The 55938-nt window shown below is 71.0% G+C and carries 52 protein-coding genes (1 of these 52 only partly in view); 20 read left to right on the top strand and 32 right to left on the bottom strand.

The window, feature by feature from the left end; all coding sequences use genetic code 11:
* Nucleotides 1–72: 72 nt before the first annotated feature.
* On the bottom strand, nt 73–912 hold the full coding sequence (locus ACRWK8_RS20935; protein WP_378739718.1) for an undecaprenyl-diphosphate phosphatase: 840 nt from the start codon (nt 910–912) through the stop codon (nt 73–75).
* A 185-nt stretch (nt 913–1097) separates the two neighbouring features.
* Between ACRWK8_RS20935 and ACRWK8_RS20940 the strand changes: the two genes are divergently transcribed.
* Nucleotides 1098–2051 (top strand): aldo/keto reductase, encoded by a 954-nt coding sequence (locus ACRWK8_RS20940; protein ID WP_378739715.1) that lies wholly within the window; start codon nt 1098–1100, stop codon nt 2049–2051.
* A gap of 24 nt (nt 2052–2075) precedes the next feature.
* Here ACRWK8_RS20940 and ACRWK8_RS20945 read toward each other — a convergent pair whose 3' ends face one another.
* Entirely contained in the window at nt 2076–4340 is a 2265-nt protein-coding gene (locus tag ACRWK8_RS20945) for an LLM class flavin-dependent oxidoreductase (protein ID WP_431872354.1), read from the bottom strand.
* Between the two features lie 88 nt (nt 4341–4428).
* Between ACRWK8_RS20945 and ACRWK8_RS20950 the strand changes: the two genes are divergently transcribed.
* Together ACRWK8_RS20950 and ACRWK8_RS20955 are read left to right on the top strand one after the other, a co-directional pair.
* Nucleotides 4429–4935, top strand: coding sequence for a MarR family winged helix-turn-helix transcriptional regulator (locus ACRWK8_RS20950; protein ID WP_431872356.1), 507 nt, complete (start codon nt 4429–4431; stop codon nt 4933–4935).
* An 82-nt stretch (nt 4936–5017) separates the two neighbouring features.
* Nucleotides 5018–6763, top strand: coding sequence for a helix-hairpin-helix domain-containing protein (locus tag ACRWK8_RS20955; protein ID WP_431872358.1), 1746 nt, complete (start codon nt 5018–5020; stop codon nt 6761–6763).
* Nucleotides 6764–6827: 64 nt separating this feature from the next.
* Here the strand turns inward: ACRWK8_RS20955 and ACRWK8_RS20960 are convergent, their stop codons facing one another.
* Nucleotides 6828–10250 carry a phosphodiester glycosidase family protein gene (locus tag ACRWK8_RS20960; protein WP_431872360.1) on the bottom strand — a complete coding sequence of 1141 codons (3423 nt, stop codon included), beginning with the start codon at nt 10248–10250 and terminating at the stop codon, nt 6828–6830.
* Between the two features lie 387 nt (nt 10251–10637).
* On the opposite strand from ACRWK8_RS20960, the gene ACRWK8_RS20965 reads away from it, so the two are divergent.
* The 8 genes from ACRWK8_RS20965 (at nt 10638) to rpmF (ending at nt 14721) form a co-directional block, all read left to right on the top strand.
* Nucleotides 10638–11741, top strand: a complete 1104-nt coding sequence (locus tag ACRWK8_RS20965) for a CobW family GTP-binding protein (RefSeq protein WP_431872362.1) — start codon at nt 10638–10640, stop codon at nt 11739–11741.
* Between the two features lie 2 nt (nt 11742–11743).
* Nucleotides 11744–11995, top strand: coding sequence for a 30S ribosomal protein S18 (gene rpsR / locus ACRWK8_RS20970; protein WP_431872364.1), 252 nt, complete (start codon nt 11744–11746; stop codon nt 11993–11995).
* A gap of 100 nt (nt 11996–12095) precedes the next feature.
* The gene (rpmB, locus tag ACRWK8_RS20975) at nt 12096–12332 is read left to right on the top strand and encodes a 50S ribosomal protein L28 (RefSeq protein ID WP_378739698.1); all 237 of its coding nucleotides are present in this window, start codon (nt 12096–12098) and stop codon (nt 12330–12332) included.
* Nucleotides 12332–12637, top strand: coding sequence for a 30S ribosomal protein S14 (gene rpsN, locus ACRWK8_RS20980; RefSeq protein ID WP_378739696.1), 306 nt, complete (start codon nt 12332–12334; stop codon nt 12635–12637). The genes rpmB and rpsN overlap by 1 nt, the downstream gene beginning before the upstream one ends.
* A gap of 98 nt (nt 12638–12735) precedes the next feature.
* Nucleotides 12736–13953, top strand: coding sequence for a GTP-binding protein (locus ACRWK8_RS20985; RefSeq protein ID WP_431872367.1), 1218 nt, complete (start codon nt 12736–12738; stop codon nt 13951–13953).
* Nucleotides 13954–13991: 38 nt separating this feature from the next.
* Complete coding sequence (rpmG, locus tag ACRWK8_RS20990; protein ID WP_378739691.1) at nt 13992–14156, top strand: 50S ribosomal protein L33; 165 nt, start codon at nt 13992–13994, stop codon at nt 14154–14156.
* A 30-nt stretch (nt 14157–14186) separates the two neighbouring features.
* A complete protein-coding gene (locus ACRWK8_RS20995) occupies nt 14187–14432 on the top strand; it encodes a type B 50S ribosomal protein L31 (RefSeq protein WP_378739689.1) in 246 nt (81 codons plus the stop codon).
* 118 nt (nt 14433–14550) lie between these two features.
* Nucleotides 14551–14721, top strand: a complete 171-nt coding sequence (gene rpmF / locus ACRWK8_RS21000; RefSeq protein WP_431872370.1) for a 50S ribosomal protein L32 — start codon at nt 14551–14553, stop codon at nt 14719–14721.
* A gap of 197 nt (nt 14722–14918) precedes the next feature.
* Here rpmF and ACRWK8_RS21005 read toward each other — a convergent pair whose 3' ends face one another.
* The 5 genes from ACRWK8_RS21005 to ACRWK8_RS21025 form a co-directional block, all read right to left on the bottom strand.
* Nucleotides 14919–15677, bottom strand: coding sequence for an SDR family NAD(P)-dependent oxidoreductase (locus tag ACRWK8_RS21005; protein WP_378739685.1), 759 nt, complete (start codon nt 15675–15677; stop codon nt 14919–14921).
* A 104-nt stretch (nt 15678–15781) separates the two neighbouring features.
* Nucleotides 15782–16546, bottom strand: a complete 765-nt coding sequence (fabI, locus tag ACRWK8_RS21010; protein WP_378739683.1) for an enoyl-ACP reductase FabI — start codon at nt 16544–16546, stop codon at nt 15782–15784.
* A 30-nt stretch (nt 16547–16576) separates the two neighbouring features.
* Nucleotides 16577–17281 carry a 3-oxoacyl-ACP reductase FabG gene (fabG, locus tag ACRWK8_RS21015; protein ID WP_378739681.1) on the bottom strand — a complete coding sequence of 235 codons (705 nt, stop codon included), beginning with the start codon at nt 17279–17281 and terminating at the stop codon, nt 16577–16579.
* A 197-nt stretch (nt 17282–17478) separates the two neighbouring features.
* Nucleotides 17479–18138: a response regulator gene (locus ACRWK8_RS21020; RefSeq protein ID WP_378739679.1), complete on the bottom strand. Its 660-nt coding sequence runs from the start codon at nt 18136–18138 to the stop codon at nt 17479–17481.
* Nucleotides 18113–19417: a sensor histidine kinase gene (locus ACRWK8_RS21025; RefSeq protein ID WP_378739678.1), complete on the bottom strand. Its 1305-nt coding sequence runs from the start codon at nt 19415–19417 to the stop codon at nt 18113–18115. Before ACRWK8_RS21025 ends, ACRWK8_RS21020 begins: the two co-directional genes overlap by 26 nt.
* 347 nt (nt 19418–19764) lie before the next feature.
* Here ACRWK8_RS21025 and ACRWK8_RS21030 point away from each other — a divergent pair, with 347 nt between their 5' ends.
* The 3 genes from ACRWK8_RS21030 to ACRWK8_RS21040 all read left to right on the top strand — a co-directional run bounded on the left by ACRWK8_RS21030 (nt 19765) and on the right by ACRWK8_RS21040 (nt 24940).
* Entirely contained in the window at nt 19765–20529 is a 765-nt protein-coding gene (locus tag ACRWK8_RS21030) for an ABC transporter ATP-binding protein (protein WP_378739677.1), read from the top strand.
* A 5-nt stretch (nt 20530–20534) separates the two neighbouring features.
* Complete coding sequence (locus ACRWK8_RS21035; RefSeq protein ID WP_431872374.1) at nt 20535–23240, top strand: ABC transporter permease; 2706 nt, start codon at nt 20535–20537, stop codon at nt 23238–23240.
* Between the two features lie 104 nt (nt 23241–23344).
* Complete coding sequence (locus ACRWK8_RS21040; RefSeq protein WP_431872376.1) at nt 23345–24940, top strand: MFS transporter; 1596 nt, start codon at nt 23345–23347, stop codon at nt 24938–24940.
* Between the two features lie 5 nt (nt 24941–24945).
* Here ACRWK8_RS21040 and ACRWK8_RS21045 read toward each other — a convergent pair whose 3' ends face one another.
* The 5 genes from ACRWK8_RS21045 to ACRWK8_RS21065 form a co-directional block, all read right to left on the bottom strand.
* Complete coding sequence (locus ACRWK8_RS21045) at nt 24946–25239, bottom strand: hypothetical protein (protein ID WP_378739670.1); 294 nt, start codon at nt 25237–25239, stop codon at nt 24946–24948.
* A gap of 483 nt (nt 25240–25722) precedes the next feature.
* Nucleotides 25723–25989, bottom strand: a complete 267-nt coding sequence (locus ACRWK8_RS21050; protein WP_378739669.1) for a hypothetical protein — start codon at nt 25987–25989, stop codon at nt 25723–25725.
* A gap of 78 nt (nt 25990–26067) precedes the next feature.
* Nucleotides 26068–26886 (bottom strand): polyprenol monophosphomannose synthase, encoded by an 819-nt coding sequence (locus ACRWK8_RS21055; protein ID WP_378739667.1) that lies wholly within the window; start codon nt 26884–26886, stop codon nt 26068–26070.
* Nucleotides 26887–27019: 133 nt separating this feature from the next.
* Nucleotides 27020–27826 carry a DeoR/GlpR family DNA-binding transcription regulator gene (locus tag ACRWK8_RS21060; protein ID WP_378739664.1) on the bottom strand — a complete coding sequence of 269 codons (807 nt, stop codon included), beginning with the start codon at nt 27824–27826 and terminating at the stop codon, nt 27020–27022.
* A 57-nt stretch (nt 27827–27883) separates the two neighbouring features.
* The gene (locus ACRWK8_RS21065) at nt 27884–28018 is read right to left on the bottom strand and encodes a hypothetical protein (protein ID WP_431872379.1); all 135 of its coding nucleotides are present in this window, start codon (nt 28016–28018) and stop codon (nt 27884–27886) included.
* 101 nt (nt 28019–28119) lie between these two features.
* Here ACRWK8_RS21065 and ACRWK8_RS21070 point away from each other — a divergent pair, with 101 nt between their 5' ends.
* Nucleotides 28120–28899: a 4'-phosphopantetheinyl transferase family protein gene (locus tag ACRWK8_RS21070; protein WP_431872381.1), complete on the top strand. Its 780-nt coding sequence runs from the start codon at nt 28120–28122 to the stop codon at nt 28897–28899.
* A 59-nt stretch (nt 28900–28958) separates the two neighbouring features.
* Here ACRWK8_RS21070 and ACRWK8_RS21075 read toward each other — a convergent pair whose 3' ends face one another.
* Nucleotides 28959–30113 carry an acyl-CoA dehydrogenase family protein gene (locus ACRWK8_RS21075; RefSeq protein WP_378739656.1) on the bottom strand — a complete coding sequence of 385 codons (1155 nt, stop codon included), beginning with the start codon at nt 30111–30113 and terminating at the stop codon, nt 28959–28961.
* A gap of 265 nt (nt 30114–30378) precedes the next feature.
* Here ACRWK8_RS21075 and ACRWK8_RS21080 point away from each other — a divergent pair, with 265 nt between their 5' ends.
* Both ACRWK8_RS21080 and ACRWK8_RS21085 read left to right on the top strand, forming a co-directional pair.
* Nucleotides 30379–31311 (top strand): LysR family transcriptional regulator, encoded by a 933-nt coding sequence (locus ACRWK8_RS21080; RefSeq protein ID WP_378739654.1) that lies wholly within the window; start codon nt 30379–30381, stop codon nt 31309–31311.
* A 533-nt stretch (nt 31312–31844) separates the two neighbouring features.
* On the top strand, nt 31845–33155 hold the full coding sequence (locus tag ACRWK8_RS21085) for an ABC transporter substrate-binding protein (protein ID WP_431872384.1): 1311 nt from the start codon (nt 31845–31847) through the stop codon (nt 33153–33155).
* A 32-nt stretch (nt 33156–33187) separates the two neighbouring features.
* Here the strand turns inward: ACRWK8_RS21085 and ACRWK8_RS21090 are convergent, their stop codons facing one another.
* From ACRWK8_RS21090 to ACRWK8_RS21110, 5 genes are all read right to left on the bottom strand, one after another.
* A complete protein-coding gene (locus tag ACRWK8_RS21090; protein ID WP_431872386.1) occupies nt 33188–33850 on the bottom strand; it encodes a TVP38/TMEM64 family protein in 663 nt (220 codons plus the stop codon).
* A gap of 32 nt (nt 33851–33882) precedes the next feature.
* Nucleotides 33883–34971 (bottom strand): AI-2E family transporter, encoded by a 1089-nt coding sequence (locus ACRWK8_RS21095; RefSeq protein ID WP_378739648.1) that lies wholly within the window; start codon nt 34969–34971, stop codon nt 33883–33885.
* Nucleotides 34968–36383: a sensor histidine kinase gene (locus ACRWK8_RS21100; protein ID WP_431872389.1), complete on the bottom strand. Its 1416-nt coding sequence runs from the start codon at nt 36381–36383 to the stop codon at nt 34968–34970. The genes ACRWK8_RS21095 and ACRWK8_RS21100 overlap by 4 nt, the downstream gene beginning before the upstream one ends.
* Before the next feature lie 144 nt (nt 36384–36527).
* A complete protein-coding gene (locus ACRWK8_RS21105) occupies nt 36528–37343 on the bottom strand; it encodes a TIGR03943 family putative permease subunit (protein WP_431872391.1) in 816 nt (271 codons plus the stop codon).
* Nucleotides 37340–38416, bottom strand: coding sequence for a permease (locus ACRWK8_RS21110; protein WP_378739641.1), 1077 nt, complete (start codon nt 38414–38416; stop codon nt 37340–37342). The genes ACRWK8_RS21105 and ACRWK8_RS21110 overlap by 4 nt, the downstream gene beginning before the upstream one ends.
* A 325-nt stretch (nt 38417–38741) precedes the next feature.
* Here ACRWK8_RS21110 and ACRWK8_RS21115 point away from each other — a divergent pair, with 325 nt between their 5' ends.
* Nucleotides 38742–38891: a hypothetical protein gene (locus ACRWK8_RS21115; protein ID WP_378739639.1), complete on the top strand. Its 150-nt coding sequence runs from the start codon at nt 38742–38744 to the stop codon at nt 38889–38891.
* A gap of 111 nt (nt 38892–39002) precedes the next feature.
* On the opposite strand, the gene ACRWK8_RS21120 is transcribed toward ACRWK8_RS21115, so the two are convergent.
* The 9 genes from ACRWK8_RS21120 to ACRWK8_RS21160 form a co-directional block, all read right to left on the bottom strand.
* Complete coding sequence (locus ACRWK8_RS21120) at nt 39003–39998, bottom strand: zeta toxin family protein (RefSeq protein ID WP_431872394.1); 996 nt, start codon at nt 39996–39998, stop codon at nt 39003–39005.
* A gap of 8 nt (nt 39999–40006) precedes the next feature.
* Nucleotides 40007–40399: a hypothetical protein gene (locus ACRWK8_RS21125; RefSeq protein WP_378739634.1), complete on the bottom strand. Its 393-nt coding sequence runs from the start codon at nt 40397–40399 to the stop codon at nt 40007–40009.
* A 118-nt stretch (nt 40400–40517) separates the two neighbouring features.
* Entirely contained in the window at nt 40518–42110 is a 1593-nt protein-coding gene (locus ACRWK8_RS21130; RefSeq protein WP_378739632.1) for an alanine/glycine:cation symporter family protein, read from the bottom strand.
* Between the two features lie 181 nt (nt 42111–42291).
* Nucleotides 42292–43893, bottom strand: a complete 1602-nt coding sequence (locus tag ACRWK8_RS21135; RefSeq protein ID WP_378739630.1) for a DEAD/DEAH box helicase — start codon at nt 43891–43893, stop codon at nt 42292–42294.
* Nucleotides 43894–44239: 346 nt separating this feature from the next.
* Nucleotides 44240–45082 (bottom strand): enoyl-CoA hydratase/isomerase family protein, encoded by an 843-nt coding sequence (locus tag ACRWK8_RS21140; protein WP_378739628.1) that lies wholly within the window; start codon nt 45080–45082, stop codon nt 44240–44242.
* A 71-nt stretch (nt 45083–45153) separates the two neighbouring features.
* Nucleotides 45154–45360 (bottom strand): helix-turn-helix domain-containing protein, encoded by a 207-nt coding sequence (locus ACRWK8_RS21145; protein ID WP_378739626.1) that lies wholly within the window; start codon nt 45358–45360, stop codon nt 45154–45156.
* A 278-nt stretch (nt 45361–45638) separates the two neighbouring features.
* Nucleotides 45639–47237, bottom strand: coding sequence for an ABC-F family ATP-binding cassette domain-containing protein (locus ACRWK8_RS21150; RefSeq protein ID WP_378739623.1), 1599 nt, complete (start codon nt 47235–47237; stop codon nt 45639–45641).
* 267 nt (nt 47238–47504) lie between these two features.
* Nucleotides 47505–48845, bottom strand: a complete 1341-nt coding sequence (locus ACRWK8_RS21155; RefSeq protein ID WP_378739621.1) for an AI-2E family transporter — start codon at nt 48843–48845, stop codon at nt 47505–47507.
* Nucleotides 48846–49054: 209 nt separating this feature from the next.
* The gene (locus ACRWK8_RS21160) at nt 49055–49462 is read right to left on the bottom strand and encodes a YccF domain-containing protein (protein WP_378739619.1); all 408 of its coding nucleotides are present in this window, start codon (nt 49460–49462) and stop codon (nt 49055–49057) included.
* A gap of 838 nt (nt 49463–50300) precedes the next feature.
* On the opposite strand from ACRWK8_RS21160, the gene ACRWK8_RS21165 reads away from it, so the two are divergent.
* Nucleotides 50301–50600: a WhiB family transcriptional regulator gene (locus ACRWK8_RS21165; protein WP_017588640.1), complete on the top strand. Its 300-nt coding sequence runs from the start codon at nt 50301–50303 to the stop codon at nt 50598–50600.
* A gap of 178 nt (nt 50601–50778) precedes the next feature.
* Here the strand turns inward: ACRWK8_RS21165 and ACRWK8_RS21170 are convergent, their stop codons facing one another.
* Entirely contained in the window at nt 50779–52098 is a 1320-nt protein-coding gene (locus ACRWK8_RS21170; RefSeq protein ID WP_378739617.1) for a phosphoribosyltransferase family protein, read from the bottom strand.
* Between the two features lie 152 nt (nt 52099–52250).
* Nucleotides 52251–52811, bottom strand: coding sequence for a GNAT family N-acetyltransferase (locus ACRWK8_RS21175; RefSeq protein WP_352388045.1), 561 nt, complete (start codon nt 52809–52811; stop codon nt 52251–52253).
* Between the two features lie 304 nt (nt 52812–53115).
* On the opposite strand from ACRWK8_RS21175, the gene ACRWK8_RS21180 reads away from it, so the two are divergent.
* A complete protein-coding gene (locus ACRWK8_RS21180; protein WP_378739615.1) occupies nt 53116–54315 on the top strand; it encodes an MFS transporter in 1200 nt (399 codons plus the stop codon).
* A gap of 91 nt (nt 54316–54406) precedes the next feature.
* Here the strand turns inward: ACRWK8_RS21180 and ACRWK8_RS21185 are convergent, their stop codons facing one another.
* Both ACRWK8_RS21185 and ACRWK8_RS21190 read right to left on the bottom strand, forming a co-directional pair.
* Nucleotides 54407–55135, bottom strand: coding sequence for a hypothetical protein (locus tag ACRWK8_RS21185; protein ID WP_378739613.1), 729 nt, complete (start codon nt 55133–55135; stop codon nt 54407–54409).
* 29 nt (nt 55136–55164) lie between these two features.
* Nucleotides 55165–55938 carry the 3' portion of a hypothetical protein gene (locus ACRWK8_RS21190; RefSeq protein WP_431872400.1) on the bottom strand. Its footprint extends 708 nt past the window's final position, so only the last 774 of its 1482 coding nucleotides appear in the window; its start codon lies beyond the right edge, outside the window; its stop codon occupies nt 55165–55167.

Consider the following 55938-nt stretch of genomic DNA (forward strand, 5'->3'; position numbering starts at 1 on the left):
CCCCTGGGGGTTTCCCCCCCCCCGAGGCGGGGAACGGCCGGGGACGTCCGGACTGTGCGCGGGCGGGAGCGGCTATCCGACCCCGGCTCCGCCCTGCGGGGAGAGCACTCCGGTGGTGACCAGCACGATGATGAGCACGCCCAGGGCGATGCGGTAGTACACGAACGGCATGAAGCTGTGCGTGGTGATGAACCTCATCAGCCAGGCGATGACCACGTAGCCGATCACGAACGCCACCAGGGTGCCGACGATCGTGGCGCCCCAGCCCGCGTACTCGTTGCCGCCGATGTCGAGCATCTTGTACAGGCCCGAGGCGAACACGGCGGGCATCGCGAGCAGGAACGCGAACTCGGCCGCGGCCGGTCGGGTGAAGCCGAGCAGACGGCCGCCGGTGATGGTGGCGCCCGAACGGGAGACGCCGGGGATCAGCGCGAGGGTCTGGAACAGACCGAAGGTCAGGCCCCGGCCGAGGGTGAGGTCCTCCAGCTCGTTCTGCTTGCGGGCGAAGTGGTCGACGGCGCCCAGGAGGAGGCCGAAGAGGATGAGAGAGAGGGCGATGAGGCGCAGGTCGCGGAAGACTCCGTCGATCTGGTCCTCGAAGAGCAGGCCCAGGACGCCGATGGGGATGGTCGCGAGGATGATGTACCAGCCCATACGGGCGTTGACGTCGCCACGCAGGTTCCGGTTGACCAGGGATCCGCACCACACGGAGATGATCGCCCACACCCGCTTGCGGAAGTACACGACCACCGCCAGTTCGGTGCCGATCTGGCTGACGGCGGTGAACGCCGCCCCCGGGTCGGACCAGCCGAAGAAGGCCGCGAAGACGCGCAGGTGGGCGCTTGAGGACACGGGCAGGAACTCGGTGAGTCCTTGGATGAGGCCGAGAACGACCGCCTCGAAGATGGACACTCGGATACGGACTTTCGTGACGGGTCCGGGCCCCTCGGGGCACGGACACGAACCGGACGGGGTGTCGGCCCGGACGGCCCGCGAGACGAGAGGACGCGTGTCGGCGCTGGTCCGGCCCACACCGACAGTACGCAGCGAAGATGTACCCAGGGCCTACTTCCGATGAACACGGTAATCTCCGCCGCATGGAACAGCGACAGGTGGGCAGATCAGGGCTCTGGGTGTCTCGTACCGCCCTCGGCACGATGAGCTGGGGAAACGACACCTCCGAGGAGGAGGCCGGGCAGCAGCTCACCGCGTTCGTGAACGCGGGAGGCACGCTCGTGGACACGGCGGACATCTACACGGGCGGCCAGAGCGAGCGGATCCTCGGGCGGCTCCTGCGCGGGACGGTGCGCCGCGAGGACGTGGTGGTGGCCACCAAGAGCGGGCACACGCCGGAGGCGTACCGGCCGGTGGACGGCTCGCGGCGCCACCTCCTGGCGTCGCTGGACGCCTCCCTGCGGCGTCTCCAGACGGACTACGTGGACCTGTGGCAGCTGCACGTGTTCGACCCGTGTACGCCACCCGAGGAGACGCTGTCCGCGATGGAGACGGCGGTCGCCTCGGGCAAGGCCCGCTACGTGGGCACGGGCGACCTCAAGGCCTGGCAGTTCGCCACGTTGGCGACCTGGCAGCGCGCCCAGCCCGGACGGGTGCCGCTGGTGAGCGCGGGCACGGAGTACTCGCTGCTCAACCGGGGCGCCGACCACGCGCTGCGCCCGGCCGCGGCGGCCAGTGAGGCGCACGTGATCGCCTGGTCCCCGCTCGGGCGGGGCGTGCTCAGCGCGAAGTACCGCAACGGGGTCCCGGCGGACTCGCGCGCCGCCTTCCCGCACATGGCGCCCTACGTGGAGCCCTACCTCGACGACCGCAGCCGCAGGGTGGTGGAGTCGGTGTGCACGGCCGCCGAGGGCCTGGGCGTGTCACCGCTCGCGGTGGCGCTGAGCTGGGCCCGCGACCAGGAGGGGGTGGCCGCCGCCGTGGTCGGCCCGCGCACGCTCTCCCAACTGGAGGAGATCCTGTCCGTGGAGAGTGTGCGCCTGCCGCCCAAGATCCGCGACGCCCTGGACGACGCCACCGCCGGACCCGAGCGCTGAGGGCCCGGGCCCACGGCGCCCGGTTCAGGTACCGGGTGGGATCGGGAAGTTCTGGTCGAAGACGTGGTCCGGGTCGTACACGGCCTTGAGGGCCCGCAGGCGTCCCAGCGCGGGTTCGGGGAAGGCCTGGGCCAGGACCTCGGGGCCGGTGCGCGTGTCGAAGCTCAGGTAGAGCCCCCGCGCCGCCTCGCCCAGCTCCGCCCAGCGGCGGTCCAGGGGTTCGGCGCTGCGTCCCATGGCTGCCAGCGAGAACTGGGCCGTGCGGTGCGGGTAGGCGGTGGCGTCGGCCGCGACGTCGTTGACCGCCCCGCCGACCTGGCGCAGTTGCATGAAGTACGCGTCACCCGTGGCGAGCGCGCGGGTCATGGCCTCGGCGGACTCGTCGGTCACGTGTTCCAGCAGCGCCGAGCGGGCGACCGGGGTCCCGCCGCCCTCGTGCGGACCGGCGTGCCCGACCAGGAGCGCCGGGTAGGGAGCGACCTGTGCGCGCTGGTCCAGGACCGGGCCGACCTTGAGGAAGGGTTCCAGGGCCCGGACGGCGGCGTCGGTGTCGTCCCCCGCGAACACCACCATGGCCTGCGCCACGGGTCCCTGGCCGCCCCGGGCCTGTCCCAGGGTGAGGAACGCGGTGACCTCGCGTGGCGCGGCCTCGGCCACCTCTCCCCAGGTCCGGAGGAAGGCCGCGGTGTCCGAGGCGTCGTAGGCGAACTGACCGAGGACGACGTCCCGGACCGGCGCCGCCACCGCCTCCACGGAGGTGACCACGCCGAAGTTGGCCCCGGCGCCGCGCACCGCCCAGAAGAGGTCGGGGTGGTGCTCGGCGTCCACCCTCAGCTGGTCACCGGCGGCGGTGACCAGCTCCACGGCGGTGAGGCGGTCGATGGTCAGCCCGTGGGCGCGGGACATGTACCCCAGGCCCCCGGTGGTGGCGAGCCCGCCGACGCCCACTCCGCCGTGGTCGCCGGAGCTGATCGCGAGGCCGTGCTGGTGCAGGACGGAGCCGACCTCGCCCCAGCGGGCGCCGGCGCCGAGCCGGACGAGACCGGATCCGGCGTCCAGGACCTCGACCGCGTTCATCCGGCCGAGGTCGAGGACCACGCCGCCGTCGTTGGTGGAGCGGCCGCTGATGCCGTGTCCGCCGCTGCGCACGTTGAGCGGCGCGTCCTGCTCGAGGGCGTAGGCCAGGGCCTCGACCACCTGGTCGGGGGCGGTCGGGCGGAGGACGAGCCCGGGGCGGCCCCGCTGCATGTATCCGTGCCGGACCTTCGTGAACCCCTGGTCGCCGGGTTCGACCGCCGTGTCGCGCAGGCCGTGTGGGACGGCGTCGTAGTCGATGCCGGAACGGCGAGCCGTGAGGGCGGCGGCGGGGCGGGCGGGGCCGGTGGGGGTTCCGGCGCCGGCGCGTTCGCGCTCGACCGCCTCGCGCAGGACGGGCGCCACCTCCCGCCCGAAGGTGTCGATGGCGCGGGGGTCGTCGGTGGGCAGCACGAACGTGGCGAACCCGTGGTCCAGGACCAGGGGCAGCAGCTCTTCCACCCACTGTTCCGGCGGGCCCTGGAGGAAGCCTCCGCTTGCCGGGGAGAAGGCGGCGCCGGTCAGGTTGAGCAGACGGCGGATCTGCCGTGGGTCGCGGCCGTGCTCGCGCGCGGAGTCGTCGATGGTCGCGTTGAGCCCGGCCAGGTCCTCGGGCTGGACGTAGCCGAGGCTGGGCAGCCAGCCGTCGGCCTTGGCGCCGACCAGGCGGAGCATGCGGGGCTTGTAGGCGCCCAGCCAGATCCGGATGTCGTGGGCGGGCTCGGGGCCGCGCTTCATGCCGTGGACGGAGTAGTGCTCACCCTGGCGGCGCACCCCGCCCCGTTCGTCGGTGTCCCAGACGTCCCGGATGAGGTCGATCGCCTCGGAGAGGGCGTCCACGGACTGGCCGGGGGTGCGGCGTCCGCCACCCATGGCCTCGATGGCGTCCCAGAAGCCCCCCGCGCCGAGTCCCAGCTCGAAGCGGCCCTGGGAGAGGCGGTCGAGGCTGGCGGCGGCGCGGGCCAGGACGGCGGGCGGGCGCAGGGGAAGGTTGATCACGTTGCCGGAGACACGGAGGCGCTCGGTGCGGGCGGCGACCCAGCTCAACAGGGTCCAGGTGTCGAGGAAGTCCGGGTTGTAGGGGTGGTCCTGGAAGGTGGCCAGGTCCAGCCCCGCGGCTTCGGTGAGTTCCGCGAGCCCGACCACGCGGTCGGGGTCCCGCGCGGTCGGCGTGAGGAAGGTGCCGAACTCCAGGGGGTGTCCGTAGTCGGGCATGGCCTGGTCTCCCGGGGATCGTTTGTCGTGCAAATGATGTTCAGGTCAACTTATCTGACCCAACACCTATTCCTGGTAATCTCGGACCATGACACCCACCACGCCGGAGCCCGTCCCCGGCATCGGGGACCACAACCTGGGCTGGTCCCTGGCCGTGCTGCTGCGCCGCTGGCACGAGCACGTGGAGGCGGCCCTCGACGACCTCCCGCACGGCAGCCGCGGCTACCACGTGCTGGCCGCCGCCTCCCGAGGCGACGCCCCCACGCAGGCGGCGCTGGCCGAGCGCCTGCTCATCGACCGCAGCGTGATGACCTACCTCATCGACGACCTGGAGGCCGCCGACCTGGTCCGGCGCCGGGCCGACCCGGCTGACCGCCGGGTGCGGCGGGTGTGCTCCACCGACCACGGCTCCGAGGTCCTGGCCAAAGCGAGCCAACTGGTCGAGCACGTGGAGGAACGCCTGTTGGGCGGCCTGGACGCCGACACCCGAGCGCTCTTCCGTACCGCCGCGGCGGCGGCCGCCACCGCCGTGCAGGAGGCCTCCCCCGACACCGACCCCTGCGCCGCCGTCCTCCAGGTGACCCGGGACACGTGAGCCTGTGGACGGCGGACACCGCGTGTCGCCGCGAGTCGGTAGGCTCCCTCCGAGTCCACGAACCACCTGACGAGGGGAACCGGTGTCCGAGGCTGTCGAGAAGGTCCTAGCCGTCCTTGACCGGATGGGTGCCCCGCACGCCCTGGCACCACGCCTGGTGTCCGCGCTGGGCCCCCGACCCGCCGCCGAACTGGACGCCAACCCCTGGCTGCTCCTGCGCCTGCCCGAGGTGACCGTCGAGCAGGCCGACTACTGCGCCCGCAGGCACCTGGGCGAGGCCGCGCGGCCCGACGACCCCCGCCGCCTGGGCGCCCTGGTCGGACACACGCTGCGCACCGCCGCCCGCCGGGGCCACACCGCGATCGAGGAGAAGAGGCTGGCCACGGTGGTCGGCCAGCTCGGGATCGCCGACCCCCGCTCCGCGCTGGAGGCGGCGGTCGCCGCCGAGGAGATCGCGCTGTTCGAGGGCGGCGACGAGGCGGACGACGACTTCGACTTCGAGGAGGGCGGCGTCCCGGAGGTACCGGACCTGCCCGACCCCGAGCGCCACTACGCCCTCCACGACGTCGGCCACGCCGAACAGCGGCTCGGGGAACAGCTCCTCCGGCTGATCGGCGGCAGCGAGCCGATCATGGACCCGATGACCGCCGCGGAGACCCTGGCTGCGGCCACCACCGAGCACGGACTGGCGATCTCCGAGACCACCCGGGAGGCGCTGCTCACCGCCACCATGCGCCCGGTGACCGTGGTGCACCACGGCCCCGGAGACCAGGCCGAGACCGCCCGGGCCCTGCTCTGCCTGGCCGCGATCGCGCGGGAGAGCCAGGTGGGGATCGCGGTGGTGACCCCCACCGCACCCACCGCCGCCGCCGTCAACGCGGACCTGGACCGGCTGCTGGGCGCGGGAGAGCCGCCCGTGCGCGCGGTGTCCCTGGCCGCCCTGCTGTCCGGCGAACCCGCCCCTGCGGGGATCGTGGTGCTCTGCGAGTCGATGTCCCTGGGCGTGGCCCGGATGGCCGACCTGGTGTCGGCCTGCGTGGACGACGCCCACCTGGTGCTGCTGGCCGACCCGGACCAGGCCCCCTCCGCCACCCCTGGCCGGGTGGTGGTGGACGTGGCCGCCTCGCGAACCGCGCACGTGGCGGTCGTGGCCGACGACGCCGAGCCCTCCCCCGTGGCCGTGCTCGCCCGCGCGGTGGCCGAGGGCGACTGGCCCGAGGTGGAGGCGCCCGACCGCGAGGTCGTGCGGGTCCCGGCCGCCTCGGGCGAGGAGGCCGCCCACCGCGTCACGCAACTGGTGACCGACTCCATCCCCCGGGCTCTGGGGATCGGCTCCGACCAGGTTCAGGTCATCACCTGCCGCGAGGACGGCCCGGCCGGTGCCCGCGCGCTCAACGCCGCCTGCAAGGAGCGCCTCAACCCCGGCCCGGGAGCACACGGCGGCTTCGACGTGGGCGACCGCGTGGTGCTCACCGCCGGGGGTCCCGGCTACGGCCCCGGCGACACCGGTCACCTGCGCGAGGTGACCGAGGGCGCCGTGATCGAACTGACCGACGGCACCCGGGTCACCGTCACCGATCCCTCCGCCCTTCGCCCGGGCTGGGCGGTGAGCGTGGCCGTGGCCCACGGGAGCCGCTGGCCCGCCGTAGTGGCGGTCTTCCCGCCCCAGGTCCCGGTGTCCCGCCCGCAGGCGTACACGGCCCTGACCAGGACGACCCGTCACGTGTCCGTGGTCGACGCCACCGACGGCGCCCTGGAGACCGGTGTGCGCGAGACGCTCGCCCCGGACCGCACCACCCGCCTGGCCCTGATCCTCCGCACCGGTTGAGCGCCCCGGCCCGGGCTCCCGCCCCCGGGCCGTTCCGCGCCGGACCACGACCGCCAGGTCGCCGTCAGGGCCGGAGCGCGATGCTCACCCGCTCGGTGACGCCGTTCACGGTGACGCCGAGCTCCACGGTCCCCTCCCCCAGGGCGGTGAACCGTCCGGTCGCGGGGTCGAACGCGGCGACGTGGTCGGGCCCGGCGTCGTCGCCCGGACCGAGGTGCACGTCGTCCGAGCCGAACCAGTCGGCGCTGACCGGAGGGGCGACCGGCACCGAGGTGCCGTCGTTGCCCACCGTCGCGGTGACCTCGGCCTGCTCTCCCACGGTGACCGAGGCGGGTGCGGCCAGCTCCAGCCCGTCCACGTGGGGACGCAACTCGGTCACCACCCAGTCCTCCTCGTGCCCGCCGGTGTTCACGCCCCACAGCGACCACCCGGTGAAGCCGCCGTCGGCGGGGCCGCCCGAGGGGTTCTTGCCGACGTTGCCGTTGACGACGTAGGGCACCCCGTCGACCCGGTCGGCGTGGAACACGCCCACGTGAGCGCCGATGAAGGCCGCGCCCTTGCCGGTCTCGGCCCGGAATCCGGACAGCCAGTTCTCCACGGTGGCCGCCTCCTTGCGGTCCGCCAGCTCGCTCGCCCGGGTCGGCAGCGGGTCGCGGAGGGGCACGTGCTGGGCGACCACGACGGACGTCACCGAGGGGTCGTCGGCCGCCGCGTCCAGCTGTTCCCGGAGCAGCCGCAGCTGTGACCAGTCGCTGGCCTGGTAGGACAGACGCGCCGTGTCCAGGAGGACGAACCTCGTCCCGTGGTGGTCGACCACCTGGTGGGAGTCACCGAACGCCTCCCGGAAGTTGTCCAGTGTCCCCTCGGAGACCTCGTGGTTGCCCGGCACGTAGTAGTAGGGCAGCTCCCCTTCGAGCTCCTCGTCGAGGATCCGACGGGCCAGCTCGAGGTCCTCCGGTGCGGCCTCGTCCACGAAGTCGCCGTTGATGATGAGGAACTCGGCGTCAGTGGCGCGGATCTCCCGGAGCGCCCGCCGTGTGTAGGCGACGATCTCGCTGTCCGGGTCGCGGGCGACGAACTGCGCGTCCGACAGGACGGCGAACCTCCAGTCCTGGGCCGCCACCGTCGCGCCGGGAGCCACCACCGGATCGACGACCGGTTCGGCGGGCGGGACGTCGATCGGCGGCGGAACCAGGGCGGTGAGCTCGTCGATGACCACCTCGCCCTCATAGCTCGCCCCGGGTTCGGTCTCGGCGAAGTAGACACGGCGGAGCGACAGCGGGTACTGCGTGCCCGGCGGGACGGTGAAAACCAGCTGTCGCCACCCCGGTTCGTCCAGGTATCCGGCCCGGAGTGCGGGCACCAGCTGCCCGGCACCGTCCCAGACCTGGAGGCTGGCCCACTCGCCGTTGCCCTCGGAGTGCACCCAGGCGCGCAGCTCCTGCGGCTGGCCGGGGATCTCCCGTTCCCCCGGTGGCAGGACGCCACCGGTACGGGTTCCGGTCGAGGCCGTGAAGTCGTAGGTCAGGCGCACGCCCTTGCCCTGGCGCCCCTCCGCCACGGCGACGTCCCCGTCCGCGCGCTCACCGAAGTAGGTCCAGTCGGCCGCGTCCTCGAAGTCGGCGACGACGACCTCCTCCAGCCCCACGGTGACCGCCATGGTCGTCTCGACGTCCCCGACCCGCACGGTGGCGAGCGTGGAACCGCTCTCGGTGGCGGCCCGGATCTCGAAGCGTCCGTCCTCGGTCACCGAGACCCGCGCGACGCTCTCGTCGACGGTCAGCTCTACGTCCTCCGGTTCGATCGGCGCCGCGAACCCGTCCGCGTCGTATCCGGTCACCTGGACCACGGCGGAGGCCTCCGCGTCGGCCAGCCCCACCCGTTCGGGCGTGGTCTCGATCCTGGCCAGCTCGCCCAGGACCGTCAGGTCGATCTCGCCCCTGGCCCGGAGCTTGCTGGCCGTGACGGTGGCGGTCCCGGCCGACCTGGCCGTGAAGACGCCGTCGCGGTCCATCACGCCGACTCCGCTGTCGTCGGACCGCCAGTTCGGCACCGCCTCGGCGGGCCCGTAGGTCTCGTCGTGGCCCGCGGCCGTGAGTGTCCGCGTGAGTCCGGGGAAGACCCGGTCCGTGCGCACGGGTGCGACGTATCCGGAGGCGTCGGCGCGTTCGGGGGTGGTCCTGGTCTCCACCCAGAAGCCGTCGATCCTGCCGCTGCCCTCGGGGGCGAACAGGCCCAGGCCGTTGGGCACGAGTCGTTCTTCTCCGTCCGAGGGGCGGTTCTCGACCCGCACCTCGTCGGCGCCCGGGGTGCGCGCCACCATGGTGGCCGATCCACCGCCGTCCAGGTTGACCGCGGTGTGCGCCCCGGCCTCGACCATCATCTCGCCCAGCTCGTCGAGGCCGACGCCCGCCGCGAACGAGGGCTGCCGACCGTCGACGCTGAGCAGGTACATCCGCGAGCCGTCCTCGGAGAAGCCGATCGCCATGCGCGGCGCGCCGGGGGTGTTGTCGCCCGCCGAACCCCGCCGCACCTCGCCGTCGACAACCAGCATCTGGCGGCCGTTCAGGGCGGCGTGGATCTCCTGGTCACCGCTGGCGCGCACGTCGTAGTCGATCCCGACCGGATCACCCACCGCCAGGTCGGCCAGGGCCCGCGCACCCTCCTCACGACCGACCAGGACGAAGGCGTCCTCGGGGATCTCCCCCTCACGGGGGTTCTCCACGACCTCCGTGACCACCCCGTCGGTGACGACCACCTCCCGTGTGTCCGAGGCGTCCTCGACCACACGGCAGCGGCAGTAGGACCCCCACAGCGGGGTGAACGCCGCGATCTCGTCGGCGCCCAGCGCCGGTTTGTTGATCGCGTCCAACGACGCGGTGGTGCCGGGCAGCTCGATGGTGCCCTCGAAGAACACCTCACCGATCGAGCCGAGCCCGTCGGGGGTGAAGACGGCGGAGGACTCCCGGTAGTCGTTGGTCATGGGCGACTGGATGAGTTCACCGCTCTGGACCGCCACTCCCTGGGGCGCGCCGGAGGCGTTGATGTCGAAGAAGTCGCCGTTCACCGCCGCGACCGCGCCGACCCGGTCGGCCTGGGTGCTCAGGGCCTCCCGACCGGTCACCTGGCCGGGGAAGAGGTAGTCGACGCTGACACCGCCGGTCAGGTCCGTGGTCAGCAGGTCGGCCTGGAGCCAGGTGGGTGTTCCCGTGTAGCCGTCCGGCCCGTAGGCGTCGAAGGAGGTCAGCGTGACGCCGGGGGCGACCGGGCGCTCGGAGTCGAACGTCTCCAATCGAGGAGCCGGATCGTCGGCCCGCGGGACGGAGCCGGGCGGAGGGATCTCGACGGTCTCGCTGAACCCGGTGCGTTCCCGGGGGTCGTCGCGGGTGTCGGCGGCGCCCGCGACCGGGGTGAGGGCGAGGAGAAGGACGGAACCCGCGGCCACGAGGGCACTCGCGCGCGAACGGATCGACCACCGGCGATTCATGGAATGCCTCCGGGCGGCTGGGGGATCAGGAAGGCCCTGTGCGTCAACTTCCTACCATCCGCTCCCTCCCTTGTGTAGGAGGTGAACGGTGTGGTTCTCCCACTCACCCTGGGGCCCGTTCAACGACGGGAACCGCGCGGGGGCCGCTCAGGGATCACCTTCAGGGGGCGCCCCAGGGGCACGAGATCTCACCTGGGAACCGTCCGTTCGCCACGAGGAAGCAGACCGACGGTGTCCCTTCGTGGCCGCCGTGCTCCGCATCCGCTCAGCCGCTCCCCGAACCGATCCGCTCGGACCCACCCACCGGAGCGGGCACTCCCTCGGACTGTGTAGAGTATGGAAACGGTTTTCATTTTCACTACTGCGAGCCCAGGAGAGGAGCGCCCGATGCGCATCGCACTGGTCACCGGCCTGCACGCGGAGGCACGCACGGAGGCCGTGGACGAGTTGCTCAGGACCGTCCCCCGGTCGGTCGCGGTTCACCACGACATGGGCGACATCGGTGACGGAGTCGTGCGCCGCGTGGTGCGGGATCCCTCCGGCACCAGCAGGAGCGAGCAGGTGGAACTCGACCACGCCTGTGCCTCGTGCACGGTGCGCGAGGACCTCCTCCCCTTCCTCCTGCGCCACGCGGCCGACGGTCGACACGACCTGTGCGTCGTGGACTCCTGGGAGGGCCTGGAACCCCGGTCGATCGCGGAGAGCATCGCCGCGCGGCCGGAACTCCGGCTGGCCTCCGTCGCCACGGTGGTCGACACGTCCCGGCTCACCTCCGACGTGGGCAGCCCGGACGAACTGGGCGACCGCGGGATGGACATCGCCCAGGACGACACCCGCACGGTCGCCGAAGTCCTCAACCGGCAGGTGGAGTACGCCAATGTGCTGGTCCTGTCGACGGAAGGGGGTCACTCCCACGCCCGGGCCCTCCTGCGGCAGCTCAACCCCGCCGCGGCGATCGTCACTTCGGGGGCCGACCTCTCCGGTTTCCTGGACCAACGGTTCGACCCGGAGTCCGCGCACCGACGTCTCAACCCGGCCTGGGCCCACTACCTGGACCATGACGAGACCCGGGGAGTGAGCACCGTGACCTGGACGAGAAAGCGCCCGATGCACCCGGAGAGGCTCTCCGACGCCCTGGAACGCATCGTCGCGACGTCCCTTCGCGGCCGGGGAAGGTTCTGGCTGGCCAGCCAGCCGGACACCCTCCTGGTCTGGGAATCCCACCAGGACCTCCTCATGGTGGAGAGCGGCGGCCCCTGGCTGAGCGCACTGCCCGAGGCGGCGATGGACCTGGTCTCCCCGGACCGGCGTGCCACGGCCCTCCTCGACTGGGACCCGACCGTGGGCGACCGTCGCCAACACCTGTCCTTCACCGGTGTCGGCATGGACACCGCGTCCCTCCTCGCACTCCTGGACTCGTGTCTGGCCACCGAGACCGAAGTCGGCCAGGAGTTCCAGAACGACCCGTTCGCCGAGTTCTCAGAAGGGTGACCATGACCCCGAGCAAGCGCCGTACCGAGCAGACGCCGCGCAGGCGCTCCTTCGCCAATCCGCTGGGCGAAGCGACCCACGTCGATTACAAGGACACCAACCTGCTGCGGAAGTTCGTCTCGGAGAAGGGCAAGATCCGCAGCCGCCGCGTCACCCGTGTCACCGCACGGCAACAGCGGCTGATCGCGGCGGCGATCAAGAACGCCCGCGAGATGGCCCTCCTGCCCTATCCCTCTTCGACCAGGCAGAACTGACCGCGTCAGGCCGCGACCCGAATGCGGAGCCGTCGCGTCCGTTCTCAGCACAGCGGAGGAACGGATCGAGCACGGCCCTCAAGGAAAAGGAGAAAAGACCATGGCCCGAGTCTGCCAGGTGACCGGGAAGGCACCGACCTTCGGGAATTCCGTATCCCATTCGCATCGACGCACCAAGCGTCGGTTCGACCCCAACATCCAGAACAAGCGCTACTGGCTTCCCAGTGAGCAGCGCTTCGTGAGGCTGCGGCTGAGCGTCAAGGGCATGCGGGTCATCGACGCGCGCGGAATCGAACGCGTGGTCGCCGACATCCGCGCCCGAGGGGAGAGGGTCTGATGGCCAAGAAGAGCAAGATCGCCCGTAACGAGCAGCGGAAGGCGATCGTCGCACGTTACGCCGAGCGGCGGGCCGAGCTCAAACGCCTGATCAGGAGCCCGCACACCGGTGAGGCCGAGCGTGCCGCGGCCGTCGCCGAACTGAGGCGCCAACCACGGGACGCCAGCGCGACCCGGGTCCGCAACCGGGACGTGATCGACGGTCGCCCCCGCGCCCATCTGAGGAAGTTCGGAGTGTCACGGATCAGGTTCCGGGACATGGCTCACCGCGGTGAACTCCCCGGAGTCACCAAGTCCAGCTGGTAGCCGCGGAACCCGCAGGTTCCGAGCGGTCCCACGGTTCCCGGAGCGGAGGACCCCTCCGGGAACCGCCCCCTCCGGTCCGCCGAAAGAAGGAGCAAGACATGGGCACGAACGCTCCGACGACACTCCCCGTGACCGTGCTCTCCGGGTTCCTGGGAGCGGGCAAGACGACCCTGCTCAACCACGTTCTGGGGAATCTGGACGGCCTGCGGGTCGCGGTGATCGTCAACGACATGAGCGAGATCAACATCGACGCCGACCTGGTCAGGGGCGAGGGACACCTGTCCCGGACCGAGGAGCGGCTGGTGGAGATGACCAACGGCTGCATCTGCTGCACCCTGCGCGACGACCTGCTGGAGGAGGTCGCCGCTCTCGCGGCGCGAGGTCGCTTCGACCACCTCCTCATCGAGTCGAGCGGTATCTCCGAACCCATGCCGGTGGCGGCCACCTTCGCCGTGCCCGGGCCCGACGGCACCCCGCTCCTGGAAGGGACGCGCCTGGACACCATGGTCTCGGTGGTCGACGCCACGGGGTTCCTGCGCGAACTCGACACCGGCGACGACCTGGCCGAGCGCGGCCTGGACGCCTACGAGGACGACGAACGGACGGTGAGCGACCTGCTGGTCGACCAGGTGGAGTTCGCCGACCTGATCCTGGTCAACAAGATCGATCTGGTGACCGAGGCCCAGGTCGACCGCGTGGAGGCAGCGGTCAGGCGGCTCAACCCCCTGGCTCGGGTCCTGCGGATCCGACACGGGCGGGTGTCTCCGGCCGAGTTGGTCGGGGCCGACCTGTTCGACATGGAGCGAGCCTCCCGGGCCCCGGGCTGGGTCTCCGAACTCAACGGCGACCACGTGCCCGAGACCGAGGAGTACGGCATCTCCAGCCTGGTGTTCCGTTCCGACCGGCCCTTCCACCCCGAACGTCTCTGGGGGATGGTCACCTCCGGGTTCGAGCGGGCCGGGTACGGCAGGATCCTGCGTACCAAGGGGTTCTTCTGGCTGGCGAGCCGCCCCAGGATGACGGGGCTGTGGTCCCAGGCCGGGCCGGTCGCCCGCTTCGAGCCGGCTGGAGTCTGGGATCCCGCCGACGGACCGTCCCTCGGATACACCGCCGAGGACCTCGTGGACAGCGAGCCGGTCAGTCCCCGTCAGGAGCTGGTCGTCATCGGTCAGGACCTGCGGCGGGAGGCGCTGGAGGCCGCCCTGCGCTCCTGCCTGTTGACCGAGGACGAGTTCCGTTCCCCCTGGGACCGGTTGCCGGACCCCTTCCCGGAATGGGACGTGCACGGCGTGCACGACCACCCTCAGCCCGCCTGACCCCGGTCACGGCGGTCGGCCGAACCCGAAAGGAACCCATGGCGCGCAACGACGTCCGCCCCATCATCAAGCTCCGATCCACTGCGGGCACCGGAACCACCTACGTGACCCGCAAGAACCGCCGCAACACCCCGGACCGTCTCGTCCTGCGCAAGTACGACCCCAAGCTCCGGCGCCACGTCGAGTTCCGTGAGGAACGCTGACGGAACGCCGCCACACCCGACGGAGAACCCATGAAGAAGGACATCCACCCCCGCTACGAGCCCGTCGTCTTCCGTGACAGGGCCGCGGGCTTCGCCATCCTCACCCGTTCCACTCGGAGCAGCGACACCACCATCGAGTGGGAGGACGGCGACACGTACCCGGTGATCGACGTCGAGATCTCCAGCGCCAGCCACCCCTTCTACACGGGCACCTCCCGTGTGGTGGACACCGCTGGCCGGGTGGAGCGCTTCCAGCGCCGCTACCAGCGCGGATAGTCACGACACGCTCGGGGCGATCGGCTCCGGCGGCCATCGCCCCGACCCACATCCCGGTACCCCCGGGCCGCACCACGCACCACGCACCACGCACCACGCACCGAGAGGAGCCACTCCCATGGCAGTACCCAAACGCAGGATGTCGCGGTCCAACACCCGCACGCGTCGATCCCAGTGGAAGGCCAGGAGCCCCGAACTGGTGACCCTCCATGTCGGAGGCCGCGAGTACCGGGTCCCCCGCCATCTCGTCCGCGCCTACCGGCGGGGGCTCGTTCCCCTCCCGGAGTAGGTCGGGCCGCCCCCGGGTTCCGGGGTGCGGAGTCCTACTCGTGAGGTGCCTCCCCTTACGCCTGGGATGGTCGCGGCGCAGGCATGACCGACGCCACCGGGTCCGTTCCGAAAACGCCCGCCCGTCTGTGGACGGGCGGGCGTTTTCGGAACACTCGTGGGAACGGTCCCTCGTCAAGCCCGGCAGAAGCCCCGGGGTCAGACCTGGTCGAGGAAGCCGCCGTCGACGACCAGGTTCTGGCCGGTGACGTAGGTGGCGGCGGGGCTGGCCAGGAAGACGACCGAACGGGCCACCTCCTCCGGGCGGCCCAGGCGCCCGTAGGGGACGCGCTCGCGGACGCTCTCGTAGAAGTCCGGGTCGCTGCCGCGGCGCCGCTCCCAGCCGCCGCCGGGGAACTCGGTGGGCCCCGGGGAGACCGTGTTGACCCGCACACCGTCGGGCGCCCACTCACGGGCGAGCGAGGACGCGTGGTGGTTCAGGGCCGCCTTGACCGCGCCGTAGGAGCGGGCACCGGCGGGGGTGGTGACGTGCAGAGCCGAGGTGGTGGAGACCAGGACGACGGCGCCGCGCTCGGAGCCGATCAGGTAGGGCCGCGCCGCCTCGGTGAGGCGCACGAACGGCATGAGGTCCGCGTTGAACCCCCGCTCCCACTGGTCCGGGGTGGGCGCGCTGCCACCGGAGACGTTGGAGACCAGCACGTCCAGGCCGCCGAGCTCGGAGGCGGCGTCGTTCACGAAGGACGGCAGCGCGATGTGGTCGGTGACGTCCAGGGAGCGCGTGAAGACCTTCGCCCCCGCGTCGGAGAGCTCCCTCGCGGTCTGGCCCAGCGCTTCGGCCCCGCGGGCGCAGATGGCCAGGTCGGCGCCCTCCTGGGCGAACACCTGGGCGATGGCGCGGCCGATCCCCCTGCTGGCCCCGGTCACCACGACCCGCGCCCCCGACAGTCCCAGATCCATACCGTCCGCCTTCCGAAACGACACCGTGCCGCGGGGCAGATGGTACCGGTGCCGCGAAGACACGTGTGGGCGGCGCCCCGGCCGGGGTGCCGCCCACACACGGATCAGGCTCCCGTGGAGTGGAACCCGCCGTCGACGTGCACGATCTCTCCGGTGGTCGCCGGGAACCAGTCCGACAGCAGGGCCACGACCGCCTTGGCGGCGGGCTCGGGGTCGCTCACGTCCCAGCCCAGGGGTGCCCGCTCGGGCCAGTGCCTGGCCAGTTCCTCGAACCCGGGGATGCTGCGGGCCGCCATGGTGCTCAGGGGACCGGCGGAGACCAGGTTGACCCGGATGTTCCGGTCGCCCACGTAGCGGGCCAGGTAGCGCGCGGTGGAGGTCAGCGCGGACTTGGCCACGCCCATCCAGTCGTAGATGGGGTAGGAGACACTGTTGTCGAAGTCCAGGGCCACCACCGATCCGCCCCGGTCCATGAGCGGCAGGAGCGCGGTGGTGAGCGACTTCAGCGAGAAGGTGGACGTGTGCATCGCCTGGGCGACGTCGTCCCACTCGGTGTTGAGGAAGTTGCCGCCCAGCGCCCCCTGCGGGGTGAAGCCGATGGAGTGCACGATGCCGTCGAGGCCGTCCACGTGCTCACCGACGCGCTCGGCCAGGCTCGCCAGGTGCTGGTCGTCGGTGACGTCCAGTTCCAGGACGGGCGGTGTCTCGGGCAGGCGCTTGGCGATGCGCTGCACCAGGCCCATGCGGCCGTAGCCGGTGAGCACGACCGTCGCGCCCTGTTCCTGGGCGAGCCGGGCGACGTGGAAGCCGATGGAGGAGTCGGTGAGCACCCCGGTGACGAGGATGCGTTTGCCTTCGAGGATTCCCATGATGGTCCGTCCTGAGTGTGCTGGTGGCGGTCAGTGGCCCATGCCGAGGCCGCCGTCGACGGGGATCACGGCGCCGGTGACGTAGCCGCCACCCGGACCGGCGAGGAAGCCGACGGTCTTGGCGATGTCGTCGGTGGAGCCCAGGCGGCCCAGCGGGACGTTCTTCTTGATCTCGGCCTGGCGGTCGTCGCTGAGGGCCGCGGTCATGTCGGTCTCGATGAAGCCGGGGGCCACGACGTTCACCGTGATGTTGCGCGAACCCAGTTCGCGGGCCAGGGAGCGCCCGAAGCCGACCAGCCCGGCCTTGGAGGCGGCGTAGTTGGCCTGCCCGCCGGAGCCCAGGAGACCCACGACGGAGGAGATGAGGACGATACGGCCGAAGCGCTTGCGCATCATGCCGCGTACCGCGCGCTTGGCCACTCGGAAGGATCCGGTGAGGTTGGTGTCCAGGACGGAGGAGAAGTCGTCCTCGCTCATGAGGGCGAGCAGCTGGTCCTTGGTGACCCCGGCGTTGGCGACGAGCACCTCCACGGGCCCCTGGGCGTCCTCGACCTCCTTGAAGGCCGCGTCGACCTGCGCGGAGTCGGTGATGTCGCAGCGCACGCCGAGCAGGCCCTCCGGGGGCTCACCGGAACGGTAGGTGACCGCCACGTTGTCCCCACCCGCCGCGAGCTCACGGGCGATGGCCAGACCGATCCCTCGGTTACCACCGGTGACCAGTACTGAGCGCGACATAGGGGCTCCTCTTCTCTGCGGCTGTGGTGAACGGCCACGACGTGTTGTTCCGGGTGCGAATCGCCTTGCAGGTTACCGAGCTACCGGCCGGTAGACGCAACCGAGGCGGGACGGGGGGCCACTCGGGACGATCCGGGCGATCCCGTACGACGTGGAGTGCCCGGTGGCGGGGGCCTGCGGGGCGCGAGTGAACCCGGTCACGCCCAGCCCGCGTCGTGGGCGAGGATGGCGGCCTGCACCCGGTTGGACATCTCCAGCTTGGCGAGGATACGGCTGACGTGGGCCTTGACGGTGGTCTCCCGCATGTCCAGGGCCCGGCCGACCTCGGCGTTGGACTTGCCCTCGGCCACCGCGACGAGCACCTGCCGTTCGCGGTCGCTGAGGACCGAGAGCCGCTCGACGGCCTCGGAACGGCCCGCCGCGGAGTCGGCCGGGGCGGGTGAGGCGAAGCGTTCGAGCATGCGCTTCGTGACGCTGGGGGCGAGCATCGCGTGGCCCTCGTGCACGGTGTGCACGGCGTTGATCAGTTCCCGGGGCGGGGTGTCCTTGAGCAGGAAGCCGACCGCCCCGGCCCGGAGCGCGGCGTGCACGTACTCGTCGAGGTCGAAGGTGGTGAGCAGGACGACCCTGGGCGGCCGGGACAGCGTGCTCAGCCGCGCGGCGGCGGCCAGCCCGTCCGTGCCGGGCATCCGGATGTCCAGCAGCACGACGTCGGGGCCGAGTTCCTCGGCCAGGCGCACGGCCTCCTCGCCGTCGCTTCCCTCACCGACCACCTCGATCCCGGGGTCGGCCTCCAGGATCATCCGCAGGCCGGACCTGACCAGGAGTTCGTCATCGACCAGGAGCGTGCGGATCACCGTCGGTGCCCTCTTCCTCGACTTCGGTGGTGGGTTCGGGGGCCGTGTCCTCCCCCAGGGGCAAGATAGCGCGCAATCGCCATCCTCCGTCCGGGCACACCCCCGAGCTGAGCTCTCCCCCGGCCAGGACCACGCGCTCGCGCAGACCCGTCAGGCCGAACCCGCTGCGCGGCGGGGCGTGGGCGGGGGCGCCGACCGGATCGTTGGCCACCTCCACCTCCAGCTGGGTCTCGCCGTGGTGCAGCCACACCTCCACGGGGGCTCCGGTGGCGTGCTTGGCGGCGTTGGTCAGCCCTTCCTGGACGATCCGGAAGGCGGTGCGCTGGACCGCGACCGGCATCGGCCGGACACGTCCGCTCTCCTGCCGGCTGACCCTCATCCCGGCCCCGCGCCACTCGGTGATCAGGCGGTCGAGGTCGCCCAGGACCGGTTGGGGCGCGGTGGGCGCGGTGTCGGTGTCCTCGTCGCGCAGCACCCCGAGGATGCCGCGCAACTCCGAGAGTGCCTCGCGCCCGGTGGTGCGGATGAGTCCGGCGGCCTCGACGGTGCGGTCGTCGGTGGCCGAGACCTCCAGCCCGCCCGCGTGCAGGACCATCAGGCTGACCCTGTGGGCGACGACGTCGTGCATCTCCCGGGCGATGCGGGTGCGCTCGGCGCCGATGGCCTGTTCGGCCATCATGTGCTGTTCGCGTTCGAGGCGTTCGGCCCGCTCGTGGAGGCGGTCGATGAGCTGGCGCCTCGTGCCGATCCACAGCCCGGCGATCACCGGGACGACCAGGTAGAAGACGGCCAGGATGACGTAGCTGACCGGACTGGAGTAGTAGAGCACCCCGAGGGCCAGCAGGGAGAGGGTGAACCACATGGAGAGTGGGCGGCGGTCGCTGAAGTGCGCCGGGTAGGAGTACACGCCCACCATGAGGGGGATCGGGTTCCCGTACAGGAGCAGCATGAGCAGCCCGGCGACCATCAGCCAGGTGGGTCTGCTGCGCCGCCAGAGCATCGTCACCGAGGCCAGCGTGCCCGGGAGGGCGTAGGCGAGGAAGCCCACCGCCACGGCGGTCCCGGGGCCGGTGATCAGGCTGATCCCCGCTGCGAAGGGCGTGGTCAGCAGGCCCGGGCCGGTCGTGGTTCCGGCGAGCATCATCAACCCGCTGAACGGAAGGGTGAAGACGGCGTAGCACCAGTCCGACAGGCGCAGTCGGCGCTTCCACCACCAGTTCCAGTTGTGGCTCAACAGGGCACTGAAGTCCCGCAGGCGATCCCGCAACCACGTTTTCATCCGCCAGAGTCTACGGCGGCGTTCCCGGTGGGCGTCGTCCGTTCGACTGACCCGGAGCGTCGGGGGCCCCATAGTAGATTCGCCGCCGTATGTGCAGGTCAAGGCCGCTTTAGGGGAGACCGGGCCCTTCCTCCACCTGGCGGACCCCCTACGAAAGTCGGGGGTGACACCTGACGAAGGAGTCCCGAACCCGCTCCACGTCATGCCTTTGGCCGGTGTCAGGTTCAGTCCCGAGACCGAGGTGGCGGGGGTGTCCGGGCACCTAGCGTGGAGACACACGCCGAGGAGCACGGGGCATCCCGAGCCACCGGCACCCTCACCTTTCCGAGTTCTGGAGTTGTTCTGTCGTGACCGAGTCCGCTGTGAAGCCCACGTCCCCGGTCCAAGCCCCGCCGGTGGTGGTGGCTCGGGGGCTCACCAAGATCTACGACACCGGCGGCAGCCAGGTGCACGCCCTGGCCGGTGTGGACGTGGAGTTCCACCGGGGCGCGTTCACCGCCATCATGGGCCCCTCGGGCTCGGGCAAGTCGACCCTGATGCACTGCCTGGCCGGGCTGGACGTGCCCACCTCGGGCACCGTGCACCTGGGCCGCACCCAGATCACCGGCATGCGCGACGGTGACCTCACCCTGCTGCGCCGCGACCGGATCGGCTTCATCTTCCAGTCGTTCAACCTGCTGCCGATGCTGACGGCCGAGCAGAACATCCTGCTCCCCTCGCAGATCGCCAAGCGCAAGGTCGACCAGGCCCGCTTCGACCACATCATCGACGTCGTCGGACTGCGCGACCGGCTGGACCACCTGCCGACCAAGCTCTCCGGCGGACAGCAGCAGCGCGTGGCGGTCGCCCGGGCCCTGCTCAACGCCCCCGAGGTGGTCTACGCGGACGAGCCCACCGGCAACCTGGACTCCCGTTCGGGCGCCGAGGTCCTGGCGTTCCTGCGTGACTCCGCCAAGGACCTGAACCAGACCATCGTCATGGTGACCCACGACCCCGTCGCCGCCTCCTACGCCGACCGCGTCGTGTTCCTGCGCGACGGCAGCCTGGTGGACGAGGTCCACGCGCCGACCGCCGAGGTCGTCTCCGAGCGACTGCTGAAGCTGGAGGCCTGAGCTCCATGCTGCGCACCACACTCGCCGGGCTGAGACTCCACAAGTCCCGGTACGTCACCACCGTGCTGGCCATCCTGCTGGGTGTCATGTTCGTCTCGGGGACCCTGGTCTTCGCCGACACCCTCAAGGCCAGCTACGAGAAGTCCGTGATGGGGTCGGCCACGAGCGTCGACGCCATCGCCGTCCCCGAGGCGGAGGAGGGCGTGGACGAGGACGGCTTCGCCCTGGAGCCCGTCCCCTTCGACGACGCCACGCTGGACGACATCCGCGCCCTGCCGCAGATCTCCGAGGCCGACGGCCTGGTGAGGGGCGAGGCCGTACTCCTGGACGCCGAGGGGCGGGCCTTCGGCTTCGTGCCGCCCGCCGCCGTGGCCTTCGGTGAGACGACGCGGTTCTCCGCGAGCGAGGGCGAGCTCCCCGACGCCGCCGACGAGATCGCGCTGGCCACGTCCACCGCGGACCAGACCGGTTTCGGGGTCGGTGACACCGTCACGGTGCTCGACCCCGAGCAGGAGAAGCGTGAGTTCACCGTCACCGGGCTGGTGAACTTCGGTGTCGACGGCAGTTACAGTTTCGGCGGCGCGGTCGTCTTCGCCCCGGACACCATCCAGGAGATGACCGGTGCCACCGGCTACTCCGAGATCAACGTGCGGGCCGCCGAGGGCACGTCCGCGGAGGAGTCCGCCACCGCGGTCGCCACGGTGACCGGCACCGAGGTCCTGACGGGCGCCGCGTTCGGAGAGGAGATGGCCGAGAGCGCCGGCGCGCAGACCGAGATGCTGCGGGTCGCACTGCTGCTCTTCGGCGTCATCGCGATGTTCGTCGCCGGGATCGTCATCTACAACACCTTCGCGATCCTCATCGCGCAGCGCCAGCGTGAGCTCGCCCTGCTGCGCTGCGTGGGCGCCAAGCGCGGCCAGGTCTTCCGCTCCGTGCTGGGCGAGTCCTTCGTGGTCGGGCTCGTCGCCTCCGCCCTCGGCGTGCTCGCCGGTGTGGGCGTGGGCGCGCTCGGTGCGAGGTTCGGCGGCCAGCTGGTGAACTCCGACGTCACGGCCGCCGTGGTCGTCAGCCCCACCGCGGTGATCGTGGGTCTGCTGGTCGGCACGCTCATGACCGTCTTCTCCGCTCTGGTTCCGGCCGCCCGCGCCACCCGCGTGGCCCCGCTGGCGGCCCTGCGCACCAGCGCCACCGCCTCCGGTCTGGAGAAGGGCACCGGCTGGGTGCGCGTGGCGTTCGGCCTGCTGGCCTTCGGCGCCTCCGCCGCCCTGGTGGTGCTGAGTCGCTCGATGAGCCCGGACCCGAACGGCCTGTTCGTCGTGACCGGCGCGGCGCTGATCGCCTTCGTGGGCGTGGTCGTCCTCGGCCCGCTGCTGGTGCGCGGGATCGTCAGGGTCGTCGGCGTGCCGCTGCGCCGTCTGGGTGTGCCCAGCATGCTGGCGGTGGACAACTCCACCAGGAGCCCGCGCCGCGCCGCGACCGCGATGATCGCCCTCACCGTGGGCGCCACGCTCATCACCGGCTACTCGGTGATCAGCTCCTCGTTCGAGACCACGCTGACCGAACAGCTGGACGAGCAGTTCCCGGTCGACTACCAGATCAGCGCCCAGTACGCGCCGGAGGGCCCGAACGCCGCCGCTCCCGAGGAGGGCGTCGAAGAGGGTGTCGCCGAGGAGGGCGACCTGTCGGAGGCCTCGCTGGAGGACGGTGCCCCTGAGGAGGGTGCGCCCGAGAACGGCGCCGTCGAGGAGACCGCCGTGGAGGACGCGGCCGTCGACGAGGAGAGCGGTGACCCCCTCGTTCCGAGCGAGGTCCAGGAGAAGCTGGCCGCGAGCCCGCTGCTGGACAGGGTGATGTCCGAGCGTTCCACCTACCTGGAGGACAACCTCGCCACCGGCGGGATGGCCCTGCCGGTGACCGCGTACTACGACGCCGAGGTCGGCACCGACATCAAGGGCGAGACGGTCGAGGGCGACCTGGCCGACCTGGAGTCGGGCACGGTGGTCCTGAGCGAGACCTACGCGGAGGGCGTGGGTGTCGGTGACACCTTCACCGTTCCCGCTCCCAGTGGGGACCTCGACCTGGAGGTCGCCGCGATCGTCGCGGACGGTGCCACCCTCTGGGGCGCGATCATCGCGCCCGAGGACTTCACTGCGGCCTTCCCCGAGATCACGGAGAGCCGTTACCTGCACCTCCGCGCCGCTGACGGGGCCGACGCGGCCGAGGTCCGCGAGGCCGTCTACACCGCGGTCGACGACTACCCGATGGTCCAGGTCATGTCGGTCGCGGAGATGAAGAACCAGTTCTCCGAGATGATGGACATCGCGTTCTACACGATCGCGGCGATGCTGGGTCTGGCGATCATCATCGCGGTGTTCGGTATCTCCAACACGATGGCGCTGTCGGTCCTGGAGCGCACCCGTGAGTCCGCGCTGCTGCGGGCGCTGGGTCTGGCCAAGGGGCAGCTGCGCCGGATGCTGAGCGTCGAGGCCGTGCTGCTGTGCCTGATCGGCGCGGGGATCGGCATCGCGCTGGGCGTGCTGTTCGGCTGGGCGGCCGGTGCGGCGGTCCTGCCGGGCCTGGTCTTCAGCATCCCGAGCGTCCAGATCGCGGTCTTCATCGCCGTCGCGGTGCTGGCTGGTCTGCTGGCCGCCGTGCTGCCCGCCCGCCGGGCCGCCGGGACCTCGATCACCGGCGCGCTCGCCAGCGAGTAGCCCCTGGTCAAAACCGAACAGGACGACGAAAAGTCGGCGCGGACCCCCACCCACGGGTGGGGGTCCGCTCCTATGGTGTCGGTAGTCCTCGGGAGGAGAGTCGCATGAGTGGTTCGGCCTCGGCGCCGGTCGCCGGGCAGGTCGCGTGGGGAACCCCGGCCGCGCGGTGGATGCTGACCGCCACGGTTCTGGGTTCGGGAATGGCCTTCCTGGACTCCACGGTGGTGACGGTGGCGCTGCCCGCCATCCAGGGTGACCTGAACACGGGGCTGGCCGGTCTCCAGTGGATCGTCAACGGGTACATGGTCACGTTGTCCGCGCTGATCCTGCTCAGCGGCTCCCTCTCCGACAGGTTCGGCCGCGTGCGGTTGTTCATGGTGGGTGTGGCGGTGTTCGCCCTGGCCTCGGCGCTGTGCACGTTCGCGCCGACCCTGGAGTTGCTGGTGGCCGGTCGCGTGGTCCAGGGCGTGGGCGGTGCGCTGCTGACGCCGGGGAGCCTGGCCATCCTCCAGGCGGGGTTCCGCGAGCAGGACCGGGCGCGGGCGATCGGCGCGTGGTCGGGGCTGACCGGTGTGGCCGCGGCAGTGGGTCCGTTCGTGGGCGGTTGGCTGGTGCAGATCGGTGACTGGCGGCTGATCTTCCTCATCAACCTGCCGATCGCGGTCGTGGTGTTGCTGATCGCCCGGTTCCGGGTGCCCGAGACCCGGGACACCTCCGACGTGGGACGACTGGACTACGGCGGCGCGCTGCTGGGGGTGGTGGCCCTGGCCGGGATCACCTACGCGCTCATCCAATGGGGCGCGGTGGGTGCCACCCCGGCGGTGTGGACCGGCGTGGCCGTGGGCGCGCTGGCACTGGCCGCCTTCCTGTTCACGGAGGCGCGCAGCCCCTCCCCCATGCTGCCGCTGGGCATCTTCCGGTCGTTGCCGTTCAGCGTGACCAACGGGGCCACGGTCCTGATCTACGGTTCGCTGGGGCCGCTGCTGTTCCTGATGGTGATCTACCTCCAGGAGGTGGCGGGCTACTCCCCGGTCGCGGCCGGGGCCGCCTCGCTGCCGATCACCTTTCTGATGCTGCTGTTGTCGGCGCGGTCGGGCAAGCTCGCCGCCCGGATCGGCCCCCGGATCCAGCTGGTGGTCGGTCCCCTGCTGTTGGCCGCCGGATTCGTGACGCTGTCCCGGATGGACGGCGACGCCCCGTACCTGACCGGTGTGCTGCCGGGGGTCCTGCTGGTGGCGCTGGGCCTGTCCACGACCGTGGCACCGCTGACCGCTACGGTGCTCGCCTCGGTCCCGGAACGGCACGCCGGTCTGGCCTCGGGGGTGAACAACACGTTCGCCCGGGGCGCACAGCTGATCGGTGTGGCGGCGGTGCCGGTGCTGGCGGGGATCGGTGGTTCCGGTGGTGGGGGATCGGGAGCGGGCGGACACTCGACGTCCCTCGCCGAGGGGTTCGGCACGGCCATGCTGATCCTGGCGGGTCTGTGCGTCCTGGCGTCACTGTGCGCGCTGGTGCTGCCGCGCGGCCGGATGCCCGAGGCCTCCGAGGCCGCCGACCGGGGGTCGCTCCCCGAGGAGACCAGTGCGGTGCAGCCGCTCGGTGAGGAGCAGCCGATACGGTTCTGCGGGGTGACCGGTCCCCCACTGCGCTCGTGCCCGGGGTCGACCGCCGGGAGCGGGGCCGAGCACACGGGCGGCTGAGGGGGTCAGCCCTCGTAGCCCTCCGGAGGGTGGTCGTTGACGGCGTTGGGGTCCGAGACCACGCTCAGCGCCTGCTGCTCGGCGCCGGGTGCGTCGCCCCAGCGCTGTCTGGGGATCACGCCCAGCCGTTCGGCCCGCACGCTCTCGGAGATCCCGAGGCTGCCTCGGCTGTCGTCGTCCTCGAAGTCGTAGCTGAGGATGTCGTGGTCGGGGTCGAGGACCCGCTCTCGTTGGGCGACCTCGGTCGCCTGTGGGTCGTCTCCCAGGTCCAGGTCCACTTCGTAGGGCTGTTCGGTCACGGTGTCCGCCTCCTTACCTCAGTTCTTCCCCGCTTTGACCTTGATGATCACTTCCCACCCACGCCCCTGTGGACGACTCCGCGTGGAAGCGCGTCAGGACCAGCGGGAGCGACCTCCTACCGAAGGCCGTGTGACGACTCAGCGCGAGGCCGCTGGCGGGATCCCGTCTGCGGCTCCGTCTTGCTGATTCCGCGGGCGGGAGCGCGAGGACCACCGGCCCGGAACCCCCCGGCGGACGGGCGTGTGACGGCTCCATGCGGGGCGCGACCCGACATCGCCATGGTGGAGGCCCGCCCACCACCCCGCCCGGGCACGGCGAAGCCCCGGGCGCGTGTCGGCGCCCGGGGCTCGGCGGTGTCCCCCGGTCGGTCCTCGTCGAGCGGCGCCTTCCAGGACGTCGTGGCCCGGCCCTCCCGCGCCCCCGCCATGACCGGTTCGTGCGCTCACGGAGGCGGCCGGTGGGTGCGCCACGCGCCCCCGGGGTCAGGGCTGGTCGGGCCCGTCCTCCTCGTGGACGGCCTCGGACTCCGCGCCGGGGTCGTCGAGGTCGAAGTCCTCACGCGGGATGACGTCGTCGCGTTCCTCCCGGACCTCCTGGTCGATGCCGCGTTCGGTGGCGGCGCTCTCGTCCTCGAAGGTGTAGCCGTAGACCGGCGCGTCCGGGTTCTGGCGGCTCTCGGCCTCGGCGATCTCGCTCTCCTGGGGGTCCTCCCCCATGTCGGCGTCCACGTCGTAGGGCTGTTCGGACATGTGGTCCCCCTTGCTCACCGTCCCGTTACCCGCATGATCGCAGTTCGACGGTGATCGGTGAAGGGGGACACGGCCGCGTCAGCGCCTGGCGTTCTCCGCGCGGCGCAGCCTCAGCGGACGCAGCGCCGCCTCCAGGGCGACGGCGCCGTCGAGTTTGCTCTGGCCGACCACCCGGTCCTCGAAGTGGATGGGGATCTCCATGATCTTCTGGCCGCGCCGGAAGGCCCGGTAGTGCATCTCGACCTGGAAGGCGTACCCCGTGCTCTCGATACTGGCCAGGTCCAGGACCTCCAGGGCGGAGGCCCGCCAGATCTTGAATCCGGCGGTGACGTCCTGGACGGGGATGGACAGCACGCGCTTGACGTAGGTGTTGGCCCAGCCGCTGAGCAGGCGGCGGCGCAGGCCCCAGGCCTCGGAGAGGCTGCCGCCGGGCACGTAGCGGCTGCCGATGACCACCCCGGCGTTGGTGGAGTGCAGCGTGCCCAGGAGCTGGGGGACGTACCCCACCGGGTGGCTGAGGTCGGCGTCCATCTGCACGACGTACTCGGCACCGTCCGCCAGCGCGCGGGTCATGCCCTCCACGTAGGCGCGGCCGAGGCCGTCCTTGCGGGTGCGGTGCACCACGGAGAGCCGCCCGCCGAGTTCGACCGCGAGCTTGTCCGCGACCTCACCGGTTCCGTCCGGGGAGTTGTCGTCCACCACGACGATCCGCAGCCGGGGCAGGTCCAACGCCGTGAGCTGCCGCACCAGGACCGGCAGGTTCTCCGCCTCGTCGTAGGTGGGCACGACCACGGTCAGGGCCGAACTCCGCCAGGGTTCGGGCAGCGCCACCGGTTCGGGGGTGATCCGCACCGGAGCGGTCGGTACGGGCTCCGGGTGCGACGGGTGGGTCGGCATGCTCGGCGGCTCCTGAAGGGATGGACGGCGCGACTGTCGGGTCGGGTGCGTCAAGGATCACGCATCGGGTGTTCACCACACAATAGGTGTGGACGCTGAGGTACGCGCCCCTCGCACCACCAACCGGGCGCGCTCACTGCCCCCGTTCGTCCGCCACGACGGTGACGTGCACGAGGGCCCCGGTCTCCTCCAGTGTCATCAGCACCTCCGGGTCGGCGCTGCTGTCGGTGACCAGGTGGGCGATCTCCTCGGGGGCGACGGTGGTCACCATGGTGTCGGCGCCGACCTTGGTGTGGTCGGCCAGCACGATGGTCTCCTCCGCGCAGGCGGACAGGGCCCGGTCGACGCTGGCCACGGCGGGGTTGGGGGTGCTCAGGCCACGGTCGGCGCTGACACCGTTGCCGGACAGGAAGGCGCGGTTGACCCGCAGCCCGGACAGGGACTCCTCGGCGGCGGCCCCGACCAGGGCCCGCATGGGCGCGTGCAGGGTGCCGCCGGTCATCACGACCTCGACCCCGGGGGCCCCGGCGAGCACGTCCGCGACCCGGAGCGAGTTGGTGACCACGGTGAGGTCGCCGTGGCCCAGGAGCGCGCGGGCGAAGGCCTCGGCGGTGCTGCCGGGCCCGATGGTGATCGCGTCGCCGGGGCGGACCAGGCGGGCGGCGACCGTGGCGATGGCGGCCTTCTCGGCGGCGCACTGGCCGCTCTTGCCGGTGTAGCTCTGTTCGTGTCCGATCCGGCCGGGCAGCGCGGCTCCGCCCCGGCGGCGGTCCAGCAGGCCCTCGGCCTCCATGGAGCGCACGTCACGGCGGACCGTGACCTCGGAGGCGCGCACCTTGGCGGCGATGTCGCGCAGGGACATGCTGCCGTGGGCCCGCACCAGTTCCAGGATGCGCTCCCGGCGCTCGGCGGCGAAGGCCGGTCGGCTCTCCTCGGTCATGGGTACGGTTCACCCTTCCGTGCTCTCGGCGGCGCACGGTCGGGGAACCGCGCCTCCCTAGAGTACGGACCCGTCTCTGGTGGGCTGCGCCTCCTCCTCCGGCCTGTCGGACAGGAGGGTCACCAGGAAGAGCACGGTGAGGGCGACGAGGCCGACGAGGGCTCCGGCACCGAGCATCATGACGACAGACATCTGAGCCTCCAAGGGGGCGGGCTGACCTGCCACCTACCGGATGCCCCGTTTCTGTCGGCCTCACACCACGGATCGTCCTCGGGATCAGTGACAATGGGGGCATGACCCTCAGCTCCGCGCCACTCGACACCACGGTGTGGTGGGCCCACACCTCCGCCGCGAGCGAACGTCTGCTGCGTCTGCTGGACCGCTCCGAACGCGAACGCCAGTCCCGGTTCCGGCTCCAGGCCGACCGCGACCGCCACCTGCTGGGCCGGGCCCTGTCCCGTCTCGTGCTGGCCGACCGGGCCGGTTGCGCGCCGGAGGAGGTGACCTTCGACCTGCGCTGCCGTTCCTGCGAGGAGAAGTCGCGGACCGGTGCGGAGGGGGGCCGGAGCGGCCCGGAGGGCCCGCACGGCAAGCCCGTGCCCTCGGGGGCCGCGCGGGGGTGGGAGATCTCCGTGAGCCACTCCGGTGAGTGGGTGGCCCTGGCACTGGCCCGGGAGGCACCGGTCGGCGTGGACGTGGAACGGATCTCGGAGGCCCGCGACCTGGCCGGTCTGGCAGGGTACTCGCTGGCCGACGACGAGCAGCGGGCCTGGAACGCGCTGCCGGAGAAGGACCGGGCGGGGGCGTTCTTCGGCTACTGGGCACGCAAGGAGGCCCTGCTCAAGGCGACCGGCCTGGGGCTGTCGGGCGGGCTGCGCAGGGTGGCGGTCAGCCGGCCGGACACGGAGGCGCGGCTGCTGTCCTGGGAGGGCGGCGGCGGTCCCGGGGCCGCCTGGCTGTCGGACCTGGACCGGGGCCCCGAGTACCGGTCGGCGCTGGCCGTACTGACCGACCGCGAGGTGGCGCTGACGGTGCACCCTCCCGAGCGCACCGCGGACCTCCTCCGGAGGTAGCCCCGGGGCGGTGTGCCACGCGGACACCACCCCGGGGTTCACCCGGTCCGGCCCCGGCCCTACCCCTCCTTGGCGAGGTGCCGGCTGATGACCAGGCGCTGCACCTGGTTGGTCCCCTCCACGATCTGGAGGACCTTGGCCTCACGCATGTAGCGCTCGACCGGGAAGTCGCGGGTGTAGCCGTAGCCGCCGAAGACCTGGACGGCGTCGGTGGTGACCTTCATGGCGGTGTCGGTGGCCATCAGCTTGGCCATGGCGGCCCGCTTGCCGAACGGGCGCCCGGCGTCGCGCAGACGGGCGGCGGACAGGTACAGCTCACGGGAGGCGGCGATCTGCGTGGCCATGTCGGCCAGCATGAAGCCGATCCCCTGGAAGTCACCGATGGCCCCGCCGAACTGACGCCGCTCCCGGGAGTACGTGACCGCGGCGTCCAGGGCGGCCTGCGCCAGGCCCACCGCGCACGCGGCGATGCCCAGGCGACCGGAGTCGAGTGCGGAGAGGGCGATCCCGAAACCGCGGCCCTCCTCCCCCACCAGCGCGTCCGCTCCGAGTTCGACGTCGTCGAGGATCACTCCGGCGGTGGGCGAGGAGCGCATGCCCATCTTGTGTTCGGGGACGGCCGCACCGAGACCGGGGGTGTCGGCCGGGACGTGGAAGCAACTGATTCCGCGCGCGCCCGAGTCCGGGGCACCCGTGCGGGCGAAGAGCGCGTAGTAGTCGGCCCGTCCGCCGTGGGTGATCCACGCCTTGGCGCCGTTGACGCGGTAGCCGTCCGAGGTGCGCTCGGCGCGCGTGGTCAGGGCGGCGGCGTCGGATCCGGAGGAGGTCTCGGACAGGCAGTAGGCGCCGAGGAGCGCGCCGCCGACCATGGCGGGCAGGTGGGCGGCCTTCTGTTCGTCGGTGCCGAAGGTGGCGACCGGGTAGCAGGAGAGCGTGTGGACGCTGACGCCCAGGCCGACCGCCAACCAGCCGCGGGCGAGCTCCTCCACGACCTGGAGGTAGACCTCGTAGGGCTGCTCGCCGCCGCCGTACTCACCCGGGTACGGGAGCCCGAGCAGTCCGGCCTGGCCCAGGGTGGTGAAGACGTCGCGGGGGAAGACCGAGTTCTCCTCGTCCTCGGCCGCGCGCGGGGCGATCTCCTTGTCCACGAGTTCCCCGGTCAGCTCCAGGAGCTGTTCGGCCTCGGGTGTGTGCAGCGTGCGTTCGACCGCCATGAACTCTCCCACGGTTGGGCGCCCAGGTGCGCCTCGGACCGACCGGCTCCGCGGGTGCCCGCGAAGTAGTAGGCCATCCAACTATATGGTGACGCACGGCACCTTATCCCAACGAACCGCCCGACACGGAACCCAGGTCGACCCGGACCGGTCGACCCTGGACGGAAGGTCGGATCGGAGACGGTGGACCACACGCGATGTGCGACTCGCCCGTTCTGGCCGCGACGTCTGTACACGGAGCCCCCCGGCGCCCTAGATTCCACGCATGGACCTCGAACTCCGCCATCTCCGTACGATCTGCCTCCTGGCCGACACCGGCAGCGTCACGAAGGCGGCCGCCGCGCTGTCCACGTCGCAGCCCGCGCTGACAACCCAGTTGCAGCGGATCGAACGCGAGGTCGGCGGGCCCCTGTTCCACCGGGGGCGCTCGGGGGTACGGCCGACCGAGCTCGGTGAGTTCGTCCTGGTCCGGGCACGCGCGGTCCTGTTGTCGATGGACGACCTGCTGCACGACATCACGGCGCGCGGGGCCTCACCGAGCACGCTGCGCGTCGGCGGGGTCGGCCCCCTCACCGTGGAGCTCTCGGCGCGGCTGCCGGAGGTGTTCCCCGACGTCCCGGTGCACGTGCGTACCGAGTACTCCCCCAAGCTGGTCACCGACCTGGTCCGGGCCGGTCGTCTGGACCTGGGGACCACCATCGACTACGTGGACCGCGACCTGCCGACCGACGGCCCGCTGGCCTGGGCGATGCTCGCGGTGGACCCCCTGCACGTGGCGCTGTGGTCGGAGCACCCGTTGGCGCGGGAGACGCACATCCGCCTGGAGGACCTGGCCGAGTGCCCGTGGGCGCTGACGCCACCGGACGGCACGGGCTGGCCGGAGTGCTTCTACCTGGCCTGCCAGCGGGCGGGGTTCAGCCCGCACGTTCCCTACCGCCTCTACGAGAGATCGGAGATCCGCGATCTCATCGCGGACCGACGGGCGATCGCACCGTGCCAGGCGGACTTCGAGTCGGGCCGCGGCGTGGTGGTGCGGCAGTTGGAGGGCGCCCCGATACAGCTGAGGCACCTGCTGGTCTGGCGCCGTGACAGTCCGGTGGACCAGGCCTCGGACCGCATCGCGCGGCTCGCCCGCGAGCTGCTGGACCGGACTCCCACGGACGGTGGCCGCGCACCCGCGCGGCCCGTCCGCCCCTGACGGACGGCACCTCCGGTCGGGCGCTCAGTGGTCGCCCGACCCGAGGCGTTCGGAGGGGAGACAGCGGAGGGCCCCGTCGGCCCTCCGGCCCCTCCCCCGAGCCGATCAGGCGTGTCGGCGCGCGGCTGGCAGGGGCCGGCGCCCACGGTCGCGATGCGCCCGCCGCCCCTGCGGCGCCTCCGGACCACGGGAACGACGGGAACGCCCCCGAGCCGCACGGGCGTGCGTCAGCGCCCCGTCGTCCTGTTCGTTGTCGCGAAGGAGCGCCTTCCTGAAGTGACGCCGTCGTGTTCCGCTCCCGAGCGCGCGATCCGCGCGGCCTCCCCGGGGCGCCGGAGCGACGACCTCGCAGCTCCGTGGGGACTACCGCGGGTTGCAGGTGCGGAGCCCGTTCGTATGATGTTTACCAGCCGGTAACGTACTGGCGAGTAGGCACCGCAGCCTCACTCTCCTTCTCCCGAGCACGAAGCCGCTTTCCCCCAAAGGGCCACCAGGCCCCCCGTAGCGAAGGCACAACGAGTTCAGGAATCCACATGCGAACACTGGGAACAGCCGCCGCGGCGCTCGCCGTCGCGGTACTCGCCGCCTCCTGCGGCGCCTCCGAGTCGTCAGACGAGGAGGCCTCCCCCGGCGCCCTCACCACGGGGGTCACCGACGACAGCGTCGTCATCGGGACCCACCAGCCGCTGACCGGACCGGCCTCCCCGGGGTTCGTGCACGTCTCCACCGGGGCGAGCGCCGTCTTCGACTACGTCAACGACAACGGCGGCATCCACGGCAGGCGGATCGACTACCGGGTCGAGGACGACGCCTTCGACCCGGCGCGGACCATGGACGTCACGCGCTCCCTCATCGACGACGACGAGGTCTTCGCGCTCCTGGGCGGTCTGGGCACCCCCACCCACGAGTCGGTCATCGAGGAACTGAACGACGAGGGCGTCCCGGACCTCTTCGTCTCCTCCGGCGCACTCGCGTGGGACCAGCCGGAGGAGTACCCGTACAGCTACGGCTTCCAGGTGGACTACTCCAAGGAGGCCAAGGTCCAGGGCGCCTACATCGCGGAGAACTTCCCCGGTGACGACGTCGGCCTCCTCTACCAGAACGACGACGTGGGCCCCGCCTCGCACGCGGGGATCGAGCAGTACCTGATGGACGACATCGTCGCCTGGGAGTCCTACGACCCGGGCGTCCCCGAGCTCGACGGCCAGGTGGCCGAGCTCAAGGCGGCCGACGCCGACGTCGCGGTCTGCTACTGCATCCCGGCCTTCCTCGGCCTGGCCATCCTGGAGGCCCAGGCGATCGGCTACGAACCCCAGTGGGTGGCGCCCAGCTTCGGCGGCGACGTGGAGATCGTCTCCCAGCTCATAGAGGAGTACGCCGAGGGGACTCCGGCCGAGGACGTCCCGCCGGAGGCCTTCACCGACGGCCTCATCATCACCGCGTTCCTCCCGATGGCCGCCCAGAGCGACGACCCGTGGACCGCCTTCTACCGGGACATCCACGAGGAGTACAACGAGGGCGCACCCTTCACCGACACCACCGTGTACGGCATGGTGCAGGCGACCCTGTTCGCCCAGCTGCTCATGGAGGTCGGCCCCGACCTGGACCGCGAGCGCCTGCTGCGGACCCTCAACTCGCGGGAGTGGACCGGCCCCGGCCTCGTGCCCTTCGTCGCCACCGAGACCGACCACAGCGGCTACTCCGGGGTGATGGTGGTGCGCAACCGCGCCGGTGAGGAGCCCGAGATCCTCCAGGAACCCCGTGTCACCGACAGCGACGGCGGGGAGATCCTCCCGTTCGAGCTCGACCGGCCCGATCCGGACGACGTGCCCCTGTTCGGCTGAGTCGGGCGAACGGCGGGCCGGGCCGCACCGGATCAGGCCCGGGCCCGCTGTTCCCGCTCCCGCACGCGGCGCCGGCGCGAGCGCAGCCACCAGGCGAGCGCGAGGAGCGCGGCCGCCGCACCGGTGGCCACCGCCACCGGGAACCCGAGGTCGATCCCGCCGGTGCCGACCACCACCATCGCCGCCGTGGCGGGCAGCGACCCCAGGGCGGTTCCCAGGGCGAAGGGCGCGACCCGCAGCCCGGTCAGCCCGAAGCCGTAGTTGACCATCTGGTAGGGGATCACCGGGATGAGCCGGAGCTGCACGACGGCCAACAGCGCCCGTCGTCCCACCAGCCCCTCCAGCCGGGTCCGGACGCGTTCGGGGAGACGGCGTGAGAGCGCGTCCCCGGCCACGTACCGGGCCACCGCGAACTGCGCGACGGCGGCCAACACCCCTCCGACCAGGGCGAGGACCACCCCCGCCACCAGGCCGAAGAGCAACCCTCCGGCGATGTTCAGGGCCGGGCGCGGCACCAGCGCCTGCACCGCCAGGACGTAGGCGGCCAGGTAGACCACCGCGCCCCAGAACCCGGCGTTCGTCGTCCAGTCCCGCACCGTCTCCAGGTCCGGTCCCCGCAGGATCGCCCACGCCAACACGGCGACCCACACCGCGAGCAGCGCCACGCGCCACACCTGACCCCACCTGTGCCCCATTCGCCCCAGGTTAGGGGCTGCTTCGGGGAGGCTCAGCGCTCTTCCAACCGGGGAAAGACCACCTTCTTCAGCACCAGGGTGAGCGCGGCCGCAGTGGGGATGGCCAGCAGCGCGCCCACCAGCCCGAGCAGCGCGCCGCCCAGCAGCGCCGCCGTGATGTTGACCGTGGGCACCACGTCCACGGCGTGCCGCATCACCCGGGGCGCGATCACGTAGCTCTCGATCTGCTGGTAGATCAGGAAGAACACCAGCGTGACCAGGCCCATCCACGGGTCACCGATGGCCACCGCCAGCGACGCCACCACCGCCCCGATGGTGGTGCCGATCAGCGGGATCAACGCGGTCACCGCGACCACGAGGGCCAGGGTGAGGGCGTACGCCGAGCCGGTCAGCCACAGGAAGAGGAAGGCCACCACACCGCCGAGCGCCGCGACCAGCAACTGCCCGGCGATGAACGCCCCGATGCGCTGGACGATCTCGTCCCCGATCTCCCGGACCCCGGTCCGGCGCGAGCGGGGCACGAACCGGTAGGTGACGTCCATGATGCCCGGCAGCGAGGCCATGAAGAACAGGGTGAGGATGAGGACCGTGAAGGTGGCGAACAGCGAGTTGAACACCACCTGCCCCACACCGACGAGACCGCCGAAGACCTGCTGGCCGAAGTCGCCGCCGGAGACCACGCCCTCGATACGGCCGAGCACGTCGTAGCGCCGGTCGAGGTCACGGAAGAACGCGGACTGCTGGAGCTGGTCCAGGGACGAGGGCAACGACGTGGCGAAGCTGCTGACCTGCTCGGTCAGGGGCGGCACGATCGCCCACACGAACACGACCAGGAAGGCCACCAGGCCGAGGCAGACCGAGAGGATCGCGGCCCAGCGGGGCAGCCGCAGCCGCCGCAGGGCCTCGATGACGGGGTTGAGCCCGATCGCGAGGAAGAGCGCGACGAGGATGTAGACGAACACCGCCCGGGCGCTGGTCAGGGCCTGCACCAGCAGCCAGGCGCTGAGCACCCCCAGGGCCCCGACGAAGCCGAGCAGGAAGTAGTTGGGACGTCGCGTCTCCTCGGTCGGCGGGCGCCGTTCCGGAGGCTGCTCGGCGCGCGGGCGCTTCCTGGCTCTCACTGGCCCTCCGGTGGGTCCGGGATGGTCAGGGTGAAGAGGGCGCCGCCGAGCAGGTCGCTGTGTCCGGCGACCAGGGTGCCGCCGTAGGCGCCCGCGATCTCCCGGGAGATCGCCAGTCCCAGTCCGCTGCCGCCGGGATCGCGCTCCTTGGACTCCGACAGCCGCGCGAACCGTTCGAAGACCCGTTCCCGGTCCTTGACCGGGATGCCGGACCCGTCGTCGTGCACCTCGACCACGGCCGCTCCCTCGTGGTGCTGCACGATGACGTCGATCCGGCCGTTGGCGTGGCGTGTGGCGTTGGCGACGAGGTTGGTGAGCACCCTGACGACGCGCAACCGGTTGACCAGCGCGTACACCGGTTCCGAGGTGTGCACGAACACCTGGGGCGGGCCGGGTTGGCCGGAGAACTCCAGCTGGGCGACCTCCGCGAGGTCGACCCGTTCGCGTGCCTGCGCGCGGTCGGTGTCGAGGCGGGCCATCTCCAGGAGGTCCTCGACGATGTTCTCCAACCGTTCGGTGTCGGAGAGGAGACCGCTCAGCAGCCGCTCCCTGGCGCGCAGGTCGGGATCGGGGTCGGAGAGCTCGACCTCCAGTTTGGTGCGCATGCCCGCGATGGGGTTGCGCAGTTCGTGGGAGGCGTCGGAGACGAACCGGCGCTGCCGGGTGACCGCCTCCTCCAGGCGGGACAGACTGGAGTTGGCGGTGCGCGCCAGGCGGGCGATCTCGTCGTCGCTCCTGGGCAGCGGGAGCCTGCGGTGCAGGTCGCTGACGGAGATGTGTTCCATCTCGTCACTGATCCGCGTGACCGGGCTCAGGGCACGGCCCACGCCGTACCAGATGACGAAGCCCGAACCGAAGATCAGCAGCGCCGAGGTGCCCAGCATGACCAGTTCCAGGACCTTGTCGCCCAGGATGAGCGGCGTACGCGTGGCGGCCACCGCCATGACGTTGTCACCGTAGGCGGAGCCGTCGACGACGTACCCCACCACCTGGAAGCAGTCGCCCGTCTCGTCCCCGGGGATGACGTCGCAGACGAATTCGTCGACGCGGAAGTCGTCCGCTGCGGGGTCCTCCTCGATCAGCGACGGCACCCCCTGCAGGGCCACGCTGGAGGCCAGGACCTGGTCGGTCTCCCAGTCGATCACCTGGAAACGCACGATGGGCTCGGAGGCCGGAATCGGGCCGTCGTAACGCTCCGTCATGATGTGGTCGGCCACGTGCCGGGCCCCCTCGGCGGCCCGGTCACGCAGCTCGGTGAGCGTCACTTCCCGGATCAGGAGGATGGAGGCGCTGAGGAGGATACAGATGACCAGGGAGAGGACGGCCAGGGCACCGAGCGTGACCCGGGCTCGGATGCTGCGCGGACGTAGCGCGCGCCAGGGTCTCCAGGATCGCTCGTTCCGTTCTGCCACGCACCCATTGTTACTCAGGGCAATAAGAAACCCTTGAATGGTCTCCGGTGTGGCGACCGAAACGTACGAAGGTGCGCGAGAGGGTTCTTTCGCCTCCGGCGCCGCCCCGCGAGCGGGAGAACGCTCGCGGGGCGGGACTCCGGACTACTCGTAGGGGTCCGGCGGGTTGGTGACCTCCACGACCGAGGTGGTCGTGATCTCGTGCTGGGAGACGTCGTAGAGGTCCCCCTCCGGCTCCACCCAGGTGCCGCGCACCGTCCACCAGGTGTCGGCCTCCGGCGCCGGATGGTCGGTGATCAGGATCTTGTTGACCACCGCGTCCGCCGCGCAGCAGGCCATCTGGAGCCGGGCCAGGTACCAGCCCTCCCCGTCCTGGGCGGGCACGGCGAACCCGGTGAGCTCGACCTCGCGGCCGGACAGTTCGCGCTCCTCGTCGATCCAGGCGCGCATGACGAACTGCTGGACGTCGAGCGGCACCACCTCGTCGGGGGCGGCCTGGCTCAGCTCGTCGGTGAAGCGGGAGGGTGCCCGCTCGTCACGGGGCGGCGGACCGGAGGAACCCCCGGTGCTCTCCACCGTGTAGGAGCCGAGCGCGGGCGGCGCGATGACGAACACGGCGAACACGGGGAGCAGGAGCAGCCACGCCACCCTCGGGGCGACGGAGTGGTCGTGTCCGTGGCCGCCCCCTCCACCGCCGTACTCGGCGACGGCGTGGTCGAGCTCCGAACGCGCCGAGGTGTCCTCGGGGACCGCGTCCTCCTCGTCCAGGGCGTGGTTCTCGCCGCGTAGTTCCGCGACGATCACCAGGACGCCGAGCAGCACCATGACCACTCCGGCGGCGATCAGGAACGGGCCGAAACCCGCCTTGACCCAGTTCAGGTACAGGTTGGTGGGGACCGTACTGGTCAGCGCGGCGGCGCCGAGCAGGACGAGGGTGAGCCCCTGGGCGATCCGGTTCACAGGAGGACGGCTCCGATCAGGAACGTGCTGAGCAGGCCGACCACCAGACAGATCGGGGCGAAGCGGGCGACGAAGCGCCAGCCGAACACCCCGGCCTGCATCGCGATCAGCTTGAGGTCCACGATCGGGCCGATGACCATGAACGCGAGCTTGGCGGTCGGAGAGAAGTCGGTGAGGCTGACCGCGACGAAGGCGTCGGCCTCCGAGCAGATCGAGAGGAGGATGGCCAGCAGGGCGAGCACCAGCACCGAGATGATCGGCGCCTCGGCCACGGCCAGCAGCCACTCACGGGGCACCATGACGTTCAGCGTCGCCGCCGCGAGTGCGCCGACCACCAGATAGCCGCCCGCGTGCATCATGTCGTGCATCATCGACTCGCGGAAGACCTGCCACTTGGAGGCTCCGGGGGCGTGGGTGCGCGAGGGCAGACGCAGCCAGTCGGCCTTGCCGAAGCGCACCCAGATCCACCCGATGACCACCGAGGCGAGCAGCGAGGCCACGAAGCGGGCCAGGACCATCTCCGGCTGCCCGGCGAAGGCCACGGCGGTGGCGATCATGACGATGGGGTTGATGGACGGGGCCGCCAGCAGGAAGGTCAGCGCCGCCGCCGGGGCGACCCCGCGCTTGATGAGGCTCCCCGCGATGGGCACCGAGGCGCACTCGCAGCCGGGCAGGAGCGCCCCGGAGGCACCGGCGACGGGGACCGCCCGCCCCGGCTTGCTCGGGATGAACCGCTGGTAGGCCGAGGTCGGAACGAACGCGATGAGCGCCGCCGACAGGGCCACCCCGAAGACCAGGAAGGGTAGCGCCTGGAAGCTGATGGCGGTGAAGATGGTCGCCCAGGCCAGGAAGGCCTGACTGGTGAGCTCGTCGGTGAGCCAGGAGTGGGCCACCGCCATCGCGGTGATGAGGAGGGCGAACAGCCAGACCGTTCCGGTGCGGCGCGAGTCGGCGCGCCGCCCCCAGTCGGAGGGGGGCAGTTCGTCGCCCTGGTCGCCCCAGTCGCGGGCGATCGAGTCACCGAGTGAGGGATCGGGCGCGGAGTCGCGCTCCGATGTGGTCCGTTCGGACACGGGAGTACTCCGTCGGGTTCGGTTGGGGACTCCCCGAATGGTAACCGAAAACGATTTTCGTTTGTACATCCGTCGCGGCCCCACACATGGCGGAGCGGGCGAGTGTGCCGACAGCCCCGTGGGCAGGGGCGTTACGGGTACCTGGGGTGAGCGGGCAGGAAGCCGAGTACGCCACTGTCCCCCGAGGTCGGAGACGCTCCGAGGCCCCTTCCACCGCGTCATCCCGGCCAGCCTCTTCGGCACGACCGTCGAGTGATACGACTTCTTCCCCTGCGGGGCTGTGCGGCCCTGGTGTTCAACCACGGTCCGCAAAGCCCCGCGTCTGGTGACGATCCCGGTGTGGGGCGCGCTGCGCGACCTCGTCGGCCGCAGACCGGTGATCGCCGTGGTCGCGGTGGTGTTCGTCCGGAAGACTCGGGGCTCCGACCTCGCCTCCGCGCCCCGGGGGTGGTACCCCGGCCCGGCCGCCCCCTGACCGCCCGAGCCCCGGATCGAGACAGACCCAGCAGTACCGGGCCGCTCGACCGGGGGCCTGGAGCCCAATGGCGCTGGACGGTCCTCCGAAAGCGTGCGAGGGTCCCCGATGCTAGCGTTCGATCCCCTGGTTCCTTCCGCCGTTCCCTCCGGGCAGGGCGCGTGGTCCCGCGGAAGCGAGTCTTCTGAGGTTGCTGGTCCGGGAGGCCTTCGACTGCCCGGACGGGCCGGGCCGCAACAGACCCTGCGCCTTCTCGTCGATCGTGTCCAACTCACGGAAGAGCTTCCGCTTCTCCCGCGCGTCGAACTTGTCACTCCTGGTGATCGTGTTCCTGATCCTCTCCTGGGTGTTCTCGAAATGGAGCGCTTCCTGTGCGCTGAACGGAGTACTCCTCTCCGTGTTCAGCCTCTCGAGCGCACCCATCCCCCGGCTCGGGGTGTTCGATATTCCACCGCGTTGGAAGAAGACGGTGTTGACCTTCCCCAGTTCTCCCGAATCGATGGCTCTGGCGGCACGTTCCACGCCCGCGTAGCACTCGCTGTGGATCTCCGGATCGACGTAGCGGCCGACGCCGTACTTGGCCACCGCCTTGACATACCTGTGGAGACCTCCCTGGAGGCTCAGGGCGTCGTTCACTCCCATGAGGGCGGCGTTGTTCGACTCGTAGCCGCGTTCCCTGAACCGTTGCACGATGTTCTCGAACTCGTCGGGGCTGCGGAGGGCGGACTCGATGAACACGTCCCCGCGACGGTCCGGGTGGCTCGCGTAGTCCTGGGCCCTGTTCCACCAGGAGAGGCCGTCGTCCCAGAGAAGGGCTCCGGACTCCTCCGGCGACCTCCTTCGCAGTTCCGTGTACTGCGGGTGGTGGGGGTTGAAGTCGTCCATGTTGATGTGGACCGCACCGCCACGCTTGTCGAGTGCGTTTCGGACGATTTCGGTGATACCGCTCTTGCCGGACCCGGTCGCCCCACCGATGATCACGAGACTCGGATTCTCCTGTTTGACACCTCCATCGAGGTGCTGGGGAGCGATCTCCTCCAGGAAGATCTGCTCGTTCTGCTTCGGGGAAAGGCGTACATTCTCGTATTCCTGGGGGGTGAGGTTCATCGCGCCTGTCAGATCGTTCCGTTCTTGATGATCGAAAGGCTTTCGATTCTCAAGTCGTCGGCAGTCCCCGCATCCGCGATGCGCAGGTCCCTGAGGCTCTCCGAAAGTCTTGCCTGGCGCTCGGAGACCAGATCGATCCTCTTCTGGTCGGGAGCATCCTTCGACCGTTCCTCATGCTTCATCTTCGAGAGGACTCCGATCGCGTCCCTGATGAGGTCGGCGAGGATGTCGTAATCGACCACCTCCTCCTCACTCCACTGGGATTCGGGAAGGCCGGAAAGCAGGGGGTTGTCTTCCTCAGGTCTCATCGTGGCATCCCATCCGTTCTCGTGTCCCGCCTCGTCACGCCTGCTAAGCATCGTCTTTTCCGATGCCGTGCAAGTCACGAGTGATCGACGCATGATAACAGTGGGATGCTGGAATCAGCGCACGAGTTCGCGCACACAATCTTCGTGTCCGAATGAGTTATGGGCATGATTCACGTTTCCCTCTGTCCTGGTGACCGAGGTTCTCCGCGACCTAGTCGTCGCGGCCCGGTTCCCGGCCGTCGTCGTCCGGGTGGTCGCCGTCGTGGTCCTGGTCGGGGTCGTGCATGCCCTCGCCACCGGGCGTCGGCTCGTCCTGCGGTTCGGCGTCGCTCGGCGCGGCCCCCTCGGACCGCTCGACCTCGTCGGGCAGCGGGCCCCCGGGGTCGCCCCAGCAGTGCACGTTCCTCAGGTCCGGCATCTTGGCCAGGTTGAACTGCGGGTCCAGCCCGTTGCGGAGCTGGCGGCTGTAGTCGCCCAGCAGGCGGAAGGCGACCGTCGACAGCGGCGCGATGGCCAGCAGGTTGACGGTGGCCATGACCCCCATGGCGATGTCCGCGAGGTTCCACACCAGGGTCAGCGGGGCGACGCAGCCGATGAAGATGGAGGCCAGGACGGCGGCTCGGAAGTAGGTCAGGTGTCGGTCGTCGGCGTCCAGGAACTGGAGGTTGGACTCACCGTAGTAGTAGTTGCCCAGCAGCGAGGTCCAGGCGAGCAGGAACAGGATGACGGTGAGGGCGTGGATCGCCCAGCTGCCGAGGGAGCTCTGGAGTGCCATCTGCGCGACCACGATCGGTTCCTGACCGGGGGCGAACTCGGTGCTGAACAGGAGCACGATGAACGCCGTCACCGAGCAGACCAGCCAGGTGTCGAAGTACACGCCCAGGGTCTGCACCAGCCCCTGCTTCGCCGGGTGGGAGACCGAGGCGGTGGCACCCGCGTTGGGCGCCGAGCCCAGACCGGCCTCGTTGGAGAACATGCCGCGCCGCATCCCCCACAGGATCGCGGTGCCCACACCGCCCGCGGCGACCTCGCGCAGGCCGAAGGCGTGGGCGAAGATGCTGCCGAACACCCCGGGGACGGCCTCGATGTTGACGATGACCACGGCGACACCGAGGAGGACGTAGAGGATCGCCATCAGGGGGACGAGGCCCTGGGCGACGCTGGCGATGCGCCGCACCCCGCCGAAGATGACGGCGCCGGTCAGCGCGGCCAGACCGAGACCGATCACCGCGTCGAACCAGAACCCGGTGGGGACGCCGAACTCCTCGACCGAGGTGCCGATCGCACCCGTGATGCCGTTGGCCTGCACCGAGTTGAACACCAGGCTGAAGGTGATGGTGATGATGACCGCGAAGAGGACGCCCATCCAGCGGCGTTCGAGTCCGTAGAGCATGTAGTAGGCCGGACCGCCACGGAACCCGGTGCTGGTCCGCACCTTGTACAGCTGGGCGAGGGTGGACTCCACGAACGACGCGGCACCCAGGACACCGGCCATCAACCACATCCAGAACACCGCGCCGGGACCGCCCAGCATGATCGCCAGCGTCACGCCGACGATGTTGCCGGTCCCCACCCGCGAGGCCGCCGAGAGGGCGAAGGCCTGGAACGCCGAGATCTCCCTGCCGCCGTCGGGGGCCGTCCCCGGGCTGCTGCGCATGACCCGGAACATCTCCGGCAGGAGACGGATCTGGACGAACCCCGACCGCACGGTGAAGTAGAGGGCCAGGATGACCAGCAGCGGAATGAGGAAGAAGGTCCAGAAGAAGTCGTTGAGGGCGACCAGAGCGTTGTTGAGGACGGTCACTCGTTCCCCTTCGAGCGGTGTGCGGCCCCGCGTTCGATATCGGGGTTTTCCGACCAACTGTCCACTTGGGCGGGGGTTTCGGCCGCCGGGGACACGCGAAGGGGCGGTAAAGGACCGTAAACGATGCCGAGGCGGGCCCGACCTGTGGTCGGACCCGCCTCGGGTGCTTCAGTGCTCTGCCCTAGTGCTGCGGAGCGGAGTCGTAGCGGTCGTTGCGACGCGGGCCGCCACGGTACCCCCCACGGGAGTCCCCGCCACGGTAGCCGCCACCGCCGCGACGGTCGCCGCCACGATAGCCGCCACCCTCGCCACGGCGCTCGCCGCCACGGTAGCCGCCGCCATCGCCGCCGCGGTAACCACCGTCACCTCGGTAGCCGCCCTCGCCACGGGAGTCGCGGTCGCGGTAGCCACCGCCGCCCTCGCCACGGTCGTTGCGACGCTCGCCGCCACGGTAGCCGCCCTCGCCGCGGGACTCGCCGCCACGGTAGCCACCGCCGCCGCGGTAACCGCCGCCGCCACCACCGCGGTAGCCGCCACCGCCGCCGCCACGGTAGCCACCGCGACGGGGGCCGCCACGGCCGCGACGCTCGCGGACGGGCTCCGGCGGCTCGATCCACGGCTCCCAGCTGGGCTCCTTGGCGCCGGTGACCTCGGAGAGCAGCTCGTCACCGGGGTTGACCAGGTGCTGCTTGGCGTCGACGCCGGCGTCGCTGAGCAGACGTCGGGCCAGGCGGCGCTGGTTGGGAGCGACCAGGGAGACCACGGCGCCCGAGGAACCGGCCCGGGCGGTACGGCCGCCACGGTGCAGGTAGTCCTTGTGACCGGTGGGCAGGTCGATGTTGACGACCAGGTCGATGCCGTCGACGTGGATGCCGCGAGCGGCGACGTCGGTGGCGACCAGGGCCTGGATCTTGCCCTCACGGAACTTGGCCAGGGTGCGCGTGCGCACGCTCTGGGTCTTGCCCCCGTGCAGGGAGGCGCAGGGCACACCGGCCTCGATCAGCTGCTCGCTGATGGTGTCGGCGCGGTACTTGCTGCGCACGAACAGGATGGTGCGTCCGTCACGCGCGGCGATCTGGGCGACGATCTTGTTCTTGTCGCGGGGCAGCACCTTGAGCAGGTGGTGCTCCATGGTGGTGACCTGGGAGACCGGCGGGTCCACGGAGTGGGTCTGCGGGTCCTTCATGTAGCGGCGGACCAGCTTGTCCACGTCACCGTCGAGGGTGGCGGAGAAGAGCAGGGTCTGACCGTCGGGGCGCACCTGGTCGAGAAGCTCGCTGACCTGCGGCATGAAACCCATGTCGCACATCTGGTCGGCCTCGTCCAGCACCGAGATCTCGACGTCGCCCAGGTCGCAGGCGCCCTGGTCGATGAGGTCGGTGAGACGGCCCGGGGTGGCGACCAGCAGGTCGACACCGCGCCGGAGCTCGTTGATCTGTCGGGTGTAGGAGCTGCCGCCGACGACGTCGCCGACCTTGACGCCCAGGACGCGGGCGTAGATGCGCAGCGCGTCGCGCACCTGGTGCGCGAGCTCGCGGGTGGGGACCAGGATCAGGGCCCGGGGGCGGTTGGCGGCGGCGCGGCGCTCGGCGCAGCGCATCAGGACCGGCAGGCCGAAGGCCAGGGTCTTGCCCGATCCGGTGCGCCCGCACCCGAGGACGTCACGGCCCTCGATGGCGTCGGGAATGGTCGCGGCCTGGATCGGGAACGGGTTGGTCACACCGTTCTTGGCCAGCTCGTCGACGATGTCCTTGGGAAGCCCCAGGCTGTCGAAAGCGGGCATTACGGCAGTGTCCGTCGTCAAGTGACGTGTACCTTCCTCATCGTTTGGCGGCGTTTCGAGGAAGGCTCCACACGGTCACAGCGGACCCAGCGAAGAAATCACACAAACGCGCCTGATCACACGCGGAAGCGGCCTCAGCTGAGTGGGCTCGTGTGCTCTTCGGGTCAAGAGTGACGTCGACCGGTGTCGACACGCTCTCCGCGTCTTGGCGGCCCGGCGCGCTCGGATGCGCGCGGCATTCATCGACCGCTTGCAGCAGCGTACTAGAGATCGTTCGGAAGCGGGGACGGGATGGGGGTTTTTCACCGGTGATACCGGTCTCCCCCCTCCCGTCCCCCGTGTGCGGTCAGGCTCCCGCCGTCATGGCTCTGGCCAGGGCGGTGAGGCGTCCCACCTGTGCGCGGCGCTCGGCCGCGCACTGCTCTTCGAGCGTGTTGTCCCCGGCCTGCTGGAGGAGGGCCTTGGTCGCGACGGCGGCCTCGGGATTGGTGGCCAGAAGAGCGGCGACGGCGTCGTCCACCGCGCCGTCGAGCTCGTCGACGCCGACCACCAGCGTCGCCAGGCCGAGCTCGCGGGCCTCCTCGGCGCCGACCTTGCGGGCGGTCAGGCAGATCTCGGTGGCGCGGTGCACGCCCACGATGTCCACCAGGGGCTTGGTGCCGGTGAGGTCCGGCACCAGCCCCAGGGCGGGCTCCTTCATACAGAATCGGGCGTCGTCGGCGAGGATGCGCAGATCACAGGAGAGCGCGAGCTGGAAGCCGGCCCCGATGGCGTGGCCGCGCACCGCCGCGATAGTCACCAGGTCCGGCCGGCGCAGCCAGAGGAACCCCTGCTGGAGCTCGGAGATGTAGGCGTCCAGGTCGGCCTCGTCGGCGGAGCCGTCCGCGAGCCCGGCGACGATCGAACGCTCCCCGTCGACCCCCTCGGGGGTGAACATGTTGAGGTCGATCCCCGCGGAGAAGATGTCACCCTCCCCGGCGATGACGACAATTCGGACATCGTCCGGGAGCGCCTGGCCGATGTGGGCCAGGGTGGTCCAGGTGCGTCCGGTCATCGCGTTGCGGCGCTCCGGGCGGCTGATGGTGACGCGGGCGACCGCGCCGTCCACCGTGAGCCCCAGTCCGGCCCGGGCCAGCTCCTCGCCGGTGGGCAGTTCCTGTCTCCCGGACTCCCGCGGGTCCTGTGCCATGGGTTCCTCCGTCGCGTCGGTTGGCTACCCACCGACCCTACTCGCCGGTAACCCCGGGCTCGCCGCCGGGATCAGGCCTTGCGTGTCGCCCCACCGCGCCCCCGCAGCTCCACTCCGGCCTCGCTCAGCAGCCGGTGCACGAATCCGTAGGAGCGACCGGTCGCGGCCGCCAGACTGCGGATGCTCTCACCCTCGTCGTAACGGTGCCTGAGCTGTGCGGCCAACTCGGAACGGTCCGCTCCCGACACTCGGGTGCCCTTCCTCAACGCGTCACTCACAGATCTCTTCCCTTCCACGGTGGTGGGGTCTCCCACCGTCCGGAACCACTGCCATGATCGGACACCCCGTCCACACGCCGCCACATTCGCCCGGCGCCACGCCGGTTGGACCGGGTTTCGGAAGACCGCTAACCAGGCCCGAAATGGGACCGGGTGAACCTCCCGGTGCTCTGGGCGTCACTGCCGACCCCACACGCTCCGACGGCCACCGCCCCCGGACGCACGGAGGACCCCGGCCCACGAGGGGTCGGGGTCCTCCGTGCGTCCGGGACCGGGCATCAGGCCAGTGCGATGAGGTCCTCGAACTCGGCGTTCCACACGTCCTCGACGCCGTCGGGCAGCATGATGACGCGCTCGGGCTGGAGTGCGGCGACCGCGCCCTCGTCGTGTGTCACCAGGACGATCGCGCCCTTGTAGTTGCGCAGCGCCGCCAGGATCTCCTCCCGGCTGGCCGGGTCCAGGTTGTTCGTGGGCTCGTCGAGCAGGAGCACGTTGGCGCTGGAGACCACCAGGGTGGCCAGGGCCAACCGGGTCTTCTCACCACCGGAGAGCACTCCGGCGGGCTTGCTCACGTCGTCGCCGGTGAACAGGAACGACCCCAGGGTCTTGCGCGCCTCGACCTCGGGCAGGTCCGGGGCCGCGCTCATCATGTTCTCCAGCACGCTCCGGTCCACGTCCAGGGTCTCGTGCTCCTGCGCGTAGTAGCCGAGCTTGAGCCCGTGCCCCGGGACGACCTCACCGGTGTCCGGTTCCTCGACGCCGCCGAGCAGGCGCAGCAGGGTCGTCTTTCCCGCGCCGTTCAGGCCCAGGATGACCACGCGGCTGCCCCGGTCGATGGCCAGGTCCACACCGGCGAAGATCTCCAGCGAACCGTAGGACTTGGACAGCCCCTCGGCCATCAGTGGCGTGCGACCGCTGGGTGCCGGGTCCGGGAAGCGCAGCTTGGCGACCTTGTCGGACTGACGCACCCCCGCGACCCCGTCCAGCAGCTTGTCGGCGCGGTTGAGCATCTGCTGCGCGGCACGCGCCTTGGAGGCCTTGGCCCGGAACCGGTCCGCCTGCTTGCGCAGCGTGTCGGCCTGCTTCTCCGCGTTGGCCAGCTCCCGGCGGCGACGGCGCTCGTCGGCCTCGCGCTGGGAGAGGTACAGCTTCCAGCCCATGTTGTAGATGTCGATGGTGCTGCGGTTGGCGTCCAGGTAGAACACCTTGTTGACCACGTGCTCGACCAGTTCCACGTCGTGGCTGATCACGATGAGCCCGCCCTGGTGGTGCTTGAGGAAGTCACGCAGCCAGACGATGGAGTCGGCGTCGAGGTGGTTGGTGGGCTCGTCCAGCAGAAGGGTGTCCGCACCGCTGAACAGGATGCGGGCCAGCTCGATCCGGCGGCGCTGACCACCGGAGAGCGTGTGCAGCGGCTGGGACAGGACCTTGTCCGGCAGACCCAGGCTGGAGGCGATCGCGGCGGCCTCGGACTCGGCGGCGTACCCGCCCAGCACGTGGAGGCGCTCCTCCCAGCGGGCGTACTGGCGCACGCCCTTGTTGCGGGTCTTCTCGTGGTCGCTGGCCATCTTCTTCTCGGCCTCGCGCAGACCGTTCAGGGCCTCGTCGATCCCGCGCGCGGACAGCACCCGGTCCTTGGCGATCACGTCGAGGTCGCCGGTGCGCGGGTCCTGGGGAAGGTACCCGATGCTGCCGGAGCTGGTGACCGTGCCGCCGGTGGGCAGCCCCTCCCCCGCGAGCACCTTGGTCATGGTGGTCTTGCCCGCACCGTTGCGGCCCACCAGTCCGATCCGGTCCCCCGCGGCGACACGGAAGGTCGTCGGCTCCAGCAGGAGTCGAGGTCCGACGCGCAGTTCGAGGTCGGTGGCGATCAACATGGGTGGGGCATCCTCAAAGGTGGTCTGGCGGGTTCGGGGCGGTCGGGACACGTCTCGCACCGGCCCCGGAGGGGCTGGTTCGGCGGTGGCGCCGCGACGGGGCGGCGGCGGACGTGTCCTCGGGACCGGCCGACCCAGCCTAACGGCATGGGGCGGGGACGGTGCGAGGGATTTCCCCCGGCGCGACCCGGACACGGCCGCGCCCCCGACCCCACAACGGGACCGGGGGCGCGACGCATTCCCGGGGGAGGGGGTCACGGGACCGGATCACTCCCTGTCGGGGGTGTCCTCGCGTGCCGTGGTCTCCGGCACCGGGGCGACGACCACGACCGCCGCCTCCTTCTCCGGTGGAGCCTCCGAGGTGCGTTCCGCGACCTCCGCGGGCTCGGTGTCCTCCTGCTGCGCGGGCGGACGGTTGCGGAGCAGGGCGGCGAGCACGGCGGCGACCGGGGTCGCCAGGAACATGCCCGGGATACTGCCCAGGATGCCGCCCGCCGTGATGGCGATCAGGACGATGGGAGAGGGGAGCTCCAGGGCCTGGCCGTAGATGCGGGGGGCGAAGATGCTGCTCTCCGCCTGCTGGACCACGACGACCGCCACCACGATGATCAGGGCGATCACCCAGCCCTCCGCGACCAGGGCCACCAGAGCGGCCAGGAGGCCGGTGAGGAAGGCGCCGATGACCGGCAGGAACGCGCCCACGAAGGTCAGGACGATCAACGGGATGGCGAGGTTCACGTCCAGGAAGATGAGCAGGACGATGCCGATGCCCACCGCGTCGATGAAACCGACCATCGCCACACCGCGCACGTAGCGGCCCATCACGCCGTAGGCCACACCGCTCGCGTGGCGCAGGCCCGGGCGGGACTTCGGCGGGAGCAGCGTGACGAACCAGTCGATCAGCTTGTCCCCGGAGTGCACGAAGTACACGGTGAGGGCGATGATCAGCACCAGGCTGATCAGGATCTGGAGGACGGCCGCGCCAGCGGTCCAGGCGCCGTTGACCAGCTCCTGGGTGTTGTCGGTGATCATCCCCTGGATCTGGTCCCAGGCGTTGGTGAACGCGTTGGTGATGAAGGCCGGGTCCGCCTCCAGGCCGAAGGGGAGCTCGATCTGGAGTTCCTGGAGCCCCGTGAGGGCGCTGGAGACGCTGGCGATCATCCCGTCGAAGCCCTGTATGGCCGGCTGGATGATCATCGTGATCACGCCGCCGAGGACGACCAGCGCGGTGAGGACGGCGATGGCGGTGGAGGAACCACGCCCCAGGCCCTTGTTCCGCAGCCACTTGGCCAGCGGCATGAGAAGCGCGGTGACGAACACCGCGATGACGATCGGGAGGGTGACGACGGACAGGTAGATGACGGCGTAGACGAGCAGGCCCGCCACGACGCCGATGATGAGCATCCGCCAGGCGACGTCGCTGACCACCCTGAGCAGGTCGCCCGCGCCCACGTCCTCGGGCTCGGGGGCGGCTTCCTCTACCACCTCGGGTTCGGCCTCGGCGGCCTTCTCCCGCTCCTCCAGTTGGGCGAGACGCTCGGCTCGGGCTCTGCGGGCGACGAGCCACTTGTTCAGGAGCGCCCACACTCCCGGCCGCTGGGCTTGCACATGGACTCCGATCTATGGATTGCTGCGCGTTGACCGCTCCGAAGGCGACGGTCACGTGACGACACTGTTCCGGGGGATGTGGGAGGAGATGTCAGGGAGATGCACCGGCGGGCGTTCTGGTTCCACCGGACGTCGGGGAAGGTCGGCCGATCGCGCGGAACCGTCCGGCCCCTTCTCGGGGTCGAACGGTTCCGGTGGGGCCGGTCGTCTCAGAACTGCCAGGGCTCACGGGGGTGGCCGACGCGCACGATCTCGTTGCCGAACGGGGCCAGGGCCACCGGGATCATCTTGAGCGAGGCCCACGCCATCGGGATGCCGATGATCGTGATGGCCAGGGCGAGCGCCGTGGTGATGTGGCCGATGGTCAGCCACCAACCGGCGACGATCAGCCAGATGACGTTCATGACGGTGGTACCGCCGCCGGCGCCCGGCCTGCGCACGAGGTCGCGACCGAAGGGCCAGATGGCGTAGCTGGCCATGCGGAAGGACGCGATACCGAAGGGGATCGTGACGATGAGGAGGCAGCAGATGAGGCCGGCGATGACATAGCCGACTGCCAGCCAGAATCCGGCGACGAAGAGCCAGATGATGTTCAGGATGAGCCTCAAGAGGGCCACGGTGTTCGTCTCCTTGGTTCGGTCCCGTGCTTGTTCGGTCCCGTGAGCGGGTGGTGCGCGTGACCTCCGGAACGGACGGAGAACGAGCGCACCCTGTTTTCTATCGTCTGGGACGCGGACGCACCATGACCTGTTCCTCCCTCTTTCCCTGATCCTTCCCCTAAGGGGCGTCCTGGACCGGAGGGATCCGGAACCGGGTGGGCGGGGCGACACGGCCGCCGGGGCGCCGGAGGCGCCACGGGCGGGAGGGGGTACGGCGAGACGGTGCGCCGCGAGGCGCCACGCGATACACCGACCCTACTGGCAAGGCGGTTCGGACTCCGGAGCCCGTCGCGCTGTGTGAGGACATACGGTCACACCCAATCTCGCGAGCACGGGCGGACCACAATGTGATGGGCGCATCAGGAGGACCCCCTAGGCAGGAGGGACATCGCCCCATACGATGTGCTGTGTCCTTCGCAAGACGGTAGTTCTGGCGATGTGCGACAAAATCTGACAGACAACCAGAGACCGGACGTCAGGCATCAGGTTTCGGTAACGGTTGGATGAGCAATTTCCCCACCCCCCGTGCAGGATCGGGAGCGGGGATGGCATGATTACGTACCGGCACAGACGGAGACTGTCACCGCCTCCGCGGCCGTTCGCGTGAGAGCACCCCTTCATCGACAGGCATCGCCTTCGTGACGGCGCTTCTCGTGGTCTCAGCCACACCGGGGAACAACGTCAACACCGCTCGACGTTTGCGTCGTGCGGGGTGCCTCACGCCGCATGACCAACTTTTGGTGACTGAAGCTTTTTCAGACAGCTTACTAGTGATTTCAGTAGAGGTGGTTCAAGCATGTCTCAGGTACGTCGGCAGGCCGCGCTGCGCCCCCGCCCGAGCTGGGGGTGGCAGGATGCCGCCGCGTGCCGGGGCGAGGACCTTGTGCTCTTCTTCGGCCCCGATGGCGAACGCCAGCCGGAGCGGGAGATTCGCGAGCGCAAGGCCAAGGAGATCTGTGCGGCCTGCCCGGTGCGGACCGACTGCCTGGACTATGCGATCTCGCGTCCGGAGAAGTACGGCACCTGGGGCGGACTGAACGAGGACGAGCGCGCCTCCGAGCGCCGTCGCCGCATGCGCCGCGCCAACGCCGCCTAGAGCTTCCCGCCGCGCGGATCTCTCCCGCTGGCCCCGGCCCCGATAACCCGCGGCGCCCCGACGTGACACGTCGAGGGCGCCGCGGGTTTTCTCGTTTCCGCGTTCCTCCGGTGCCGACGCCGTCGGCACCCGGACACACGCCCCGAACCCCGTCCGGGCCCGTGGCCGGTGCGGGTCCTCACCCCGGCCCGCGTGCGAGGTTCCGGTCGAACCAGTCCGACGCCTCCACCGCCACCTGACGCCATCCGAGGTCACCCCTCAACAGCTGTTCGGCCCCGGACACCACCCTCAGCTCGGAACGCCCGGCCAACCGGCCCCGGGTCCACTCGCCCAACTCACGCACGAACGAGTCCCCGCTCTCCAACAGGAACAGCGTCGGCGCCAGCACCGACGCCAGGTGGGGTTCCGCGCGGTCGACGCGTCCGCCGTGCACCACCACCGCGCCCACGTCCTCCGGCCGGCGCGCGGCCGTCACCAGGGCGGCCGGGGCCGCGGGCCCCGATCCGAGCAGACCCACGGGTTCGCTGGCCGCGTCGGTGGCGCGCCGAAGCCAGGAGACGGCCGCGCTCAGCCTCTCCCCGAGCACCGCGGTGTCGGCCTCCTCGCCGCCCTCCGCGCCGTCGGCGGCCCGTTCCCCCTCGGTGAGCAGGTCAAGGAGCAGGGTCGCGTACCCCGCGCGACGCAGTGACGCGGCGGTCGCCCGCCACCCGGGGTCGGCCCGCCCCTCCCCGAAGGCCATCACCACCGCGCCACGCAGCGCCGTGGGCATCGTGAGGTCACCGTCCAGGTGGACCTGGTCCGCGCGGATCCGCACTCCCCGGGAGACGTCGGGCCCCCGAGAGAGGCGTTCGCGTTCGGAGAGGATCCCGATGACCGTGTCGTCGGACAGCTGGTCGAAGTCCCGGTACCACTCCCCCACGGCCTGGAAGTTCTCCGGCGCGGTCAGCACCACCACGTCGTCGGCCTCCTCCTGGAGCGCCTCCAACGCCTCCGGCGCCGCGACCGGCACGGCCAGGACCAACCGCGACGGACCCGCCTGGCGCAGCATGCGCAGTGCCGCGCGGGCGGTGCCGCCGGTGGCGACCCCGTCGTCCACCACCACGCAGTCGCGACCCGCGATCCTCGGTGCCGGGCGCTCCCCCCGGTAGGCGCGGCGCCGACGGTCGAGTTCGTCCCGCTCGGTGGCCACGGTGTCGGACAGCGCCTGGCGGGGCACCCGCATCCGGGCCAGGGCGCGGTCGTCGTAGATGACCTGCCCGTCCTCGGCGATGGCGCCCACCCCGGTCTCGGGATGCCCGGGCAGGCCGATCTTGCGGACCATGAGCACGTCGAAGTCGGCGCCCAGGCGTTCCGCGAGTTCCGCGCCGACCGGGACCCCGCCGCGGGGCAGGGCCAGCACGATCGGGTCGTCGACGGCGTAGGGACGCACCCTCTCCGCGAGGTGTCGTCCGGCTTCGGAACGGTTGGTGAAGGGCAGTGAGACGGGTACCGGGTTCATGTCCTCACCGGCGCCAGGGCCGCGGAGCCCGGCGCCGCTCCTTCCGGCAGTGTGGAGTGGGCCGCGGGAAAAGTGCTACCGGCATACCCCTCCTCATACGGGTCACAACCCCGCGTCGGGGCAAAAACCACCCCTGCCCGGAGTCCGGGGGGTCAGCGACCCCGGGTCCCACCGCGCAGCACCGCCATCAGCAGGGCGTCGTGGCGGCGCCCCTCCCAGAGGAGGGCGTCACGGAGCCGCCCCTCCACGTAGAAGCCGCAGGAACGGTAGACGGCGATGGCGCGCATGTTGAAGGCGTAGACGTACAACCAGACCCGGTGCAGACCGATCTGCTCGAACGCGTACTCCAGGACCAGTTGGGTGGCCTCCCGTCCCAGCCCCTGCCCGGTGAACTCGATCGCGGACAGGGCGATGCGGTACCCGGCGGTCTCGTTCTCCGGCGAGACCCCGTAGATGGACAGCTCACCCAGGTACCGGCCGTCCCGGGGCGCGATGATGGCCAGGTCCAGCCGGTCGGTGCGGCCCGCGCGACTCTCGCACCAGTCGCGCGCCTGTTGGTAGGTGATGTGGCCGTGGGATCCGGTGAGACGTCTGACCTCCTCGTCGAGGCCCGCCGCGAAGTAGGCGTCCGTGTGCTCGGGTCCCAGGGGAACCAGTCGTACGCTCTTCCCGGTCAGCGTGGGCGTTTCTCGCAGCGCGCTCGTTCTGATCATCTGATCTTCCGGTTCCGACCGGGGCCGTCAGGGCACGGCGCGTCCCGGTGTGAGGGAGTCGGCGGGCAGGGGGCGCCTACGCGGGAGCGGGCCGCGGGGGCGGGCCGGTGTCAGGGGCCTCTGATGGGAGAACGGGGGTGGGGGTGGGACCTCCGGGGTTCCACGTCGACGGGGACGGACCCCCTATGTAAATCGGCTCCGGGTCCCATGGCAAGCCCGGCCCTGGACCCCGAGAAAATGTCTGTGTCCCGGACCGCGCGCCGGATACCATCCGCACGCACCGAATCGACTCCTGGAGCCCTCCTTGAACGCGCAGACCGACACGTCCACCGGACCCCCGCCCGAGGCCAGACGCGCCCGGGTCGCGGTGTCCACCCTGTTCTTCGTGAACGGGTTCACGTACACGAACGCCGTGCCGTGGCTGCCGGTGATCAAGGTCCACCTGGGGTTGACCAACGCGGAGCTGGGGCTGGCGATCGCGGCGATGCCGTTCGGGGCGATCCTGACCGGGATGCTCGCGGGACCGCTGATCCACTGGTTCGGCAGCGGGCGGACCGCCGTGGGAACGAGTCTGCTCTCCCTGGGAGCGCTTCCCTTCATCGCCCTCGCGCAGAACTGGTGGATGCTCGCCGCCGCGCTCTTCGTCATGGGCTCCGCCGACGCCTGGACCGACTCGGCCCAGAACTCCCACGGTCTGCGCGTGCAACGCCGCTACCGGCGGAGCATCATCAACACCTTCCACGCGGTGTGGAGCCTGGCGGCGGTCTCCGGCGGTCTCCTCGGCGCCGCCATGGCCGGTTCCGGCGTGCCGATCCTCTGGCACCTGTCCGGGGTGACGGCGGTGCTGGTGGTGGTCAACCTCGCGATCAGCCGCATGCTGCTGCCCGGTCCCGAGAACACCGAGCGCGAGGACGGGGTCAACGGCCACGACGGCAGCCGGGCCCGTATCCCCGCCAAGGGCCTCCTCCTGTTGGGGATGCTGGGCGTGCTGCTCATGATGGCCGGTGGCATCGAGGACTCCGCCGCCTCGTGGGGCGCGGTGTACATGAGCACCGAACTGGGCGCGCCGCTGTTCCTGGCCGCCATGCCGTTCGTGGCCTGTCAGGCGATGATGACGGTGGGGCGCCTGCTGGGCGACCGGGTGACCGACCGGTTCGGCGCGGTGGCGGTGGGGCACGCCTGCGGTCTGCTGGCCGCCGGAGGGCTGGCCTTCGCTCTGCTCCTGCCGCACCCGGTGACCACGGTCATCGGCTTCGGTGTGATGGGGCTGGGCGTGTCCACCCTGTTCCCGCTGACGCTGGCCGCCGCCGGGAACATCCCCGGGGTCCGTACCGGCGACGGGGTGACGGTGGTGGGTTGGCTGGGCCGTGCCGGGTTCCTGGCCTTCCCTCCCCTGGTGGGCTTCCTCGCCGACTCGCTCACGCTCGGCAGTGCCCTCTGGGCGATCGCGGCGGCGGGGGTGGCGGCCTTCCTGCTCGCCTCCGCGCTGCGTCCACGGTCCTGAGTCACACGGGAGGGCCCCGTCCACCGGATTCCTCCGGCGGGCGGGGCCCTCCCCACGTCAGCCCCGCGAGAACGCGGGAGTGGACGCGGTGTTACTCAGCCATGCCCGGACGGCGGCTGCCGACCCACAGGGCCAGAGCACCGATACCGGCCACGACGGCGCCGCCGAGCACGAAGCCCGACATGTCGACGCCCGTGGCGGCGAGCTCGCCGCCACCGGTGGTGTCACCGGCGGCCGGCGCCGGAGCGCTCGGGGCCTTGGCCCCGGGCGAGTCGTCGCCGGGGGGCGGGCTGTTGTCACCCGGGTCGGTACCACCGTCCGGGTTCTCCGGCGGGTCCGTCGGGTCCGGGGGATCCGTCGGGTCCGGGTCCGGAGGGTCGGTCGGGTCCGGGTCCGGGGGGTCCGTCGGGTCCGGGTCCGGAGGATCGGTGGGGTCCGGGTCCGGGGGGTCCGTCGGGTCCGGGTCCGGGCCCGGCGTCTCGCCGTCACCCGGGTCCGGCGGGTCGACCGGGTCGGGCGGGTCGATCGGGTCCGGGGGATCGATCGGGTCCGGACCCGGCGTCTCGCCGTCACCCGGGTCGGGCAGGATCGGCAGGTCGATGAGCACCGGAGGTGCGGCGACCTCCTCGAACGCCTGCTCCACGACGGGGGTCGCCTCGAACAGGGGGGCAGGCTCCTGGACCGCCGCGGGGGCGGCCTCAGGGGCGACATCGGGGACGGTCTCTTCCGCGGTCTCGGCCGCGAAGGCCGGAGTCACCGAGAAGCCGGCCATGAACAGGCTGGCCGCCGTGACGGTGAATACCCGCTTCTTAAGGGACATCCCACTCCTTTCTTTCGCTTGCTAGTGAACTATTCAGGGGAGATGGCATACAGGCGGCCCTCGTGGACCACCACCGCGCGGTCGCCGAGAAGGCCGCGCGGAGTCTGTGCGTCCTCGTGAACCTCGGTGGGCGTGCCGGTGGCGTCCATGGCCACCCGGCTCCCCTCCAGTTCTCCGAAGACCTGTTCACCGACCGTGATCTCGGGTGCGAAGCCCGGCACGACGGTCGTCTCACCGGTGGCGGGGGAGAACAGCACCGGACCGTAGGCGACCAGTTCGGTGCCGATCGGCCCGGAGAGGTGGCTGACCCCCTCCAGGGCGTCCTCCGCGATCTCCGCCGCGCCGAGCACGGCGCCGTCCTCGCGGTCGTGGAAGGCCAGGATCGAGCCGTCGCCGCCCTGCGCCTCCCAGCGCACGATGACGTACTCGCGCAGGGCGGTGACGACGTTCTCCATGTCACCGGCCCCGTGGGGGCTCTCCGCCCGGACCTCCTCGTCATCCTCGCCGGGCTGCACCCACTGCCAGGGACCGTTGAGCACGGCCGTCAGGGCGCGGCCGTTCGTCGCGAGCATCGGTTCCGAGCTGCCCGGGGCCTCGAACTCCACCAGCTCGCCGTCGATGGGCAGGTACGAGGCGTCCTCGGTGCGTACCAGGACGGAGTCGCCCGCGTACCGGGCGGAGCCGGACTCGGGGAGCGCGACACTGACGGCGCCCTCACCCGAGACGGGCCAGAACCACAGGGTGTCGGCGGTCTCCATCACGATGGCGTCCTCGCCGCCGTACTCGACGAAGCGGGGGGCGCC

It is taken from the genome of Nocardiopsis eucommiae (genome assembly GCF_965344335.1).
GTDB classification, from domain to species: Bacteria; Actinomycetota; Actinomycetes; order Streptosporangiales; family Streptosporangiaceae; genus Nocardiopsis; species Nocardiopsis eucommiae.

What these genes read in the sequence shown, in the direction of transcription:
- rpsR (WP_431872364.1), top strand. Translation starts at nt 11,744, where the DNA reads ATGACCCCGAGCAAGCGCCGTACCGAGCAGACGCCGCGCAGGCGCTCC.
- ACRWK8_RS21025 (WP_378739678.1), bottom strand. Translation starts at nt 19,417, where the DNA reads ATGAAAACGTGGTTGCGGGATCGCCTGCGGGACTTCAGTGCCCTGTTG.
- rpmF (WP_431872370.1), top strand. Translation starts at nt 14,551, where the DNA reads ATGGCAGTACCCAAACGCAGGATGTCGCGGTCCAACACCCGCACGCGT.
- ACRWK8_RS21055 (WP_378739667.1), bottom strand. Translation starts at nt 26,886, where the DNA reads ATGCCGACCCACCCGTCGCACCCGGAGCCCGTACCGACCGCTCCGGTG.
- ACRWK8_RS21035 (WP_431872374.1), top strand. Translation starts at nt 20,535, where the DNA reads ATGCTGCGCACCACACTCGCCGGGCTGAGACTCCACAAGTCCCGGTAC.
- ACRWK8_RS20985 (WP_431872367.1), top strand. Translation starts at nt 12,736, where the DNA reads ATGGGCACGAACGCTCCGACGACACTCCCCGTGACCGTGCTCTCCGGG.
- ACRWK8_RS21175 (WP_352388045.1), bottom strand. Translation starts at nt 52,811, where the DNA reads ATGATCAGAACGAGCGCGCTGCGAGAAACGCCCACGCTGACCGGGAAG.
- ACRWK8_RS20960 (WP_431872360.1), bottom strand. Translation starts at nt 10,250, where the DNA reads ATGAATCGCCGGTGGTCGATCCGTTCGCGCGCGAGTGCCCTCGTGGCC.
- ACRWK8_RS20940 (WP_378739715.1), top strand. Translation starts at nt 1,098, where the DNA reads ATGGAACAGCGACAGGTGGGCAGATCAGGGCTCTGGGTGTCTCGTACC.
- ACRWK8_RS20950 (WP_431872356.1), top strand. Translation starts at nt 4,429, where the DNA reads ATGACACCCACCACGCCGGAGCCCGTCCCCGGCATCGGGGACCACAAC.
- fabI (WP_378739683.1), bottom strand. Translation starts at nt 16,546, where the DNA reads ATGGGAATCCTCGAAGGCAAACGCATCCTCGTCACCGGGGTGCTCACC.
- ACRWK8_RS20965 (WP_431872362.1), top strand. Translation starts at nt 10,638, where the DNA reads ATGCGCATCGCACTGGTCACCGGCCTGCACGCGGAGGCACGCACGGAG.
- ACRWK8_RS21060 (WP_378739664.1), bottom strand. Translation starts at nt 27,826, where the DNA reads ATGACCGAGGAGAGCCGACCGGCCTTCGCCGCCGAGCGCCGGGAGCGC.
- ACRWK8_RS21040 (WP_431872376.1), top strand. Translation starts at nt 23,345, where the DNA reads ATGAGTGGTTCGGCCTCGGCGCCGGTCGCCGGGCAGGTCGCGTGGGGA.
- ACRWK8_RS21140 (WP_378739628.1), bottom strand. Translation starts at nt 45,082, where the DNA reads ATGGCACAGGACCCGCGGGAGTCCGGGAGACAGGAACTGCCCACCGGC.
- ACRWK8_RS21090 (WP_431872386.1), bottom strand. Translation starts at nt 33,850, where the DNA reads ATGGGGCACAGGTGGGGTCAGGTGTGGCGCGTGGCGCTGCTCGCGGTG.
- ACRWK8_RS21165 (WP_017588640.1), top strand. Translation starts at nt 50,301, where the DNA reads ATGTCTCAGGTACGTCGGCAGGCCGCGCTGCGCCCCCGCCCGAGCTGG.
- ACRWK8_RS21150 (WP_378739623.1), bottom strand. Translation starts at nt 47,237, where the DNA reads ATGTTGATCGCCACCGACCTCGAACTGCGCGTCGGACCTCGACTCCTG.
- rpsN (WP_378739696.1), top strand. Translation starts at nt 12,332, where the DNA reads ATGGCCAAGAAGAGCAAGATCGCCCGTAACGAGCAGCGGAAGGCGATC.
- ACRWK8_RS21120 (WP_431872394.1), bottom strand. Translation starts at nt 39,998, where the DNA reads ATGAACCTCACCCCCCAGGAATACGAGAATGTACGCCTTTCCCCGAAG.
- ACRWK8_RS21085 (WP_431872384.1), top strand. Translation starts at nt 31,845, where the DNA reads ATGCGAACACTGGGAACAGCCGCCGCGGCGCTCGCCGTCGCGGTACTC.
- ACRWK8_RS20995 (WP_378739689.1), top strand. Translation starts at nt 14,187, where the DNA reads ATGAAGAAGGACATCCACCCCCGCTACGAGCCCGTCGTCTTCCGTGAC.
- ACRWK8_RS21070 (WP_431872381.1), top strand. Translation starts at nt 28,120, where the DNA reads ATGACCCTCAGCTCCGCGCCACTCGACACCACGGTGTGGTGGGCCCAC.
- ACRWK8_RS21050 (WP_378739669.1), bottom strand. Translation starts at nt 25,989, where the DNA reads ATGTCCGAACAGCCCTACGACGTGGACGCCGACATGGGGGAGGACCCC.
- ACRWK8_RS21075 (WP_378739656.1), bottom strand. Translation starts at nt 30,113, where the DNA reads ATGGCGGTCGAACGCACGCTGCACACACCCGAGGCCGAACAGCTCCTG.
- ACRWK8_RS21080 (WP_378739654.1), top strand. Translation starts at nt 30,379, where the DNA reads ATGGACCTCGAACTCCGCCATCTCCGTACGATCTGCCTCCTGGCCGAC.
- rpmB (WP_378739698.1), top strand. Translation starts at nt 12,096, where the DNA reads ATGGCCCGAGTCTGCCAGGTGACCGGGAAGGCACCGACCTTCGGGAAT.
- ACRWK8_RS21185 (WP_378739613.1), bottom strand. Translation starts at nt 55,135, where the DNA reads ATGTCCCTTAAGAAGCGGGTATTCACCGTCACGGCGGCCAGCCTGTTC.
- ACRWK8_RS21170 (WP_378739617.1), bottom strand. Translation starts at nt 52,098, where the DNA reads ATGAACCCGGTACCCGTCTCACTGCCCTTCACCAACCGTTCCGAAGCC.
- ACRWK8_RS21005 (WP_378739685.1), bottom strand. Translation starts at nt 15,677, where the DNA reads ATGGATCTGGGACTGTCGGGGGCGCGGGTCGTGGTGACCGGGGCCAGC.
- rpmG (WP_378739691.1), top strand. Translation starts at nt 13,992, where the DNA reads ATGGCGCGCAACGACGTCCGCCCCATCATCAAGCTCCGATCCACTGCG.
- ACRWK8_RS21135 (WP_378739630.1), bottom strand. Translation starts at nt 43,893, where the DNA reads ATGCCCGCTTTCGACAGCCTGGGGCTTCCCAAGGACATCGTCGACGAG.
- fabG (WP_378739681.1), bottom strand. Translation starts at nt 17,281, where the DNA reads ATGTCGCGCTCAGTACTGGTCACCGGTGGTAACCGAGGGATCGGTCTG.
- ACRWK8_RS21125 (WP_378739634.1), bottom strand. Translation starts at nt 40,399, where the DNA reads ATGCGTCGATCACTCGTGACTTGCACGGCATCGGAAAAGACGATGCTT.
- ACRWK8_RS20945 (WP_431872354.1), bottom strand. Translation starts at nt 4,340, where the DNA reads ATGCCCGACTACGGACACCCCCTGGAGTTCGGCACCTTCCTCACGCCG.
- ACRWK8_RS21065 (WP_431872379.1), bottom strand. Translation starts at nt 28,018, where the DNA reads ATGTCTGTCGTCATGATGCTCGGTGCCGGAGCCCTCGTCGGCCTCGTC.